This is a genomic window from Hymenobacter glacialis, assembly GCF_001816165.1.
Lineage (GTDB): Bacteria > Bacteroidota > Bacteroidia > Cytophagales > Hymenobacteraceae > Hymenobacter > Hymenobacter glacialis.
Genome location: NZ_MDZC01000052.1, coordinates 1 through 50,306 on the forward strand (window position 1 = coordinate 1; position 50,306 = coordinate 50,306).

A 50,306-nucleotide genomic window follows, 5' to 3' on the forward strand; every position below is an offset into this window, starting at 1 on the left:
TTCACGGTGAACGTGGCCGTAGCGGAGGTGCCGCCGCCGGGCGCCGCGTTGGTCACGGTCACGTTGTAGGTGCCGGCCGTGGCAATGTCCGAAGCCGGAATGCTGGCCGTAACCTGCGTGGCCGAAACAAACGTGGTGGCGCGGGCTGTGCCGTTAAAGGCCACGGCAGAGCCTGCGATGAACCCCGTGCCGTTCACCGTGAGGGTGAAGGCCGGGTCGCCGGCCGTGGCCGAGCTGGGGCTGAGGCTGCTGATGACCGGGGCCGGGTTAGGGGCCGCCGTGGTGGTGAAAGTTGTAGTGGCGGGCGAAGAAGTAGTCCCTTCGGCGCAGTTGCTCACGATGCTAATCGTATAAGCGGTACCGGGCATCAGGCTCGTAAAGTCAACTGAGGTAGCTGAGGCGGCTAAGGTTTGCGTGGTGGTGGCGGGTGTGGTCGTTACGGTGTAGCCCGTGGCGGTTCCGCTGCCGGTGAAGTTCACCGTGGCCGAATTGCTGGTAACAGCGCTGGCCGATAAGTTGGTGGGCGCATTGCAAGCCGGAGGAGCCGTGGTAGTGAATGTCACGGTGGCCGGGGAAGACATAAGCAACCCGCCAAAGCAGTTGCTCACGATGCTCACCGTGTAGGTCGTGCCGGGCGTCAGGCCCGTAAAGTTGGCCGAAGTAGCCGAGGCGGGCAGCGTTTGGGTAGTGGTGGCGGGCGAGGTGGTCACGGTGTAGCTAGTGGCCGAACCACTCCCAGTGAAGCTCACCGAGGCAGAGTTGCTGGTGATGGCGCTGGCCACCGGACCCGTGGGCGCGTCGCACACCGGGGGCGTTATGGGCACAGCGATGTCGACAACGTTGAAAGGCGCCGTCGAGGTGGCTGGAATTATGTTGATTTTGTTTGATGTGAGGCCCGTCGCTAAGTCAAGTTGGTAGATGTTACTGCTGGAAAGGCCCGACGAGTTGGGAGCCGTCACCTCCGACAGGTACGCCACGTTGGCTGTCCCAGTGTAGTAGATGTCTATGTCAAATGCGATGGCATCGCCGATGCCAAAGCCCAACAGCTTGATGGTGGCAATCGCATTCAGGGTACCCGCATCCGGTGGATTCTGAATCGACAGGATGCCGTTGTTCAACTCGTCCATGTCGTAGAGCGTGGTGCTGGTGCTCCCGATAAAGGAATTGTTGTAGGCTATGGCCCCCACTCCAGGGTTAGCAGGGCTGCCCGTGGCGTAGCTCAGGGTGGCATCAACGGCCGCTACGGTGCCATCTACCGGGTTGAGACGGTAATTGGCGTCGTTGGTACTCACCACGCGGATGCGGTCCGAAGTGGGATTGAAGTCAAAACCAATTCGCTCAGCCGGACCTCCCAGATCCAGCGTAAAGTCAGCGCTTCCAACTGGGGTGGCTACTCCAGTGGTGGGTACTAATGTGTAGAGGCGGGCATTGGCTGTAGTGGCCGACGCATTGTAGCCCAGCGCGAAGAGTTGGCCGGTGTTGGGGCGATAATCCATTCCCACGATCCTTTGGCCGGCGCTGAGGCCTTGAATTGGTGAGGCCGGCCCTTGGATGCCATTATCCCTGCTGGGCGAGAACGGGAAGATGCCCTGCGCTCCAAGAGCGGCCCCCGACGGGAAAAATGGGTTGCCCACCGGCACCGCCTGGCTTGTGGTGCCAAGGGCCCAAATGGTCGTTTGCGCCTGCGACACGGTCCCAATCAAGACCAATGCCATGGCTAAGAAAGTAGCCAAAAACCGCCGAAGCGGCCGTACAGGCGGCAGCGAAAGTAAGTTTGTGTACATAGAAAGATGGAAAATGAAAATTAAAAAATATAACAATACAAAGAGGTTAACTGCTTGGTCGTCTGTGGTGCTAGGTACGTATTTTTACAAAGTAAGGCCACTCTTTTTTCGAAAATACAACTCTTAGCCGAGATGCTCATGCTTGGAGGCTTTTATTTCGCCGCATAAGCTCCGGCGTATCGAGAAGTTAGCCAACCACAACCACTCGCACCACGTCGCCCACCCGGATAATGCCGCCCTGGGCAATGTGCGCCGTGAGGCCGCCGTGGCCGCGCATGGCGTTGTAGCCGCCGGGGCCCAACTCTTCCTCCATACGGGAGCACGGGTGGCACTCGCCGGTGATGTCAAGAACAACCTCATCGCCGATGCGAATCTGACGATTTTTCAGGGCCAGCAGGTTCAGGCCACTCACGGTGAGGTTGCGGCGCAGGCGGCCGGGCGCAATCGGCTCGGGCAGGCCCAGGAAGCTGGCCACCGACGCCAGGGCCTCGTGCTGGAGCAGCGTGATTTGCCGCTTGCCGCCGGCCTTGGGCCGGGCGTGGTCGCCGAGCAGGTGCGAGTCGGTTTTTAGCTCCGCCTCCAGCACCGCCACCAGCGGTTCGCGGCGCACCGGGCGTTGCCCTATCCACTCAATGCGGCCGGTTTGGGGCAGGGTAGCCAGTAGTTTAGCTACCAGGGATTTGTCGTCGCCGAAGAAGGGAAATGCCATAGGAGCGGGGGGGGGGGAGAATTTAAAGTTCGTCGGGCGTACCAAAACCCTCGCGGATTTCGGTGTGGCGAATTTGCCCGCCCAGGTTGCCCGCGCGGCCAGCAACCCAAAGCTGAGGCCCGTGGCCACCAGCGCCAGCACGGCCACCAGGCGGGCACGCGGCGAAGCGTTTTTCAGCAGCAGCAAGGCAAACAGGGCCAGGGCCGCTGCGCCTTCCAGGGCCCAAAAGCCCAGTTCGGCCGCGTCCTCGTGGTTGGCAATGAGGGCGCGGCTCACGCGGGGGAATTCCTGCACAATTTCGGCGGCGCCCTCGCCCGTGAGCTGCGCGGGCAGGCATAGCACACCCGCCGCCAGCACGGCCACCAGGCCGGCCCGCACCAGGGTGGTGTTTTTGCCCAGCAGGCCCACGGCCAGCAGCACCAAGGCAAACAAGCTGCCCATAATGGGGGCGTGGTTAACGATAAGGTGCCAATGTGCCTGGTTCATGCCTAAAGACTCGATGGAATGCGGCCGCTGCGGCCGGTGCTGCAAAGCTAGCCCAGGCCGGACCGGCCGCACCCAAACGCAACCGTTTCGGTCCCGTACCGACTCTTAGCAAATGAACTGCCAGCCGCCGCAAATCGTTATTCAACCAGTTACCGACGGCCTTCGCCGCGTGCATGCAACTTGCCTTTGGCAATGAAAAACAGGCGGGGGCGTTTCAAGAGCATAGGGCTGCAGGAACGGTTGTTAAATTCTTTGACCGGTGCCCTGAATAAGCAGGACCTTGTCGTTGTGTCAGGGGCATAATCTGGCACTACGCTTGCCTTAGTAGGTTAGTAGTCATTCACCTTCGATTTTCCGCTATGACTTTCCTCCCTCGTTTACTTACCCGTCTGGCTGCGCCGCTGCTGCTGGCCTTGCCCATGGCGTTTGCAACGCCCGTCCAGGCCCAGACCGCCCCGGCTGCCACCGACGTTATCCGCGAAATCACGGATGCTGTGGGCCTCAAAGCCCGCTTCGAGCTGCGCGCCACCCGCGAGATAGATAACGCCGCCGCTGTGGTTTACGGTGGCAAGCGGTTTCTGCTCTACAACCCCGATTTCCTGAACGCCGTGAACCAGGCCGGCCACACCGACTGGGCGGGCATCAGCATTCTGGCCCACGAAATGGGCCACCACCTCAACGGCCACACCCTGCGCGCCGGTGGCTCGCAGCCCGCCGATGAGCTGGAAGCCGACGAATTTTCGGGCTTCGTGCTGCGCAAGCTGGGTGCCAACCTGGCCCAGGCTCAGGCGGCCATGGCCACCGTGCCCGACGGCGGCGGCTCGGCCACGCACCCCGGCCGCACGCCGCGCTTGGCCGCTATTGGCCAGGGCTGGCAGCGCGCCAGCGGCCAAATCGCAGCCAGCAACCGTGGCGCTGTGCCTTCGGCCGCACCGGCTGTGATAGCGGCCCGCCGCCAGCCCGCGGCCGATAGCCAGCTAATGCGCCGCCTGCCCACCACCCAAGCCGATGACGACGTGGTGGCCCGCAACGAATCGGCGGCCGGTGCCGTGCGCCTGGTGGGCCAGCTCACCTTCCGCAGCGACCCTAGCCAGCGCTATTACCTCACCAACGCCCTGAAAGTGGTGCGCGTGGACGACGAAGACAACGCTGAAGTAGTGGGCCGCATCACGCGCACCACCAACGGCACCTTCCCCTATGTGCTCACCGACAGCCAGCAGCGCCGCCTCTTCATCACGCCCGGCGGCGATGTTTACGACCACGAAGGCCAGCGCGTAGCCAAGCTGCACGACCCGTCCTGACCAGGAATTAAGAATTAAAAATGAAGAATTAAAAAGGTCCGCTTGGTACTCCCAGCGGACCTTTTTAATTCTTCATTTTTAATTCTTAATTCTTAATTCCCTACGGTTTCTTCGCAGCCTCGCCAAACCCTTTGTACCATGCCCCAACTGCCGTTTCTGCTCCTTGATGCCTTCACTACCCAGCCATTGAGTGGCAATCCCTGCGCGGTGGTGCTCGATGCTGATGCGCTGACGCCCGCCCGGCGCCAGCAGCTGGCCCGCGAGTTCAACCAGTCGGAAACGGCGTTTGTGGACCAGGCCGATGCCGGCACCATGGAGTTTACGGTGCGGTTTTTCACGCCGGCTGAGGAAATTCCGCTGGCCGGGCACCCCACCATTGCTACCGTGGCGGCCCTGCTACACGCGGGCCGCGTGGTGCTGCCCGCCGATGGTGCGCCCCTGATGCTTACCCTGCACCTGCTGCACGGCCCCATTCGGGTAGATGTGCTGCCCGCGGCAGCTGGCCAGCCACCCCTGATTTGGATGACCCAGCGCCGGCCGGTTTTTGGCGCCGTGCACGCCCCCGACGTGGTGCTGCCGCTCTTCGGCCTCACGCCCGACGACCTGCTGCCCGGCGCGCCCATTCAAACCGTAAGCACCGGTACCCCGCAGCTCATGGTATTGCTCCGCGACCACGGCGCCCTGCGCCGCGCCCACGTAGCTGACGCCGCCGGCCTGGGCCGCTACCGTGCCGAAAGCGACTTTTTTAGCCCGCACCTCTTTTGTCTGGGGGGCGCTACGCCGGCCGGCCACACCTTCGCCCGTCACTTCGGCACCCCGCCCGACATCTCGGAAGACCCCGTTACGGGTTCGGCCACGGGCGGCATGGCGGCGTACCTGTGGCACCACGGTTACCTCAATTCGCCCGATTTTATTGCCGAGCAGGGCCACGACATGGGCCGCGCTGGCACCGTGCAAGTGCGCGTCAGCGGCCCCCGCGAGGCCATTGCGGCCGTGCAGGTTGGCGGCACGGGCGTGGTGGTGCTGGAAGGGCTGCTGCGCGGCGATTTGTAGGGGCGGGGTTGCAACCGCGAGCGGATTTGGGTTGTTACGGAACAGTCAAAAGGACCGTCGTGCTCATCTGGCGTCCGCGCAGCCGAAGCATCTCAACCGCGCCGCTTGTCATGCTGACGAAGGAAGCATCTTATCACCGGAGAACAATTCGTTTCTCGGTGCCAAGGTCCTTCGCTGCGCTCAGGATGACAAATGGCGCGGTAGAGATGCTTCGGCTGCGCGGACGCCAGATGAGCACGACGGTCTGCTAAAAACGCTCAAATTTCCACTTTTCGTCCGTGCCTGAATTACCCGAAGTAGAAACCTACCGCCGCTTTATAGACGAGCTGGCCGTGGGCCAGACCATTGCCGCCTTGCAGGTGAACGATGCCCACGTGCTGGCCACCCCCGAAGACCAGCTCCGCGCCGGCCTGGTGGGCCGCGCCATCTCGGGTACCAGCCGCTTGGGCAAAAACTGCTTTTTGGAGCTGGACAACGGCCAAGTGTTGGTGCTGCACTTCGGCATGACCGGCGACGTGGGCGCCTACCGCGACGAGCCCGACGCCCCGCGCTTCACCCGCGTGGCCCTGCACCTCGAAGAATCGGGCCTGCGCCTGGCGTTTATCGACCCGCGCAAATTCGGCCGCATCCGCCTGGCCGAAAGCGCCGCCGCGCACCAGAAGGCCAAGAAAATAGGCCCCGATGCCTTGGCCATTACCGCCGCCGAGCTGCACCAGAAGCTGGCCCGCCGCAAAACCCTGCTCAAGCCGCTTCTACTTGACCAAAGCATTACCGCCGGTCTGGGCAACTGGATAGTGGACGAGGTGCTGTTTCAGGCCAAAATTCACCCCGAGCGCCTTGGCACCACAATAACTGAAAAGGAAGGCAATGCCCTGCACGCGGCAGTGCAACTGGTGCTCACCACCGCCATCAAACAGGAAGCCAACTACCGGCATTTACCCGCCTCTTTCCTGATTCATGCCCGCGAGTGGGATACTTCGGCCACGCCCACCAGCGACGATGCGCACACTTTTTGCCCCCGTCATCCCAAGGTGAAAATCGACAAAGCCTATGTTGGTGGGCGGGCTACCTATACCTGCCCCAAGTGCCAGCCCGCGCCAGCTTCAGCTAAATGAGCTGAAAAATGACCGGTGCAATTTCGAAATGCAAGTGATGCTGGCTGCGGCATAGCAGGGCAAAGGAGGCATCTGCGGTGCATTTTGGCAGGTGTTTGTGGGGGCAGCCAACGGTTCCGTTTAAGGTTGTGGGCGTGAAAGAGCGTGTTCGACGTGTTTCAGAGGGAATTTGTCGAAAGGCCCGAGAAACTCGTCTTAAGGGGAATGTTATTTGTTCGTGCCAACCCGCGATACAAAAGCACTGCTGGTCATTAATCTTACCATTTCAGCTTCAATCTATATGTTCCGCTCACTTTTTCTGTTTGCCTGCCTCCTCGGAATGTTTACCACCCTTGATGCAGTAGCTTCCAACCCCTACCGCAGAATACTGCCCGGCAACCACCGACCTAACTACAAGCAGTACGGCCACCACGGCCTGTTCGACGGCCACTTCTTCAACAGCTTCCGCCGCAGCGGAGTCCGCAGCACCAAAACCCAGGTTGTCAAAAAGCACCGCGGCACTCTGTAAGAAGCTATTTGAGCTAGCGCCCGTACCGGAGTGGAAACGCTGCGGGCGCTCTACCAAGGGCCCATTAGAGCCCGAATTGCAAAACGCCGGAACACCAGCTTGGTGTTCCGGCGTTTTGCAATTCGGGCCGCGGGTTTAACTCAAACAGCTTCTAAGAAACGCCACCCCGCAAAGCCGCCCCACGGCAGCTTGTTGGCGCGGCTTTGCTTTGCATGCGGTTGTTACTCGTTGTTTTTTAGCGCGGCTTTGCGGGTGAGGGCCGTGAGGGGCGACCTGGTGATGGCGCTTTGGCTTTCGTAGCCGGTGCGGCGCACGTTGGCCGCGGGGCTCTCGCCGGTGGCGGGCAGGGCCCGGTTCAGCCAGCTCAGGATGTCGGTGGTGGTGCCGGGCAGCAGGCCGTGGAAGGCCGCCAGCAGCTTGGCGGGCAATGAGAGGATGACCTCGCCGTCGCCGCGGCGGCAGGCGTTCCAGATTTGGCGGGCGGCCTGCTCGGCGCTCATCGTGAGGCCGGGCAGGGAGTCGGCGATGCTAAACCAGGCAAACTCTTTTTCCTGCTGGCCTTTGACGATGGCGTGGCCGGGGCTGCCGGTGCGCAGCAGGCCGGGGCACACCGTGGTCACGCTGATGCCGTGCTGGTGCAGCTCGGCCCGAAAGCCTTCGGACAAGCCCACCAGGGCAAATTTGCTGGCGCTGTAGGGCGTCATGTGGGGCAGAGCCACTTTGCCGCCCAGCGAGGAAATGTTCACGATGCGGCCCTCGCCCCGGCGGCGCATGCTGGGCAGCACGGCCTGCATGGCGTGCAGCGGCGCCCAGAAGTGAATGGCCATGGAGTCCTCGTAGTCCCGCAAGTCCATGTTGTCGAGCGGCCCGCCCACAATAATGCCGGCGTTGTTGATGAGCACGTCAATGGTGCCGAACCGCTTTTCGACTTCGCTCACCATGGCCTGTACTTCGGCTTGGTTGGTGATGTCGTGGGCCAGGGTCAGCACGTCGGCTTCGGCGGCGCCGGCCTGCAGCAGGTCTTGGCGGGCGCGGGCCAGCTCGGCTTCGTCGCGGGCGCAAATGGCCACCCGGGCACCTTCGGCCACGGCCTGCCGGGCCAGCACCAGGCCCAGCCCGCGCGAGCCGCCGGTGATGAGCACGACGCGCCGGCTTAGTTCGTAGGAGCCGCGGCGGTTGCTCCAAAGGTTGGCGGCGAGGGCTACCGCGCCGAGGCCGGCAGCCAGCAGCCAGCTCTTATTGGCCTTTTTGGTCTTTTTGGTGCGTTTGTCGTGTTTCATAGTTGGTTGTATGCCAAATGCAGCTTAAAGGTTGCGCGGCGTGTCCAAGACCGGCGTTTTTTCGGCAGGCTCTGGCACGAAACGTGGTTGGGGAAGCGTTGGAAAGGGGAGCAAGTTGGGTTTTGCCCGATATTTGCCCATGCCTACGCTTGTTTACCCTTGTTATTGATTTTACCCCACATGCATATGAAACTGTTGCTGCTCTCGTCATTGCTGGCCCTGGCAACTGCCCCAGCCGTGCTGGCGCAGTCCCCAGCTGCTGCCAACACCCTTAAAACCAAAGTGAAGCCGGTGGGCCAGCCCAGCGTTAAAACCAAAGCCACGGCCGCCGAAGCCGCCCCCGTGACCGGACCTTCCGATGCCGTAATTGACGCGAAGGCCAACGCCCTCACGGCCAACATGCAGCAGGCCCTGGGCCTTTCGCCCCAGCAAACCGAGAAAGTCCGCGCCATCAACCGCCTTGGGATTGATAACGTGGAGACGGCCCGCGTGCGCTACCGCACCGACCCGCGCAAGCTGGCCGGCGTGGTGGAAAGCATTGGCAACTCGCGCCTGCTGGCCATCAAGGAAGTGCTGACGCCGGCGCAATTCCAGAAGTACCAGCGCAAACGCGAAGAGAAAATGGGCATACCCAATGTGCAGGGCGTGCAGGGCAACCCCGCGCCCGGCCTGGGCGGCGGCGGCGACCAGTAAGCGCTACCCTGGCTACTTTGCCTAAACGGCGCCCGGCTCTCAGAGTCGGGCGCCGTTGCTATTAGCGGGCGGTTAGCTCATCCTTATGGTAGTACTGGCGTATTTTGAGGCATGAATCAACCCGTTGCCCCTGCGCCTGCCCCCAACCGTTTTGCTGCCTTGCTTTCCCGTGCCGGGTTCGATTGGTTTCTGCTGGCCCTGATAGGCGTGGTGGCGTTGGCCTACTTCCAGCCCGGCCTGGGTAGCAAAGCCAGCCCCGTGCCGTGGAAAACCATCACCACCGCGGGTGTGGCGCTGGTTTTTTTCTTTTATGGACTGAAGCTAAGCTTTGACAAGCTACGGGCCGGCATGCGCAACTGGAAGCTGCACCTGCTGGTGCAGGCGGCCACGTTTGTGCTGTTTCCGGCGTTGGCGCTGCTGGTGCGGCCGCTGTTTGGGCCCGAGAAGGGAGAACTGCTCTGGCAAAGCATTTTCTTTCTTTGCGCCCTGCCCAGCACCGTTTCTACCTCCGTGGTGATGGTGAGCATTGCGGGCGGCAACCTGCCGGCGGCCATTTTCAACGCCAGTATTTCCAGCTTGCTGGGTATCCTAATCACGCCGCTGCTGGCCAGTATCTTCCTGAGCACCAGCGCCGACAGCAGCCAGCTCTGGGGCCTGGCCGTGCAGCTGCTCTGGCAAGTGGTGCTGCCGGTAGGGGCGGGGGTGCTGCTCAACGCCCGCTTCCATGCCTTTGCCGAGCGCCACAAGGCCGGCCTGCGCGTCTTCGACCAAATTACCATCCTGCTCATCGTGTTCACCGCCTTCTGCGACTCTTTTGCCGAAGGCATTTTCAGCCGCTACCGGCCGGCCGACGTCTTCAAGCTGGGCGCCGGCATGGTGGGACTGTACCTGCTGGTTTTCGGCCTCATCTGGAGTCTGAGCCGCCTGCTCCATTTCTCGCGGGCCGACCAGGTGGTAGCGGTGTTCTGCGGCTCCAAAAAGTCGTTGGTGCACGGCAGCGTGATGGCCAGCCTGCTGTTTCCGGCCAGCGCTGCCACGGGCCTCATCCTGCTGCCGCTCATGCTCTACCACGCCCTGCAGATTGTGCTGGCCAGCAGCATGGCGCAGTATTTAGGCCGGCAGACAGCGGCGGAACCGGCTGGCGTCAACCTCACCCCCTGACCCCCTCTCCAACAAAGAGGGGGGACCGGATATGCATCCGGCAGTTGTTTCTAACACAGAAAGGCCACCGCGAAAGCAGTGGCCTTTCTGTGTTATTTCTTGTCCGGTGCCCCCTCTTTTTTGGAGAGGGGGTCAGGGGGTGAGGTTGACGCCAGCACTACGCGCCCAACTTCTCCCCAAAAAATGCCAGCGTCATGGCCCAGGCCTCTGCGGCGGCCTGCGGGTGGTAGCTGCCCCGCGCGTCGCAATGGAAGCCGTGGTCGGCGTAGGAAATCACGGTGTTGATGAAGGGCTTGCCGGCGGCTTCTACGGCGTCTGTCACCTCGGCAACGTGCGCTTTGCTGATGTGCTCATCGAGCCCACCCCAGAAGAAAAGGTGCGGGGCGTGCAGTTCGGTGGCGCGGTCTTTCAGGGTGTGGGTGCCGCCGCCGTAGTACGACACGGCCGCCGTTAGGGGCAGCACGATGTTGGCCAGAAACGACACCTGGCCGCCCAGGCAAAAGCCGATGCTGCCAATCTTGTCGGTCTGTACCTGCGCCTGAGTTTGCAGCCAGGCATAGGAGGCCTGCAGGTCGGCGGTGAGGTCCGGGTGGTTGATGGCGGCGTAGTGCGGCATGGCAATCGTGGCGAAATCGGCGTAGTCAATTTCGAGGCCCGGCGTGGCGGTGCGGTGAAATAGCTCGGGGGCAATTACGGCGTAGCCGGCAGCCGCCAGGCGGTCGGCCACGCTGCGGATGTGGGCGTTCACGCCAAAGGCTTCCTGCAGCAGAATGATGCCGGGCACGGGGCCTGTGCCGGAGGGGAAAGCCGAGTAGGCGCGCATTTCGGTGCCATCGGCTACCTGGAGAATGACGGTGTTTTGGTCGCTCATTAAGTAGATGGATTTGTGATTGTTTGGGTGCGTAACAGTTGAATTCCCAAATGTTCATCCTTTTTTCCGTAATGCTCCGCACCGGCTGGCTCGAACCGGAAGCCCCGGCCTGCGGTTCTGGAGTCTTCGTTCCCTTCCCCCAGACCATGACCGTTACCCCCAAACTTCGCCTTAACGTACTCGACCAGTCGCCCATTCGCCCCGGGAGCACGGCACGCGAGGCCGTGCAGGAAACTGTAGCGCTGGCCCGGCTGGCCGACCGGCTGGGCTACGGCCGGTTCTGGGTTTCCGAACACCACAACACAGACACGCTGGCCGGCTCCACGCCGGAGGTGCTCATTGCCTACCTCGGCAGCCAGACCAGCCGCATTCGCCTGGGTTCGGGCGGCATCATGCTGCCGCACTACAGCGCCCTGAAGGTGGCCGAGAACTTCCGCATGCTCGAAACCCTGTTTCCGGGTCGTATTGACCTGGGCATGGGCCGCGCGCCCGGCGGCGACCGCCTCACCGCCCACGCCCTCAACCCCCACAACACCTTCAGCGAGCAGGACTTCGTGGAGCAGCTCATGGACCTGCAGGCTTACCTGCGCGACGACCGGGTGCCCGAAACCATTCACGAGCGGGTGATGGCCGTTCCCAAAGCGGCCACCAGCCCGGAGCTGTGGCTGCTGAGCTCCAGCGGCCAGAGCGGCTTGTTTGCGGCGCATCTGGGCATGGCGTTTTCGTTTGCGCAGTTTATTAATGGCCACGGCGGCCCGCAGGCCGTGCGCACCTACCGCGAGCGGTTCCGGCCCTCGAAGGAGCTGCCCGCGCCGCTGGCCAACATGGCCGTGTTCACGCTCTGCGCCGATACCGAGGAAAAGGCGCAGGCAATGCGAGCCGCCATGGACCTGCTGCTGCTACGCTTCGGCAAGGGCGAGCGGGGCGCCCTGCCCACGCCCGAGGAAGTGCACAACTACCGCTTCACGGCCGAAGACCAGCTGCACCTGCGCCAAAACCACAACCGCGTGGTGAGCGGCACCCCCGAGCAGGTGCATGCCCAATTCACGGCGCTGGCCGCCGAGTACGAAGTTGATGAGATAACGGCCGTGACCATCACCGCAGACTTCCAAGACCGGGTGCGCTCCTATGAGTTGCTGGCTGATGCGTTTGAGCTGGAAGCGCCGCAGGAAGCAACCGTTATGGAGGAAGCCGCAGGGTAGGCGCCCAGGGTACGCGGAGTGGCGGGAAAACAAAGGCGATAAGTGTTGGGTTTTATTTGGAACGATTCTAAATAGGCCCTACTTTTGTCAAAGTTTAGAATGGTTCTAAACAAGGCCGGCAGTTGCTGGCCCGTTACCCTAGCCATTTCGTCACCCCATATGAGCTTCCTCAGCCGTTCTTCTGCCTTCGTATTGGTTACTGCCGCGTTCAGCCTGGCCTCGTGCAGCAAGGAAGATTCCGTGGTTCCCGCCAGTCAGTCGTTGCGGGCCAAAATGGAATATGCTACCCTCACCGGTACCACCCCCTATACCACCTCGTTTAAGGACGCCAGCGGCGCTTCTACGGTGGACTTGGGCCTGGCGGCCGTGCGGCTCGATATGTTCAGCGAATTGAATAACTACATGGCCCTCGTGGCCGTGCAGGCGCCGGCCACGCCTGCAGTGCTGGACATTGCCAAGCTCCGCAACCTCTACACCGGGGCAAATGCCCCGTTTGCAGCGGCTCCGCTGAATGCCGCCGCTGCTACCGGCGTATCGCTCCGCGAGAAAACGGCTGCTTCCTTTCCCGAAGCCAGCGCCGCTACCGTGCGGGCTTACTTCGATGCCAAGCTGACCGAGCTGGCCACCGCCAGCCAGTCGGTGAACCAGGTAGCCGCGCCCGGCAAGGCTGGCCGCCTGGGCCGCTACCTGGTGGATGCCAATGGCTACGAGGTGAATCAAATTATTCAGAAAGGCCTGATTGGGGCCGTGTTGCTCGACCAGATTGGCAACGTGCTGCTAACCAACGCGGCCCTCACCGCCGAGAATGGCAAAGTAGCCGCGGGCAAAGCCTACACCGAGCGTGAGCACAACTGGGACCTGGCCTACGGCTACCTCACCGCCAACGCCACCATGGTCACGGACATTGCCATCACGCCCCGCGAGCGGTTCCTGGCCGGCTACCTCAACGAGAAAAACGGCCCGGCCTCGCCGGCCGTGTACATTGCCCTGCTGAAAGGACGCGCGGCCATTGTGAACAACGACGCCGCCACCCTCAAAGCCCAGGCCGACATTGTTCGGACTGAGCTGGAAAAAACCATTGCCAAATCGGCCGTGTCTTACCTCACCAACTGGAAATCGCATCCCACGCTTGATGCCAAGGCGCATGCGCTGGGCGAAGGCCTGGGCTTTGTGTACTCGCTGCGCTTCTGCACCAAGTCCGGGGCCGATGTGGCCTGGGCCGACTCGGTGCTGAACGGCCTGACTTCGAGCAGCCAGGGCGCCTGGACGCTCACGGCGGCGCAGGCCGATGCGGCCATTGCGGCCATCAACGCCAAGTTTTCGCTGTAAAGCCGGCCGATTCAGAATCATTTGCGTCGCCTTTTTGGTTACCCGCCCAGCGGAGCTGCCCGGTTTCCGACTCAAGAATACCAGTTTCCTAATAGTGCCATGAGAAAGTCAATTCTGCTTTTTTCCTTATCGGTCGTGCTCGCAGCGGGTGGTGTGTCCAGCTGCAAGGACGTTATCGAAGGCCCCGAATCGTCGGCGGGTGGCACGTCGGACCTGGACCGCAAGGCCCTGCTCACGCAGTGGGCCGACACGCTGGTGATTCCGGCTTACAAGGGTTTTGGCAGCAAGCTCACGGCCCTGAAGGGCCAGACCACCGCTTTCACGGCTGCGCCCACGGCGTCGGGCCTGCAGGCATTGCGGCAGTCCTGGCGCGAGGCCTACGTGGAGTGGCAGCGCGCAGAGGCGTTTGAATTTGGTCCGGCTGCCAGCGTTTCGCTCGCCAACCGCTTTAACATTTACCCCACCGATGCCGCCGGCATCCGCCAGAACATTGCATCGGGCTCCTACAATTTTGAGCTGGCCACGGCGGTTCCGCAGCAGGGCTTTCCGGCCCTCGACTTCCTGCTAAACGGCATCGCGGCCGACGACAACGCCATTGTGCAATCGTATGTGGCATCTGCCAACCAGCGCCGCTACCTCTCCGACGTAGTGAACACCATGGACCAGCTCCTGGCCGGCGTGCAGGCTCAGTGGAACGGGCCGTACCGCGCCACGTTCATCGGCAGCACCGGCACCAGTGCCGGCAGCTCGCTGTCGCTGCTCGTGAATGCCTACGCCCGCTACTACGAGCAGGCCCTACGTTCGGGCAAAATCGGGATTCCGGCTGGCGTGATGACGGGCGCGGCCGCTCCCAACAAAATGGAGGCTTATTACCACCGCGGCGCCCTGCCGCTGCAGTTGGCTCAGGTGGCCCACGCCACGGTGCAGCGCTTGTTTAGCGGCCGCGCCGGCCAGCCTTCCCTGAAGTCCTACGTTGACGCCCTGGGCGCCAAAGACACCCGCACGGGCGAGCCGCTGAGCCAGCTCATCAGCGCGCAGTTCGACGTGTCGGCCCGCCAGCTGGCTTCGCTTGGGCCCGACCTCCACACCACGTTCCAGACTCGCCCCGCTGACGCAGTGCTCTCCTACAACGAGATGCAGAAAGCCGTGCGCCTGCTGAAAGTAGACATGACTTCGGCCATGAGCGTGAGCATTACCTACATAGACAACGACGGCGACTAGCGCCCGGGCACGGCCGGACGTAGAAGCGCATTGCTAATCACCGATTAACGGCGCCATCAATCCTTGAGTAAAGCTGGTTGTCGACAGAAACTTAGTGCTTTCAAGCTACCGTAACAGCTACATTCCGGCCGCGCCGCTGGCAGTATTCCGCATCGCCTTTGGCTTGCTGGTACTGGCCAGTGTCGTTCGCTTTTGGGCCAAGGGCTGGATTGCGGAGCTGTACCTGCAGCCCAAGTTCTTTTTTTCGTACTACGGGCTCGAATTTATCCGGCCGCTGGGCCCGTACACGTACGGGCTTTTTGCGCTTTGCGGGACGTGTGCGCTGCTGGTGGCCCTGGGCTGGCACTACCGCGCGGCAGCGGTGGGCCTGTTCCTGAGCTTCACCTACATCGAGCTGATGGACAAAAGCACCTACCTGAACCACTACTATTTTGTGAGTCTGGCGGCGCTGCTGCTCGTGCTGCTGCCGGCCGGCGGCTACTTCTCCCTCGATGCCCGGCGCCAGCCCGGGCGGGCGCACACCCACGTGCCCCGCTGGACCCTGGACGCCCTGCGGCTGCTGGTGGGCATTGTGTACGTCTACGCCGGCCTGGCCAAGCTCAACTCCGATTGGCTGCTGGCGGCCCAGCCGCTGCGCATCTGGCTGCCGGCCAAAAACGACCTGCCCCTGGTGGGCTTTCTGTTCAGCTACCCCGTCACGGCTTTCATCTTCAGCTGGTTTGGCGCGTTCTACGACCTCACGGTGCCGTTTTTTCTGTTGAACCGAATTACCCGGCCTTACGCCTACGCGGCCGTGGTGGTGTTTCACCTGCTCACGGCCATTCTGTTTCCCATCGGCATGTTTCCGTATGTGATGATAGTGGCCGCGCTGGTGTTTTTCCCGCCTGAATGGCACGAGCGGCTACTGGAGCGGGTGCGGCGGATGCTGCGCCGGCCACCGGCAGCTGGGCGGGCGGCGGTGCCACTGGTGTACCGGCCGCGGGTGCAGCAAGTGCTGCTTGCCGGGCTGGCGCTCTTTTTTGTGGTGCAGCTGCTGGTGCCGTTTCGCTACGCGCTGTACCCGCGCGAGCTGTTCTGGACCGAGGAAGGCTACCGGTTTTCCTGGCGGGTGATGCTCATGGAAAAAATGGGCCAGGTGCAGTTCAAGGTAGTGGACTCGGCTACCGGCCGCGCCCGCCTGGTAAACAACGCCGAACACCTCAGCGTACTGCAGGAGAAGATGATGGCCACCCAGGCCGACATGATTCTGCAGTTTGCCCACTATCTACGCGACCATTATGCCCGGCAGGGCGTGCACCAGCCCCAGGTATACGCCGATACCTACGTTAGCCTGAACGGCCGCCTGGGCAAAGCCTACATAGACCCCACCGTGGACCTGGCCCGCCAACGCGAGAGCTTTGCGCCCAAATCCTGGATTTTACCCTTTGATGATGAGATTACAGGTTTATAGTGCGCTGCTGCTGCTGGCAGCCCTGCTGCTGAGCATAGATGCCCGCGCCCAGGAAACGCTGCGGGGCCGGGTGCTGGCCGCTGGTAGCAGCCAGCCCGTGGCCGGTGGCGAAGTGTACGTGCAAAGCGTGGCCCGCATGGTGCTCACCGACAGCACGGGCCGGTTTGAGATGGCTGGCCTGGCGGCGGGCATGCAGCAGGTGCGCGTATCGGCGCTGGGCTACCAGCCCTTCAGCATGGAAGTACGCCTGCCTGCCGATGGCTTTTTGTTTGAGCTGACCAGCCGCGACCGCACCCTGAGCGAGGTGGTGGTAGCAGCCCCCCAAACCACCTTCGGCCAGACGCGGCTGCGCGAGGTGGAGGGCATGGCCATTTTCGCCGCCAAAAAATCGGAGGTCATCGTGCCCGAAAACCTGGTGGCCAACCTGGCTACCAACAACGCCCGCCAGGTGTACGCCCGCGTGCCCGGCCTCAACATCTGGGAAAACGACGGCGGCGGCCTGCAGCTTAGCATCGGCGGCCGCGGCCTCGACCCCAACCGGACGTCCAACTTCAACGTGCGGCAGAACAATTACGACATCTCGGCCGATGCCCTGGGCTACCCCGAGAGCTACTACACGCCGCCCACCGAGGCCGTGAAGCGCATTCAGCTGGTGCGCGGGGCGGCTTCGCTGCAGTACGGCACTCAGTTTGGCGGCCTGCTCAACTTTGAGATGCGCGCGCCCGACCCTGACAACAAAGCTGCCATCACCTCCCGGCAAACGGTGGGCTCCTTCGGCTTTTTCAACTCATTCAACAGCGTGGGCGGCACCGTGGGCAAGCTGAGCTACTACACCTTTGTGCAGTACAAGCGCGGCAATGGTTGGCGCCCCAACTCCGAGTTCGACAGCAAAACGGCCTACGCCGACGTGCGCTACCAGGCCACCGAAAACGTGAAGGTGGGCCTGCAATACACCCACATGGACTACCTGGCCCAGCAGCCCGGCGGCCTCACCGACGCCCAGTTCCAGGCCGACGCGCGCCAGTCGAACCGGGAGCGCAACTGGTTCGCGGTCGACTGGAACCTGTTCAACGCCAACGCCGACTGGAAGCTGAACGCCCGCTCCAAAATCAACCTGCTGGCGTTTGGGCTGGTGGCGTCGCGGCAGTCGTTGGGTTTCCGGCCCGCCGACGTGACCCGGGGCGACGAGGACAAGGTGGGCCGCGACCTGATTAGCGGCGACTTCCGCAACTACGGCCTCGAAGCCCGCTTCCTGACCCGCTACCAAGTATTGAATAAAGACGCCGTGCTGCTGCTGGGCACGCGCTACTACCGTGGCAGCACCCACAGCCGACAGGGCTTTGGCCCGGCCGGCCGGGGCGCCGACTTCCGCTTTGTGGAGCCCGACCGGTTTGCCAGCACCCGCAACAGCTCCGACTACCGGTTTCCCAACCACAACGTGGCCCTTTTTGCCGAAAACATCTTTTACCTCACCGACAAGCTTTCCGTGACGCCGGGCGTGCGCTACGAGTACATCCGCACGCAGGCCGACGGGGTGTTGCGGGAAGTAATTCGCGACCGGGCCGACAACATCATTGCCACCCGCACCCAGGACGAGTCCCGCGTGAGCAACCGGGGCTTTGTGCTGGGCGGCATCGGGGTGAGCTTTAAGCCGCGGGAGCAGCTGGAGTTCTACGGCAACGTGTCGCAGAACTACCGCTCCATCACGTTCAGCGACATGCAGATTGTCAATCCCTCGTCCGTCATCGACCCCAACCTGCAGGACGAGCGCGGCTACTCCGCCGACCTGGGCGTGCGCGGCGAAAAAACCGGCGTCCTGACCTACGACGTGAGCGTGTTTGCGCTCAATTACGCCAACCGCATCGGCGAAGTCCAGGACTTTGACAACCTAAACAACGTGTTCCGCCGCCGGACCAATATCGGCCGCGCCCTCATCCTTGGCGTGGAGTCCTACGGCGAGATTGAGCTGCTCAACCAGGAGTCGACTGAGGCTGGCCGGGCGCAGCTGTCCGTATTCGGCAACGTGGCCCTCATTCGGGGGCGCTACCTGGAAAGCCAGCTGCGGGACGTGAAGGGCAAGCAGGTGGAGTTTGTGCCCGCCGCCAACCTGAAGCTGGGAACCCGCGCCGGGTACGGTCCTTTCAAGGCGTCGCTGCAATACCTGTATTTGTCCGACCAGTTTTCGGACGCCACCAATGCGCCGGCCAGCGGGGCATCGGCGGTTATCGGCACCATTCCGGCCTACCAAATCCTGGACGCTTCGGTGTCGTGGGAGCGCCGCTGGCTCAAGCTCGAAGCCAGCGTAAACAACCTGGCCGATGCCCGCTATTTCACGCGCCGGGCCACGGCCTATCCCGGCCCCGGCATTCTGCCTTCCGATGGCCGCAGCTTCTTCCTCACCGTGGGCGTAAAGCTGTAGGGGAGGAGAGCAGTAAAAGAACGTCATGCCGAGCGCAGCCGAGGCATCTCGCGTGCAGCAGTAATTCAATTGTAAGAAAAGGATTGGTGACAGCACGCGAGATGCCTCGGCTACGCTCGGCATGACGTTGTTATTAATTGCTCAGCCTCCGAACGTATCCCAGCCCAGCTTCAGAATAAAAGCGCTGACCACCACCAGAAACAGCACCCGCACGAAGCCGGTACCGTGCCGCTGTGCCATGTGCGCGCCCAGTCGGGAGCCCAGCATATTACAGGCCGCCATGGGCAACGCCACCTTGTAGAGCACCTGCCCGGTGCTGGCAAAGTAGGCTAAGCTGACCACGTTGGTAGCCACGTTCACCAGCTTGGCCGAGGCCGAAGCGGCGATGAAATCGTAGCCGAACAAGCCCACAAAGGCAAACAAGAGCAAGCTGCCCGTGCCCGGCCCAAAAAAGCCGTCGTAGAATCCGATGGCCGCGCCCAGCACCACGCCGATTAAAATTTCGCGGCCACCCTTGAGGCGCGGCGCGTGCAGGCTGCCAAAGTCCTTGCGCCAAACGGTGTAAATGGCCATCAGCACCAGCAGGGCCAGCACCAGCGGCCGCACGGCTTCTTTGTGCAGCAGGCTCACCGCCCGCGAGCCCAGCAGCGCAAACCCGCCTGCTACCAGCGCCGTGAGCGCCACCGTGCGCCAGCGAATGTCCAGCTTTACTGGGCCGCTCAGGTAGCGCTGCAGCGCCACCGCCGTCCCCGACAAGCCCGCCACTTTGCTGGTGCCCAGCACCGTGGGCACCAGCACGCCCGGCAGCAGCAGCAGCATGGCCGGCAGCTGAATCAGCCCGCCGCCCCCCACTATGGAGTCAACAAACCCCGCCAGAAAGGCGAAAAAGCACAGCAGCAGGAGCGCCGGCGTTATAAAATCTGCGGTCATGGGAAGCGCCAGCTAGGACTGGTCGACCGTGAGCGAATAGATGACCAGGGCAATCAATGGGACGGAAATCGCCAGGCAGATTAACAAGGCCTTGCCAATGCCCTTCTTCGGAAATTCGCTCCAGTTGCTGGTGAACTTCTTGAAATAGGCCTCCAGCCCCATTGCCCCCGCGTAGCCTATTATGATAGGAAGCCAGGAGCCCGAGAGCTTCTCCGGTAGGAATGACACCAAAACCAGAACCACAACGGTGTAGCCGATGCTGCCCCACAGCGCCTTGCGCGCCGCGGCAGGCTGGCCCACACCTTTCAGGTTTTGGGCCGTCATGGCCCCGCCCGCAATGGCACTAAAGAGCATGGAGAAAATTCGAATGGCCCTCGCGGAGTACAGCGGTAGCCCCGGGCTCTGCGCTGCTCCGCTTTGATTGTCGGTCTGCATCAATTAAAACGGCGGGTCTTCGTGCTTGTTCATGTTGCCCTTCGGGAAGGGCACCGGCGACTCGTTAATCTTCGAGCCCAGGCGAATTGTGTTTGGTGCGAAGCTGCTGGGCTCGCTGTCGAAGTTGCTGGCCGGCAGGCCCATGGGCTGGTAGCCGCTGGTGTCAAAGGCGCCTTCGCCGTCGAGGTCGGCAAACTTGGTGAAGCGGCCGATGAACTTGAGCTGCACGGTTTCGAGCGAGCCGTTCCGGTGCTTGGCAATGATGACTTCGCCCACGCCCTGGGTTGAGTTGCCCTCGGCGTCCTGGTCGAGGCCGTAGTACTCGGGGCGGTAGAGGAAGATTACCATGTCGGCGTCCTGCTCAATGGAACCCGATTCGCGCAGGTCACTCAGCTGCGGGCGCTTCTCGCCGCCGCGGGTTTCCACCGAGCGCGAAAGCTGCGATAGCGCCAGCACGGGCACGTTCAGCTCCTTGGCAATGCCCTTGAGGGCCCGCGAGATGCTGGCGATTTCCTGTTCGCGGTTGCCGCCGCGGCCGTCGGTGTTGCCGCTCATCAGCTGCAGGTAGTCCACGATGATGAGCTGCACGTCCTTCTGCGAGCGCAGGCGGCGGCACTTGGTGCGCAGTTCCCTGATACTCAAAGCCGGCGTGTCGTCAATGTAAATCGGCGCGGCCGAGAGGTCGGTAATCTTGTGGTTGAGCTGCTGCCACTCGTGGTCGGCCAGCGTGCCCTTCTTGATTTTGTCGGAATCCAGCTCCGCCTCGGCCGAAATCAAACGATTGACCAGCTGCAGCGAGGACATTTCCAGCGAGAAAATGGCCACCGGCCGCTTAAACTCCACCGCCGCGTTGCGCATGGCCGATACCACGAAGGCCGTGTTGTGCGTCACGGTCATGTCCTGGAGCAGGAACAGGCGGTTGCCGTCAATCTCGAAGCCGTAGTAGTCGTCCACGTTGTCGAATTCTACGGTGATGCCGGTCTGGCGCCAGTCCACGGGCGAGGCCCAGGGCTGGGCCTGCTTGCGGGCCACGCGCACCGGCACGCGGTTGATGTCGCCGTAGAGGCGCACGCGCCACACTTCGCACTCGTAGCCGATGCTGGAAATGGTGGCGCGCTTCTTCGTGAGCGAGGTGCGGAAACCCAGCGAGTCGCCCAGGAATTTGACTTGCCGGGCCAGGCGGTGGTTTTTCTGGGTGATTTCGTAGCCGTTGGAAACGGGGTCGAGGTGGCCGTCGCTGTCAATCAGGCCGGCCAGCAGACGCAGGCGGTTCTCGGTGGAGTTGATGGCGTAGGCGCGGGGAATGTGCTTATCGCCCAGCACGCCCAGCTGACGCAGCTCGTCCTGCAGCGAGTATTCGGCAATGTTGCCGCCCTGCCGGCCGCGGGTGATGCCGTAGCTGTTGCAGCGGTTTTCTGCCACGCCCACCGTCACCTGCATATTCAGCGTGGCGGCGTACTCGTGCAGGTAAGCTATGATTTCCGGGTCCTGGCCCGTGATGCGGCAATCATTAGACGAGCCGTCGCCCAGCCACACACCCAGGAAATACGGGTCTACGGGCAGCTCCTGCGCCTCAAACTCCACCGGCACCTTGTAGCCTTTGTAGTTGGAGCGGAACTTCGGGCCTTTGGCCAGGTAGTCCTTCACGGTGATGTTCAGCACGTCGCCGTGGCGGTGCGGGCCTTCGTTAGCTTCGCTGACCTCCGGTTGTCGGCTGCGCTTGAGGGAGAGAATGTGGCTCTCGTTCACGCGGTAGTCGTCGCCCTTGTTCTGGCGCACCCAGTACATGTTTTCGCGGCCCCGCGCAATGCTCAGCACCCGGCGCGGGGTGGAGTCGTCGCCCATCAGCAGCTCGCCTTCGCGCACGTCTTCCACGTTGCGCAGGTCGCCGTCGAACATCAGCACCTTCGTGCCTTTGCCCAAACACTTGCCCATGCCTGGCCGGGCCGCAATAATCACCAGGTCAGAGGGTTGCCAGCCGCTAGTGACGCGGTCTAGAGCCGTGAAGCCGGTGGGCACGCCGGTGAGGCCGTCCTTCTGGTTTTTCTTCTCTTCGAGCTCCTTGATGGCCTTGCCCATCAGGCTGCGCATGTCGTCGAAGTTCTTGCGGATGTTCGACTCCGACACCTCAAACAGGGCCGACTCGGTGTTGTCGAGCAGGTTGAAGACGTCGGTGGTGTCCTCGTAGGCGTCGCGCAGGATGTCGCTCGAAATGCGAATCAGCTCGCGCTTGATGGCCGATTCGGTGATGATGCGGGCGTGGTATTCCACGTTGGCCGCCGAGTTGACTTTGGAGGTGAGGCTGGCCACGGCGAAGGGCCCGCCAGCGGCTTCCAGAGCGCCCATTTCGCGCAGCTCGTGCACCACGGTGAGCTGGTCGATGGGCTCCGACTTGTCAAACAGCCGGATGATGGCCTCGTAGATGAGCTTGTGCGAGGCCTTGTAGAAGCTCTCGGGCTTGAGCAGGTCGATGACCGAGGTGAGGGCATCTTTTTCCAGCATGAGCGCGCCAAGCACGGCCATTTCGAGCTCGGGGGCCTGCGGCGGCAGCTTGCCGGCCGCGCCCGCGTTGAAGGGGACCATCCCGGCAGCGCCGCGGGGCCCCAAAGCCGCTTTGGCTCGGGCTGCGGATTGCTTCAGGCGGTCGTCCATCCGGTCTTGCATAGCATCTCAGGGGTATAGGGCAGCGATAAAGTAGGGTTGGGCTTTTCCCGGAAGTCCGGCCGCACACCATGTATACAAAGCTAACCCCGGGAGCGGGGAAAAGATAGGCGGCGGAAGTCGATTCTTTTGGTTATGGCAGAGCTCCGGCGGCGCAGATTGTGTACTTTCGCGGCCCGCTAATTGGGTTGTCAGTTGTCGGTTGTCAGTTGTTAGGATTGTTCTAAAACCGACAACCAACAACTAACAACAAGCAACTACCAACCGACAACAAACCACCTTGGAAGCAACGAGCCGCAGCCCGAAACCAGAAGCCATTCACCTCATCGCTGTGGGCGGCAGCATCATGCACAACCTGGCGCTGGCCCTGCACCGGCGCGGCGCCCACGTGACGGGTTCCGACGACGAGATTTTTGAGCCCGCCAAAGGCCGCCTGGCCGCTGCCGGCCTGCTGCCCGCGCAGGAGGGCTGGGACGTAGGCAACATCACCCCCGGCCTCGACGCTGTGATTGTGGGCATGCACGCCCGCCCCGACAACCCCGAGCTGCTCCGGGCCCAGGAGCTGGGCCTCAAAATCTATTCCTTTCCCGAGTACATCTACGAGGCCAGCCGCGACAAGCAGCGCATCGTCATCGGCGGCTCGCACGGCAAAACCAGCATCACGGCCTGCATTCTGCACGTGCTGCGCTACCACGGCCGCATTTTCGACTACGCGGTGGGGGCCCAGCTGGCAGGGTTCGACCTCATGGTGCAGCTCACCGACGAGGCGCCCATCATCATCATCGAGGGCGACGAATACCTGGCCTCGCCGGTAGACCGCCGGCCGAAGTTCCACCTCTACCAGCACCACATCGGCGTGATTTCGGGCATCAGCTGGGACCACATCAACGTGTTTCCCACCGAGGAAAACTACCGCGAGCAGTTCCGCATCTTTGCCGACATGACGCCCAAGGCCGGCGTGCTCATCTATGACCGCGACGACGAGCAAACCCAGCTCATTGCCGTGCCCAGCAACCCCGACGTGACCTACGTGGGCTACGGCCCGCACGAGCATGTCATCCGCGACGGGCGCACGTACCTGCTCAATAAGAAGGACGAGGAAGTAGCCATTCAGGTGTTTGGCGAGCACAACCTGCGCAATATTTCGGCCGCCAAAGAGGTCTGCAAGCAGCTGGGCATCAAGGGCAAAGACTTCTTCAAGGCCATTGCCTCTTTCCCCGGCGCGGCCCGGCGCCTGGAACTGGTGAAGGAAGGCGCCACCTCGGTGGTGTACAAGGACTTTGCCCACGCGCCCAGCAAGCTCAAGGCCACGTCCACGTCCTTTAAGAAGCAGTTCCCCCAGCGGCGCCTGGTGGCCTGCCTGGAGCTGCACACCTTCAGCAGCCTCAACCCGGCGTTTTTGCCGCAGTACGCCCACTGCTTCGACGCGCCCGACGTGGCCGTGGTGTACTTCAACCCCCAGGTGCTGGCCCACAAGCGCCTGCCGCCGCTGGCTGCTGCCACCGTGGCCGAAGCCTTCCAGCGCCCCGACCTGCGCGTGATTACCGACAGCGCTGAGCTGGCCGCCTTCCTGCGCGAGCAGGAGTGGGCCAACGCCAACCTGCTGCTCATGTCGTCCGGCACGTTCGACGGGCTGGACCTGCCGGCGCTGGCCGCTGCGGTGACGGGGTAACTGCTGTCGTTGTTTTTTTCTCGCCGCGCCGCGTGGCTGCCCACACCCAGGGGCGGCCGCGCGGCGCGGCGCTATTTATGGGGGCTGGAAACAATGAATAATCCAGCCGCAGCTGCCTACGGACGGTCTTTTCAATTCTGTAATCCGGCCGATGTCACAATTGAAATATAGTTGGGCAATGCTGTTTAAGTTAACCCCCGCGTTGAGCTGCTAAAAGGGCATTTGCGTTTTTTAATCAAGGTTAAATTTTTTTTTTTTGTGAATTAAATGCTAGTCACAAAAACGGCTGTTTTGTCCTTTTTTGGCGGCACAATTGCCGCTCACCTTTGCCACCGGGTTCTGCCAGGGGCACATCGTTGCATCCTCCCACTTTTCTCTTCCTTTTCTCATGTTGATTACCCGCCTATTGCCAGTAGCTTGCTTGCTGGCCCTCACCGGTGCGGCTCAGGCCCAAACCGCCTCGCCTGACACGGCCCGCTTCTATAAGCACCACCTGGGCCTGACGGCCAGCCCACAGCTCGACGGCTTCTTTCGCAACAACCGCAGCCTGTCGGTGGGGCTGTTTTATCAGCGGCAGTTAACCCAGACCAAGTCTTTGCGCCTGCGCTTGGTGGGCCAGTTAAGCTACGCCGACTCAACCAACTTTGACGACAATCCTGGAGGTGTTATTGATGCCTACGTGAGCGGCCCGAGCTACCGCAGCGGGCAGGTGCAAGCTTTCGCCGGCTACGGCTGGCAGCGCCCGCTGGGCCGGCGCGTGGCCCTGGACTATGGCCTGGAAGCGGGCCTGGGCTACCAGCGGTTGAGCTTTTCTGCCGCCCGCCGCTATCCTTATTCGCCCGGCGGCTTTGTTGTTGATTATTTCGAGCGCACAACCCAGGCCTTTCAGGTGCAGGCACGCCCCTTTGCCGGATTGAGCTACCGCCCCACGGCCCGGCTGCGCTTGTTTGCCGAAACGGCTCTGCCACTGACCTACACCCATCAGCGCGTGAGGTACCAGGTGCGCGGGGAGTTTACGAAGCCCGACGAGGCCGACCGCTTCCTCTACCAGCGGGTCCGCGCCAACCGCGTGGGCCTGGCTTGGCGGCCGGTGCAGCTGGTGGGGGCCACCTATGCGTTTTAATCACCCATTCACTTCTTTTCCATAGTCCCATGAAAGCATTCATTACCCGCCTGTGCGCCGCCGTGCTGCTGCTGGGGCTGCCGGGCCTGTCCAACGTGGCCAGTGCCCAACCAAGTACGCTCACCAATTCCAACGCTACGGCCCAGGCTCAAACGCCCGCCCCAGCCCCCGACACCGCCCGCTTCTACCGGCACCACCTGGGCCTGACGGCCAGCCCGCAGCTCGACCAGTTCTTTAAAGTGAACCGCAGTCTGCCGCTGGGGCTCATCTACAAGCGACAGACCAAGCCCGGCCAGGCGTTGCGCCTGCGCTTGGTGGGGTTTTACGGCCGGCGTGATACGGTGGTGACAATCCCGCCAACCACCAGTACCGGGCCGGACACCCGCAGTTGGGCAGTCAATGCCTTCTTTGGGTACGAGTGGCAACACGCGCTCAGCCGCTGCTTCAAGTGGGGCTACGGCATGGAAGCCGGGGCTGGGTACGACCGACAAGACCTACGCTATGCGTTGCAAGTTATCAATCAATCGCCACAGGGGCCGTTCGTGACGACCCGAACCGGCTCGGAATACGTCCGGCGCTGGCTGGTACAGGGCCGGCCTTTTGCTTCCATTTCCTACGCGCTGGGCGCGCGCCTCACGGTGTTCGCCGAAAGCTCCTTGCCGATTGTCTACGCCAGCCAGGAGCGAAGCGGGGAATGGGTTGAGCGGTTCAGTAACGGCGTTTCCTGGCGAAGTTCAGGACCGGGGTCTACAAAAAATAGCTATTTCACCTTTCATTTTAAGCCTGTTCAATTAGTGGGCATCACAGCTTCTCTTTAGTTTTCACCTATTTCCTCATTAACATGAAAAACAATTACTTACGAGTGATAACGCTTGTATTTGGATTTCTGCTGATTGGACAAGCGCGAATAGCCTATGGGCAACTCAGGTCTATTCCGGACCCGCACCAAGCAGGAGCGGTATGTGCTGGCCGCACCTATGCTTATTCGCTCAGCAACGATTCAAACACTGACGGATGCAGCACCATCACTTGGACGGCTGTGGGTGGTCGAATCACAAGCGGTCAGAATTCGCGACTAGTCTCTGTCATTTGGGATGACGTGCCCACTGATGCAAGCACCACGCCTTTCTCAAGTTATTTGCAAGCTGTGTTAAGTGGTTGTACTGATGCTAGTAAAAACAGCATTCAACCCACAAGGCTGAATGTTTTCGTCAGTTCTATTATTGACAAAACGCCCGGTCCTTTGCAAGTCGACGGTACCACCGTATCCAATCCTTACAGCTTGCCTTTTGGCGATAACACGGGTCTTGTGTTGAAGGTACCGGCGCTGTCCCTGCCGCAAAGCCCGGCACCGAACCAAGTGGCCCGGTTCGCTGTGACGTATCGCTGGATTATTCCCAGCGGCTGGCGCTATACCGATGCGACCGGCAACAACGTTATCCGGACTTCTGACGGCACCACTGCGGTAGACGTCACCGATGGCTACCAGGCTGCGCTGGGCACGGGCGTTCAGGGCGGCAATCAGATTAGGGTACTTCCGGCACCCAGCACCGGCGGCACCATCAGTGTGCAAGCCATTGATAACACCTGTAGTGGCCGCACCAATCCCGGCGCAACGGTGAACTCCATTAGCAGGGTTTTCAGCACAACGGTCAACCGGCCCACGCCCGCGCTCACTATTGTCAGCAATCGCACCCCGCAGGGTGGGCCGCTGACCCTGTTCTGCGGCGAATCGCTGTCTGACCAGCAGGTGCGTTACCTCACCGGCCCGGTTCCGGCCGGTGGTGGGTTCAGCAGTCCGCTGTTTGCCGTGAGCGGGGTGGTTCGCTCGTTTTGCTGCCTCAACTCCAACAACCCGGGGCTGACCCTCAACGGCGTGGGCACGGGCAGCATCGGCCTGACGGCCACCTATACCCGCAACGGGGCCAGCACCACCGTGACGGCCGCGCCGGTCGCCGTAACGGTGCGCTCCGACCTGGCCCCGCCCGTGTTCACCGCCCTGCCCAACCTATGCCAGGGCGAAACGAAGACCCTGCGGGTGGCCCCCGTGCCCGGTGCGCAAAGCTACCAGTGGACGCTGCCCAGCTCGTTTCTCACGCCCACTACGGTGGCCCCTACCGCGCCCGGCAGCTATCGGTATATTACACAAGGGCCCGAGATTACGGTAACTGCCTCCTCGGCTCCCTATTCCTCCGGTTCCGTGCTGGTGGACGTGGTAGCCGGCGGCAGTGGTTGCGGGAGTAGCTCCGCCACTGGTTCCGTCATTGTGGGACTGGGCGACCGGGTGCTGGCCGTGACGCCCAGTCCGGGGTCGGTTTTCTACTACGACCAGGTGTGCGCGAATCAACCCATTCAGTTCACCGCCACCATCGACCAGCAGCAGGCAACTGATGTCAGCTACAGCTGGGAGGTGGACGGCGTTGCCGTGGCCACTAGTGGCTCGACCATCAATGCGTATACCCCAGGGCCGGGCCAGAGCATAAGCGTGAGTGTAACGGCTTCTTCTGCCTGCGGCAGCCTCATCGCAACCCGCACCTTGTATGCGGCCAGCAGCATCGACGGGCAGCCGTGCGAGGCCGGGGCGTACCGTACCACGCCAGCGCCCGAAGCCGTGTACCCCAACCCAGCCGATGATAAGCTGTATGTGCAGCAGGGCGGGGGCGAGGTAACCCTCTACAACCTGCAAGGCCAGCCGGTGAGCCACCGCAGTGCCAAGCCCGGTCTGATACACCTCAACACAAAGCACTTGCCAACGGGGCTTTACATCCTGCACTACCCCAACGCGACCGGCCAGACCGTGCGCCAGCAGGTGCGCATCGAGCATTAGTCAAAGTCGGAAAAAACTGGTCAGCAATCAAAAAAGCCCGCTATGCAGCGGGCTTTTTTGGCGTCGAAGCCGGCTTGCGCTGGCCGCCACGGTGACGGGGTAGCTGCTGTCGTCGCCTTTTTCTCGCCGCGCCGCGTGGCTGCCCACACCCAGGGGCGGCCGCGCGGCGCGGCGCTATTTATGGGTGTTGGCAATACGGGGTAATCCAACCAGCGACGAACATTGGCAGGCTGCCCGATTCTTTCATCAGGCCAATGTCGCAATTGAAATATAGTTGGGCAATACGGTTTAGGTTAAAGTCTGCGTTACGCTACTGAAAGGGCATCTGCGTTTTGTAATCAAGGTTAAATTTTTTTTTTGTGAATTAAATACAAGTCACAAAAACGGCTGTTTTGTCCTTTTTTGGCGGCATAATTGCCGCTCACCTTTGCCACCGGGTTCTGTCAGGGGCACATCGTTGCATCCTCCCACTTTTCTCTTTCTCTTCTCATGTTGATTACCCGCCTATTGTCAGTAGCTTGCCTGCTGGCCCTGACCGGTGCGGCTCAGGCCCAAACCGCCCCAGCCCCCGACACCGCCCGCTTCTACCGGCACCATCTGGGCCTGACGGCCAGCCCCGTGCTCGACGGCTTTTTTCGCAACAACCGCAGCTTGCCCGTGGGGCTGCTGTATAAACGGCAAACCAGGCCGCCGTCTGTTGCGGCTGGGGGTGCAACTCAATCAAAGCTTAAACAACCGACTGGACAGCCGGCCCGACCCGTTATACAATTACGACTACACCAACGACAATTTTGCAATGGGCGTGACGGCAAAAGTGGGCCGCGAGTATTCCCGAGCATTGTCGCGTCGTTGGACAGCCACGGCGGGTGCTGATTTAGCAACTGGCTTTAAGTACATGCGTTCGCATGTGGAAGGAACGACGAACGCGGGCAACGGGGAAATTGCCCGCAAAACAAGTACTAGCGTCGACCGATATTACCAAGTTGCACTTTTACCTTTTGTGGGTGTTCGCTATGCCCTGCACCACAAGCTGTACGCAACTGCCGAAGCAACCGTGAGCATGGCTTATGCGAGGGTTAAGGCCACAGTTGAGGGGTCGACAGTCGGAATAATTAGCCAGCAGGAAACCGATGTCATAACCGGCAACACTCGATACAACTTCGTGAACGTGACATTTATGCCCATCAATCAGATTTTACTGCATTATCTGCTTTAGCATTCTTTATTCACTTTTTTTCAACTCAATTGTTGAAAACTAACAACTCCTTAACTTGAAGGAGGTAATGCTACACAGTATCGCGCCAAAACCAAAAAAGCCCGCTATTCAGCGGGCTTTTTTGGTTTTGGCGCGGGCTTGCGCGGCCGGTTGGTGTCGGTGGTGATGAGCAGCGCCAGGGCGGTGAGGGCGGCGCGGAGCAGCCATTTGCCGGTGGTGTTCATCGGGCGGTGAAGAGGGAGTTGTTGACTTCTACTTTGAGGTCGCAATGGCTGCCGGGGGCGTTTTCGGAGCAGATGGCGCCTACAATGCGGCCGTTGTCGAAGTTGAAGTAGCAGGCGGGGCAGCCCACGCTGCTGAGAATGTAGCGCTCGGCGCCGGGGCGCAGGTAGTAGGTGTCGTCGCCGCCACTGGTAAGGGGCAGGGCCATGGCCCGGAAGCTGCCGCTGCGCAGGCCCATGCCAATGAGGTAGTAGGTCACGGGCCCGCCGGCGTCCACGGGGGCTTTGCGCACCTGTATTTTGTCGATAACGGTGCCGTCGCCAAATTCCCGGATAAAGGCCGTGGCCAGCTCACTGCGCGAGGTGGTGTACTCGGCGGTGCTGTCGGTGAAGTGCACAATCTGGCGGCTTTCGGGTTTGGCCAGCACGGCACCTCTAACGCGGTTGGGGCTGCCGAACTCACTAGTTGTCGGTTTCGTCGATTCGCAGGACATCACCAGCAGAACCAGGATGCTCAGCAAGCCAAAGCCCAGCAGGCGGGAAATAATACGCATGTGCAGAGGGTGATAAGTAACGGTTCGGGAGAAAACGAATGGTCAAATAGCAGGCCAAGGTACTCCAACCTCGAACCGGTACTTATAAACTTAGCCGGATACGGCCCGTGATGCGAAGTAGATGTCCATAATGAATCGAACATAAAAGAACGTCATGCTGAGCGAAGTCGAAGCATCTCGCGTGTGGCAGTAATTCAATGGACTGAATTTGCTATGGCACGCGAGATGCTTCGACTTCGCTCAGCATGACGTTCTTTTTTAATTCAATTACGATTACTTATGCGCTACTGCTTAAGCGTGGTGGGCCGTATCTGGCCAGGCAATTATTGAAAACTAGCGGGGCTTGTAGTACTTGCGGGCCTGGGGCAGCTCGCGCTGAATGTCGGCGATGCGGGTGCCGCTGGAGGGGTGCGTGGACAGGAATTCGGGGGGCGAGGCGCCGCCGTTGGCCTCCATGCGCTGCCAGAACGCAATGGCTCCTTCGGGATTGTAGCCGGCCAGGGCCATGAATATCAGGCCCAGGTGGTCGGCTTCGCTTTCCTGGTTGCGGCCGTAGCGGAGCATGCCCAGCTGCGAGCCCACGCCAAACGCCTGCAGCGCCAGCTGCTGCGTAGCGGGGGCGTTGGTAGAGAGGGCCGCCGACAAGGCCTGGCCGCCCAGCTGCTGTATCAGGCCCTGGCTCATGCGCTCGGAGCCGTGCTTGGCCACGGCGTGCGCTACCTCGTGCGCCATCACCACGGCCAGGCCGTTTTCGTCCTGCGTAATGGGCAGGATGCCGGTGTACACGGCCACTTTGCCGCCGGGCATGGCCCAGGCGTTCTGCTGCTTGTCGTCCTGAATGACGTTGAACTCCCACTGGTAGCCGGCCAGCTGGTCGGAGGCGTTCTGCTGGCGGAAATAGGTGTCCACGGCTGCCTGAATGCGCCGGCCCACGTTGCGCACCAGGTTTACCTGCTGCGAATTGTTGGACAGCGGGCCTTTGGCAATGACTTCGCGGTACTGCTGGGCGGCCAGCGTGTTGATTTCGGCATCGCTGACCAGGCTGAGCTGGCGACGGCCCGTGATGGGCACCGTGGAGCAAGCGGCCAGCACCGTGAGGCTGGCGAGGAGGGCGAATTTTTTTAGCATGGCAATAATAAGTATGTATGGAAACAAGCGGCGGCTAAAGGGCGAAGTGTTTTTTCTGGCTGCCCGCCGCCGTGGGTGGGGCCCAAACCGGGACCGCCGTTGCCAGCTATACGGCAGCAGGGCGGGTAAAAGTTTAGCGGCGGCGGGCCAGCGGGGAGGGAAATGCCGCCGCCGGGTTGCCGCAAGCCCGCGCCGGGCCGTAGTTTTGAGCCTTGCCCGTTACGCCCCGCGCTTCCTTATGAAAATCATCTGCATCGGCCGCAACTACGCCGACCACATTGCCGAGCTGCACAACGAAGTGCCCTCGGCCCCCGTCATTTTCCTCAAGCCCGAAACCGCGCTGCTGCAGCGGGGGCAGCCGTTTTTCGTGCCGGAGTTTTCGCAGGACATTCACCACGAGCTGGAGCTGGTGCTGCGCGTGTGCAAAAACGGCCGCCACATCGACGAGCAATTTGCCCCCACCTATTTCGACGCCATTGGGCTGGGCATCGATTTCACGGCCCGCGACCTGCAGAGCGAGCTCAAGAAAAAGGGCCTGCCCTGGGAGCTGGCCAAGGCCTTCGACGGCTCGGCCCCCATTTCACAGACCTTCAAGCCGGTGGCGGAATTCGCCGATTTGGCCAACATCAACTTCCACCTGACCGTGAACGGCGAAACCCGCCAAACCGGCAACTCGGGCCTGATGCTGCACCCGTTTGCCCGCATCATCAGCTTCGTGTCGAAGTACATTTCCCTGAAAATGGGCGACCTGATATTTACCGGCACGCCCGCCGGCGTGGGCCCCGTGAAGCTGGGCGACCAGCTGGAAGGATTTCTGGAAGACGAGAAAATACTGGAGCTGGGCATTCGTTAGCCGGGCGTTGGAGCAGTGAAGCGGTTTATATAATCAGCAGAACGTCATCATGCCGAACAACCAGCAAGCACGTTGCCACTCACGAGAACGTCATGCTGAGCTTGTCAAGCATCTCTACCGCAGTAGTAAAATTGATTACTTGCCCGGTAGAGATGCTTCGACAAGCTCAGCATGACGTGCTTATAAATTCCAAACACGATAACAAAGAGGCCGCGCCGGTGGCCGGCAGGACTGTTGTTAGGGAGAGTGCCACGCTAAAGCCTGGCAAACTAATTGCGCCGCCTACGTATGAACCAGGGTAGGAGTGAGAGCATAAAAACCGTTGTTGTGATAAGAAAGAAGTTGAAAGTGAGCGTTTTCAGGAATATTGCCAAGCTGGTTTTGGGGCTTGGAGTGGTGGCGGGGGTGGTAGTGCCGGGCCTGGCCGACGGCCAGGAGGCCGACACCGCGGAGCGAGCTAGCTCCATCAGTGAGATGCTGGCCCAGGGCCGGCCCACGGTGCCGCCCGGGTATTTTCTGTTTCCCATTGCGCCGGGCAAGCCCGGTTTTCTGGCCGGGAGCATGGGCGAGCTGCGGCCCAACCACTTCCACGGCGGCCTCGACATCAAAACCGGCGGCGGGGTAAATCAGCCCGTGTACGCTGCGGCCGAGGGCTACATTTCGCGCCTCAAGCAGTCGTCGTTCGGCTACGGCAACGTGCTCTACATCACGCATCCCAACGGCCTGACCACCGTGTACGGCCACCTCAACGAATTCCGTGGCCCTGTGGCCGCCGAGCTGCAGCGCCGCCAGTACCAAAAGGAGAGCTACGAGCTGGAAGCCTTCTTCGAAAAAGACCAGTTTCCGGTGAAGCGGGGCGAGGTGGTGGCCCTGTCCGGCAACACCGGCGGCTCGGCGGGCCCGCACCTGCACTGGGAAGTGCGCGACGCGCAGGACCGGCAGTACAACCCGCTGCAGTGGGGCGGCTTTCCGGAGATACAAGACCACGTAGCGCCTACGCTGCAGGCCTTCGGCCTGGAGCCGCTGGGCATCGACTCGCGGGTGCAGCGTGTGTTTGCCAAGGCCGTGTTTGCGCCCAAGGTGCTGCCGGGGCCGGGTGCGGCCACGGTATGGCCCGACACCATCAGCTGCTTTGGCGCGGTGGGCCTGCTCATTCAGGGCTTCGATAGGTTTGACAATGCCTGGAACAAAAACGGCATTCAGCGCGTGACGATGCAGGTGAACGGCCAGCCGTTCTACGAGCACAACATCGACGCCGTGCCCTTCCCGGTAGGCACGCGGCAGGTGGCCAATTTTGTGGATTTCGCCTACCAGTACGGCCAGGGCCGCACCATGCAGAAGCTGTGGGTGGACGAGGGCAACGACCTAAGTATATACAACACCGGCCCCACCAAGGGCCGCCTGCTGGTAGAACCGGGCAAGGTGTACAACATCGATATCACGCTGGCCGATTCCTACAACAACCAGACGCCGGTGCGCTTGGTGCTGCGCGGCGAGCAGCCCGCCTACTTCAAAACCCGCTCGGCGGCGGCCAAAAAGCCGGCCCTGCGCTTTGAGGTCACGCGCAACCTGCTCAAGGCCGTGGCCACGGACCCCAGCGCCGACTCGGGAGCTGCTAATCTGGTGCTGCTGCGTGGCAGCCGCCGCCTCGAAATTAAGCCCAGCTACACCCAAAACAGCGAAAACGTGTACCTCTACGACCTGCGCGCCGGCTTGCCCGATTCGCTGCGCTTCGGGGGCATCACCAAGAAATTTGACCGGCAGCTGCTGGTGGCCGCGGGCAAAGAAACCAGCTACGCCACCGCCTACCTCAACCTGGCTTTCGGCCCCGAGTCGGTGTTCGACAACGTGTACGTGGGCACCACTTTCCTGCCCGAAGCCACCGGCCGCGGTTTCTGGACGGTGGGCAGCCCCGCGCTACCCCTTTACCGCCCCGTCACCCTCACCCTAAAGCCCGCCACCCCGCCCACCGACCCCGCCCGCACCGCCATTTACTCGGCTACCAAAAACGGCGGCAAGGCCTATGTGGGCGGCAAGTGGGACGACAAAGGCCAGATTACGGCGTCTATTCGGCAGTTCGCCTCCTACCGCATTCTCACCGATTCGGTGGCGCCGAAGGGCAGCCTGGCAGGGCGGCCGGCCGGCCAGTTGCTTTTCCGGGTGAGCGACGACCTCTCGGGCCTGGCCAGCTACCGCCTATTTGTGGGTGGCAAATTCCGGCTGTTGCGATTCGAGCACAAGAACTCCACGCTCTTCACCGTACCCACCGACACGCTGGGCCCGCGCCTGCGCGGCCCCGCCGAGCTGCGCCTCACCGACCAGGCCGGCAACGAGCGGGTGATTCCGCTGAGCTTGTAACCTGTGGTGAATAGCACAGGAAAAACAGAACGTCATGCTGAGCTTGCCGAAGCATCTCTCCTGCGCCTCTTGTCATCCTGAGCCCAGCGAAGGACCTTGTCCCCGAGAAACGAGTTGTTCGCCGGTGAAAGGATGCTTCCTTCGGTACGCCAGATTAATCATGACAAGAGGCGCAGGAGAGATGCTTCGGCTGCGCGGACGCCAGATGAGCATGACGTTCTAATATTCAGCCCTCGTACCCTCATAACCTTTAAAAATATGCTCCTCGAACCCGGCCAACCCGCCCCTGATTTCACCGCCCTCGACCAGGACGGCAACACCATTAGCCTGGCCGACCTGCGCGGGCAGCGCGTGGCGCTGTACTTCTACCCCAAGGACGATACGCCCGGCTGCACCGCCCAGGCCTGCAACCTGCGCGACCACCAGGAGGAGCTCACCGCCCGCAACATCAAGGTCATCGGCGTGAGCATAGACGGCGAGGCCGCCCACAAGAAATTCGCCCTCAAGTACGACCTGCCCTTCCCGCTGCTGGTGGATACCGATAAAAAAATAGTGCAGGACTACGGCGTGTGGCAGGAAAAGAAAAACTACGGCAAAACCTACATGGGCACCGTGCGCACCACGTTTCTCATTGACGAAAACGGGGTGATTGACAAGGTGATTAAGAAAGTAGACACCAAGGAGCACGCCGCGCAATTGCTCTAGCCACTGGGCTTTTGGCTGCAGCTGAAAAGCAGCTTGAATTAACATGAGCGTCATGCTGAGCTTGTCGAAGCATCTCTACCGCAGTAGTATCAATGCTGATTCAACGAAGCGGTAGAGATGCTTCGACAAGCTCAGCATGACGTTCAGGCGCTTGCTGGTGTATAGCTACATAAGGTACTGGTTTGCAGCTAAAAAGGCCTGTTATTTGGATGGATTGAGCGAGTTCGCGCACCAGGTTGCCTGAGCTTCCGTTGCCCAACTTGCGCCCGTGGTCTTACCTTTACCAGACCAACAAATTTCTTACTTGATATGCCCCAGACCGCTGAAATTGCTACTGCTGACTTAAAAGAAATTGCTGCGCAGGTGCGGCGCGACATCGTGCGCATGGTACACGCCGTGAATTCCGGCCACCCCGGCGGCTCGCTGGGCTGCACCGATTTGCTGGTGGCGCTCTACTTCAAGGTGATGAAACACACCCCCCAGCCGTTCAACATGGACGGCACGGGCGAGGACTTGTTTTTCCTCTCCAACGGGCACATTTCGGCCACCATTTACTCGGTGCTGGCGCGCTCGGGCTACTTCCCGGTGAGCGAGCTGGCCACGTTCCGCAAGCTCAACTCGCGCCTGCAGGGCCACCCCACCACGCATGAGGGCCTGCCCGGCATTCGCGTGGCTTCGGGCTCGCTGGGCCAGGGCCTGAGCGTGGCCTGCGGCGCCGCCCAGGCCAAAAAGCTCAACGGCGACGACCGCCGCGTGTTCGTGCTCATGGGCGACGGCGAGCTGGAGGAGGGCCAGAACTGGGAGGCCATTATGTACGCCGCCCACCACAAAATCGACAACCTCATCGGCATCATCGACCGCAACGGCCAGCAAATTGACGGCTCCACCGCCGAAATCGCCGGCCTCGGCGACCTGCGCTCCAAGTTTGAAGCCTTTGGCTGGCACGTGCTCGAAGCCGATGGCAACGACTACGCCACCCTGCTGCCGGCCCTCGAAGCCGCGCAGGCCGCCACCGGCCAGGGCAAGCCCGTCATGTTCGTGATGGACACCAAAATGGGCTACGGCGTCGATTTTATGATGGATGGCCACAAGTGGCACGGCGTAGCACCCAACGATGCCCAACTGGCCACCGCCCTGGAGCAGCTGACGGTGGGCACCGTGGGCGACTACTAAGGGCTGATGCGCAACGGGCTCACATGCCAACCTCACGGGACCCCTCCGGGGCAGACCCCCTCTCCAAAAAAGAGGGGGAACCTGACGATTCTGCGGCAAGCAAATCCGGTTCTATCAGTGGCCATTTTGAGGCCATCATGCGGCAGCTGGGCCTGACCTGACCGACGACAGCCTGGCCGGCACGCCGCGCCGTGTGGCCAAGATGTACGTGCAGGAATGGTTCAAGGGCCTCGACCCGAAAAACCGGCCGGAAGTGCGCATGTTTGAGAACCGCTACAACTACCACCAGCTGCTGGTGGAGCGCGACATCACCCTGTTTTCGTGTTGTGAGCACCACTTTGTGCCCATTATTGGCAAGGCCCACGTGGCTTACCTGCCGGGCGCCAACGTGGTGGGCCTGAGCAAGCTCAACCGGGTGGTACAGTACTACGCCCGGCGGCCGCAGGTGCAGGAGCGCCTCACCCGCCAGATTGCCGAAGAGCTGAAGCAGAGCCTGGGCACCGACGACGTGGCCGTGCTCATCGAAGCCGACCACTTGTGCGTGATGAGCCGCGGGGTGAACGATACCAGCAGCTCCACGCTGACCAGCGAATACAGCGGGCGCTTTGCGATGGACGAGGCGTTGCGCGGGGAGTTTCTGCGGCAGATTGGAAAGTAAGCAGGCTCGTTGTACGTTCACGCTCCGGAACGGAAGCCCGGCAGTTTCGACGCGTGTGCCGAAACCACCGGCGCGCCGTTCTACCTTTGCCTGTTATTAGCGCCATGACCGAAAATTCTCCCCGCAAAGTCCTCATCACCGGCGGTACCGGTCTCATCGGCTCCCGCCTGTCTGAAATACTGATTGACAGCGGCTACGAAGTGGCACTGCTAAGCCGCGAACCCGCCAAAAGCAGCCATTACCGCACCTTCCGCTGGGACCCGCGCGCGGGCACCATCGACGAGGCGGCCGTGCCTTACGCGGACTACATCGTGAATCTGGCCGGTGCCAGCGTGTCGGACGGCAAGTGGACCGATGAGCGCAAGCGCGACATCATGACCAGCCGCCTCGGCGGCCTGGCCCTGCTACACCGCGAGCTGGCCAAGTCCAACCACCACGTAAGGGCCTTTATCTCGGCCTCGGCCATTGGCGTGTACGGCGACACCGCCAGCATTGTGCTCACCGAGGAAACCCCGCCCGGCCTGCCTACTCACGACTTTCTGGCCGATGTGGCCCACCAGTGGGAGCTGGCTGCCGAGCCGGTGGCGGCGCTGGGCATCCGCACGGTGGTGCCGCGCATCGGCATTGTGCTGAGCACCGAAGGCGGTGCCCTGCCCCAGATGGCGCGGCCCATGAAGCTGGGTGCCGGCGCGGCGCTGGGCAGCGGCAAGCAGTACATGTCCTGGATTCACCTCGACGACCTCTGCCGCCTGTTCATGGCCATGATAGACGACTCCACCTGGCGCGGCACCTACAACGCCGTGGCCCCGGCGCCGGTCACCAACCTGCAATTCACTGAAACGCTGGCCCAGGTGCTGCACCGTCGCCTGGTGCTGCCCAAGGTACCGGCCTTCGGTCTCAAGCTCGCCCTGGGCGAGATGAGCGACATTGTGCTGGCCTCGCAGCGGGTGAGCGCCAAGAAAGTCCTAGACCACGGCTTCTCATTTGAGTACCCGGAGTTGCGAGAGGCGCTGGAGTCGCTGTACGCCGACGAGTAACGCAGTTCGGGTTGTTATTTAATACGCCCTATCAGAAGTGAGTCAGTAGCCCAAGAACGTCATGCTGTTAGGATACTTAGACACATTTTTAACAAGGCAGTAACACGCCAAAATGCCTTTGGGCGGTGCCTCCCTGCGGTTTTAGCGGCGCGGTAGGCTGTCGGGCACCCCGCCGGTGCCGGCGTTCATCCGCTCCAGCAGGTTGTCGGCGGCGATGGTGTCCACGGGTTCGGCGCGGCGGCGCGGCTCAGCGGGCGACACGCAATTGTATTTCTTGCTGATTTTGACGGAGGGCTGTGGGAAAGGGCCCTGGGTGTAGTCCAGCTCTTTGTCGCGGTATATCTTCTCCATGAACTTGCCGAAGATGGGCAGGGCCGTACGGCCTCCCTCGCCCTGCTGCGAGCCCGTGAAGTGCGTGCTGCGGTCTTCGCCACCCACCCACACGCCGGTCACCAGGTCTTTGGTCATGCCCATGTACCAGCCGTCGGAGTAGTTGGAAGTGGTGCCGGTTTTGCCACCTATCTGGTTGTTGTTGCGAAAGAGTTCGTAGTCCCACAGGGCCTGGGAGGTGCCGCCGGGCTCCTCCATGCCGCCGCGCAGCATGTAGGTCATCAGCCAGGCCGTTTCGGCGGAGATGGCGCGTTTCTGCACCGGGTCAAACTGCTTGATGACGTTGCCGTTGCGGTCTTCGATGCGCGTAACCAGCCGCGGTTCGCTGCGGAAGCCGTTGTTCATGAACGTGCTGTAGGCATTCACCATTTCAAACACGCTCACGTCGCCGCCCGAACCCAGGCCGATGCTGGGCACCGCCAGCAGGGGGCTGGTGATGCCCATTTTGTGTGCGTATTTGGCCACGTTCTCCCACCCTACTTTCTCGGTGAGCTGCGCGGTCACCGAGTTCACGGAGCGGGCCATGGCATAGCGCAGCGTCATGTTGATGCCCGTGTATTCGCGGGTCACGTTGTCGGGCTTCCACTCCATGGGCTGGCCGTTTTCCACGTAGTTGATGGTCACCCGCTCGTCGCGAATGCGGTCGCAGGGCGAATAGCCGTTGTCGAGGGCCGTGAGGTACACAAAGGGCTTGAAAGTGGAGCCGGCCTGGCGCCGGCCCTGCTTCACGTGGTCGTACTGAAAAAAACGGTAGTCGAGGCCGCCCACCCAGGCTTTGATGTGCCCCGTGTAGGGGTCCATGGTCATCATGCCGGCACGCAGGAAGTGCTTATAGTACGCCAGCGAATCGAGCGGCGACATGACCAGGGTGGTATCGCCGTCGTCCTTTTTCCAGGTAAACACCTTCATCGGGCGCTTGGCATTCAGGGCCGAATCCAGGCGAGCGGGCTGGTTTTTGTAGCGGTTGGCGAGGGTTTTGTAGCTCTGCGTGCGCTTCATTTGGGTGGCAATGAAGTTGGGTATTTCATTGCCTTCGTCGTCCACCCACGGGTCCCGGCCCTTGTTGCGCCAGAAGTTGTCGAACTGGCGCTGCAGGGCCTTCATTCGCTCGTGCAAAGCATCTTCGGCATGGGCCTGCATGCGGGAGTCGATGGTGGTGTAGATTTTTAAGCCGTCGCGGTACATGTCGTGGCCGGTGCTGTCGCACCAGGCATCCACAAACTGACTGATGGCGCTGCGGAAGTAGGTATCGGGCCCGTCGATGTGCTTTTCCACGTGGTAATCGAGCACGATAGGCGTGGTTTTGAGCGCGGCGATTTCGGCGGCTGGCAATACCTGGGACTGCCCCATGCGGTCGAGCACCACGTTGCGCCGCCGCAGGGCCGCCACCGGATGGAAGCGCGGATTGTAGGCGGTGGGGTTGTTGAGCACGCCCACCAGCATGGCGGCTTCTTCGGGCTTGAGGCTGTCGGGCGAGGTGTTGAAGAAGGTTTTGGCGGCTACTTTGATGCCGAAGGCGCTGGAGCCGTACTCCACGGTGTTGAGGTACATCCGCAGAATTTCCTCTTTGGTGTAGCGCTGCTCCAGGTCCACGGCCGTGAGCCATTCCTTGGTTTTGGCCACAATGGTGCTCACCACCGGGATGTAGCCCAGGGCCCCGCGGCTTTGCTGCCGCCGAATTTTATAAAGGTTTTTGGCCAGCTGCTGGTGATGGTGGAGCCCCCGCGCTTCTCCCCCCGCAGAGAAGCATAGAAGCCGCCCAGCACGGCCGTGAGGTCGATGCCGGAGTGCTCGTAGTAGCGCACGTCTTCCGTGGCAACGAGGGCTTTGATGAGCAGAGGAGACATTTTACTCAGCGGCACCGGCGAGCGATTTTCGCGGAAGTACTTGCCAATCAGCACGCCATCGGACGTGTACAACTCTGAGGCGCGCTCCACTTTAGGGTTTTCCAGGTCGGCCAGGCTGGGCGACTTGCCAAAGAGAAACATAAAATTGGTACTCACCAAAACGGGGTACACCAGGAACAGTATCACCACCAACCCAAACAGGACCCAGGCCCAGCTAGTGACCCGCAACAGCCAACGACGGCGCGTAGCAGTGGGTTTGGGGCCGGTAGAAGCGGAGGCAGCAGTTGGTTTGAGGTTGGCCATGCGGGGCAACTGGTGGAAGACGGGACAGCCACCCAACCGGGTGCGGCCCCGCCGCGAGGAACGGCAAATATACCAGCCGCCTGCCCCGCAAGGTCAGTAGTTTTCCGGCGCTGGCAAAATTGCCGGGGCCCGGAGACAACTTTATCTGCGCTGCCGGGCGGCCAGCAGGGCCTGGTGGTGCACGTTGCGCTGGGCCTTGGCCCGGCGGCGCTGCCAGCGCCACACCAATTCGCCCAGGGCCAGCAGGATAATGGCCAGGCCCAGGAAATAGCTCCAGTGCAGCAACCGAACCTGATTGCGCGTGGGCGAGTCCAGCTCCTGAAACAACAGCAGCCCCCACAGTTCATCGAGCAGGGTAAACACCCATACGGCCGTAGCAAATACCCGCCCGGCCCGGCCCAGGGCCAAATGCCAGTGCAGCAGGTAGAGCACCACCCCTGGCAGCGCCGACAGCAGCACCAGCGGCGCTGCTTTCACCAGCGGAAGGCCCAGAAATATGATGCTCAGCGTCTCTTTTAGCACCTGCGCGCCGGCCAATGCCCGGCCAATGCGCGAGAGCTTGGGAACAGCTGGCAGCGGGTGCACGTGAGAAGTGGGCATAAGGCAGATGCTGTTAGGAGTAAGCCAATTAGCCGCCAAGATACTGATTTGCGGCTAGTAGCGCCGTATCATCATGCGGGTGCGCTGGCAGTACCAGGTCAGCACCACAATGAGCAGTCCTTTTACGGAATCCAGCAACAAGTTGTCGGGTTTACCGAAGGTGTAGTAAATGCCGATGCCAATACCTATCCACCACAGGCCCAGCACGTAGCACCACGTGGCGTAGCTGGGTCGCCGTTGCCATACCTGCCCAAACGCCACCAGGGCCGCCAGCGACACAAACAACAGCAGCCACCCGATGATGTAGGTAAGGAACTTGGTTTCCGGCCCGTATTTCGCCCCAAACTGCGTGAGGGTGAAAGCCGGCGCGAAAAAGGCCCCTCCCGTCAGCGCCAATTCTACGACCAGGGCGATGAACAGGACCAGTAAGAGCAGGGTTCGGGGCATGGCAAGCAGGCAAAAAGTAAACCGCAACGGCCCTCTTTGAACAGGACAGGCAGAAAGGGCCGCCAAGCTAAACAATAATCCTGAATAAGCAATTATTTCTACCTGCGATGCGTCACATTTTTTACACGATTACAGCCTGTAATACAATTACTTGTATTACCGCAGACATTATTTAACCCTACTCACTCAGTGCCTTGATTGCGGCATTTTGACGTGGTGACTTACAGCCTTACGTCAGCGACGCCCACAGCCATCATTGTGGTAACGAGTATAAGACGGACACGAAAACCCAGCTGGCAATGATGACTCACTCGGCGTATTGCGCCATATTCCTGCCGGGAGCAACGTATTTGCCGCAGGCAATGCCCCAAGGCCCGCCGTAAGCCACAACCGCAGCGGCACCTGCGGCCACCCAAGTGGCTGGCTTATTGGCGTATTACGCATGAGTTGATAAGTCATCAATCTCTCGTTGTTTGCATGCTCACAACCCTTTGGCTGGCAACAAACAACAAGCACCAGTTAACCCGTTTACTTTCAAAGCAAGTGAAAGAAAATGCCCCGAATGGGCTATTGCTCTGACCACAGCAGCATGATTTGCACGAAGGCCAGAAGCAACAGCGCCACCAGCACCACCGCCAGAGGCAACACCGTGCGCAGCAGCCGGTGACGGCGGGCATCGGGGGAGGGCGGGCATCGGGGGAGGGCGCACGTTCCTGCCACGTAAGCAGCACACCCAGGATGGCCACGTCGCCGGCACAGAAAAGCAGCCCCAGAAATGTGAGCAGAAGTTGGGAAAGTCCGGTCATGGCGGCTGAAGTTTTGCGGTTGAAATAAGGTGTCAGCACTATTGCGCCCGCAAGGCCTGAGCAGTGCGCCAGTCGGTGTAAGTGCGTCCCTGCCAGTTAGAGCGGGCCTGGTAGCGGCTTCGCCAGGCGGCCATGGCAACGTCGAGCCGGCGCTGGGCTTCGGGTGCCGAGATGCTTTCGGTGCCACCGTGTTCGGCTTCGGCCGTGAGGTGGGGGGCCGTGCTGATGAGCGCGCGCCGGGCTACCAGCGTGGGCAGCACCCGGCCGGGCATGTCGAGCAGAAAGCCAATGTCGATGCTGCGGAACCGGGCCTGCAGGTTGTAGCGGGCAATCCAGACCTCCCAGTTGCCGGCGGCCAGCAGGAGCACCGCCGCGTATACCGCCAGAAAATTTAGCCGAACGAGGCTGTAGGCCGAGCGGCGCTGCCAGATTTTGAGTAGCACCGTGCCCAGCCCGAAAAATACCAGCAGCAGAAAAAAGCACACTCCTATGCGCTTGTAAGCCAAGCCACTGTGCTGGATGTAGTAATAATTACGCAGCCCCACCGACACGGCCAGCACCGCATTTTGCACCACCCACACCGTAGCGCCCCAGCGCAGCCACGGCAGGCCGGGCACGTAGAAATTGAGGTTGCGCCGGAAAAACCACAGCACAATGCCCATGGCCAGCAGAATACTGAAAATGAGCACGTAAGTACCCTCGTGCACAAACTGGGTAAGGTCGAACCCCGGCTTGGGCACAAACCCAAACCACAGCCAGTTGACGTCGATGGCATTTACCACCAACAGCAGGGCATTCACGAGGGCAAAGAGGACCACTGCCGCCACCCATTCCTTGCGCAGGTCGAGGGCGCGGCGGGTGTTGGGCTGGAAATTGGGCCGGCGCACGGCAAACGACGCCACCCGGTCGCGCTGCCGTCGGATAAATTCCCCGAAACGGGATTCGTGGTCGGCATATAAATACACCGGCACCAGCACCACCGCCCCCGCCGTGACCAGAAAACCCAGCGTGAGGAACACCACGTGCACCAGCGTCATTTCCGGCAGCAGCCACAGCAGGAACTCGCCCAGCGCGTCCATCACCCGGGCAAAGTAGGCCAAGTACCGGGGGTTGGCGACCATAAACAGCAGATGAAAGCCTCCCAGCCCCAGCAGCGGCACCAGCAGCAGCCGGCCGTAGAACCAGCCGCGACGCACGCCCTCACCAGCATAGCGCGGCGCACTCAGCCCCAGCAGCACCCGCGGCCCTCCCTGCACCCCGCTGCCCACAGCCGTGAGCAAGGCATATACCCCCAGCCGCAGGTGCGGCTGGTTGACGTAGCCCAGCAGCATGAGCACCGAGGCTCCACACGCCAGCGCCGCCACGCCCGAGCCGTACACGGCCATCATGCCACCGCTGAACAAGCTGCCGCCCACCATCAGCCAGAAATAGCCAGAGCGCCGCACCGCTGCTACTTTGGGCAATAGCACCAGCTGCGCCGCCACCACAAAAACAGCGAACACAAACACGTTCGGCCCAGCTCCCTGCAGGCAAAACAGCCAGTCGAAGAGCAGCGCACCCAGCGGCAGGAGCAGCTTCTGGGCCCGGGAAAGCGGCGCGGCAGCGGGACGCCAAGCGGCTTGTGCGGCCGATGACACCGGCCGAGGAACCGGCCCAGCCGGCCACGACGCGGAAGGTTGTGTGTAATCAGTCATAAAATTCGTTTTTTTAAAAGAACTTTGTAATTCAAAGTTAAATACAAAAAAAAGATTCTTGCATTTGTCACTCAGTTTTTACGGGCGCAAAAGTTTCTCTAGGGTGGCCAGATGCTGCTGAAAAGCGGTTTTGCCCGCCTTGGTGGCCGAGTAGGTTGTGTTCGGCTTCTTGCCAATGAACTGCTTGCTCACCAGCACGTATTCGGCCTTTTCGAGGGCGGCCACGTGGCTGGCGAGGTTGCCATCGGTGAGGTCAAGCACTTCTTTCAAGTCGTTGAAGCTGACGGCATCGTTGGCCATGAGCACGGCCATGACGCCCAGGCGCACACGGTGGTCGAAGGCCTTGTTAAGGGTGTGAATGAGGTGCTTCACCGGGCTACTGCAGAGTTAGGTGCCGCGCCGGTTGTGCCCGGCCGCTCGTAGCGGTTGTACATCACCAGCCCGTAGCCGATGTGGCCCAGGCCAAAGCCCAAAGCGAAAAACAGCAGGCCCCAGCCCGGCAGCAGCATGCACAGCAAGCCCAGCCCAATCTGGGTGAGGCCCAGCCAGCGGATTTCCTCCAGCGTGTACTTGCTGGCATTGAGCAGCGCCAGCCCGTAGAACACCAGCAGGCCGGGCACCACCATGGCCGCATCGCCGCCCAAAAACAGGCGCAGGCAAAACAGCCCGCCCGTAACCAGCGGCACGGCCAGGGCCAGCGCCAAACGCCGCGCCGGGCCGCCCCACAGCTGCTGGCCGTCGTGCCGGGTACGGCGCTGGGTAAAGTAAAAAGCTGCCACCAGTGCCACGCCTATCATCACGCCGGTGAGCAGCAATAGAAACGGCAGTGCCGCCTGCCGCTCCCGCGCCGAGCCCTGCATCAGCTGCAGGTAGCCGTCGGAATAATGGCTTTTCAAATAGAAATGCCCCACCGCGGCCCCAGCCAAGGCCACCACGCCCGCCCCTACCCCGCTCAGGCCGGACAACGACAGAAAGCGCGAGCTCCGCTCCATAATGGCGCGAATCTCGGTGAGTTGGGCGAGCGGGTCGGCGTGGGCGGGCTTCATAATCATAGAAGTACTTTGTGATGCAAAGTTAATTAAGTTTAAGATTTACGCAACCTTTATTTCAACTGCTTTGCTCACGCCAGCCAACCGCCCCAATTCGCAGCAACTCTCGCAATTGCTTTGGCAGCACTACCGCTGGTATTTGCGGGCAGGAACAGGTATTTGGGCCTGCACGATGCTCCCCCTATTTTCCTTTTCGCCCCTCTTTCCTGCCTATTCTATTAACAAAAATTTGTTCGCATCCTTCTATGAAAGATTGGAGATAACGCTCTTATTTCTGGTGTTTTGCTTGCTTTATCCATCAGTCAGTGGATTAGTTCTACATCCCTTACTGACCTATATGGCCCGAGTGGCTCGTACCCGTACCGCACTGGTTTGGCAATCTATGCTGCTTTTTGAGTTATCGATTGCGCTGCTGGCATTAACTCCATGGCTAGTGGCCTACAACCAATTCAGCGCTGAAATGGTCAAAACCCAATTTTCAGTTTCTGTGGTCCTCACCTTGCCTTGGCTGTTGGCCACTGGCCTGGCCTCGCGCCGGTTGGCAGCGGCATTGGCTTTGCACGAAGGCCCGAAGTAGTCTCGTGCGCTACTTTGCAGCGTGAAGCTTCGCCTGCGCTTGTTTGAATTCGAGGATTTGCCGTGGTTTCCGGCGGTAATTCGGGCGGGTATGATGGACTACCTGCGGTTCATGATTTCGGCTCTGGGCACCTACCGGCCCATTGCGCCGCTGCTGGCCGAGGGCCTGCGCCGCACCAGCCAAACCACCGTGCTGGAGCTGGGCGCCGGCGCCGGGGGCGGCACCGAAACCGTGTGGCGCGCCCTGGAAGCGCAGGGCGTGCGCGACGTGCGCATCACCCTCACCGACTTGTACCCCCAGCCCGCCGCCTGGGCCGATATTGCCGAGCGCACGCAAGGCCGCATCGAGCACGAAGCCGAAGCCGTGAACGCGCTGGCCGTACCAGCCCATCTACTGGGGTTCCGGACCATTTTTTCGGCCTTTCACCACTTCCCCCCCGAGGCGGCCACCGCCATGCTGCGCGACGCCGTGCGCGCCGGCACAGGCATTGGCGTGTTTGAAGGCGCTGGCAAGCACTGGCTGGAGCTATTGCTGGCCGTCACGGTGCTGCCCGTGGCCCAACTGCTGCTCACGCCGTTTTTTCGGCCCTTCCGGCTTAGCCGGCTGGTCTTTACCTACCTGGTTCCCATCATCCCGCTCTGCACCATCTGGGATGGTTCGGTGTCGCTGCTGCGCATGTATTCCACGGGTGAGCTGCTGCACCTCGCCCATTCGGCCGACCCGGCGGGGCTGTTTGCATGGCAGGCGGGCAAAAAGCGCCACTGGTGGGGCCCACAAGTCACCTACCTCATCGGCTGGCCGAAGCCGTAGCAGTAAACAGCGAACCATTATCGGGGCGCGTTGCTGGTCAAAATTCTGCGTTTTTTGGCACCTTTGCCCATCTTCAATTGCTAACTGCCCACTGCTAATTGCTAACCGCTTATAAAAAAGCGCTGCCGCTGCTGCGCATTCCCTTTTCCATTTACCTCATGCCCGTGTTCTGGTTTGGGCTGAGTGCCCTGCGCGGGCCCTGGAGCGGGTGGCGGGCCGCTGGAGTATTTGTGGTGCTGCACCTGCTGGCCTACCCCGCTTCCAACGGCTACAATTCCTATTACGACAAGGATGAGGGCAGCATTGGCGGCCTCAAGGCCCCGCCCAAAGTGACGCCGGAACTGCTGCACCTGGTATGGGCTTTCGATGCGCTGGCCGTGGCCGGGGCGGCGCTCATTTCGCTGCCTTTTGCGGGGCTGGTGGTGGTGTATCTGCTGGTTTCGAAAGCCTACAGCTACGAGGGAATCCGGCTGAAAAAGTACCCGCTGCTGAGCACGCTGGTGGTGGTGGTGTTCCAGGGGGCCTTCACTTTTTTGATGACACAAATAGGCGCGGGAGCCACAGAAAACCAGCTTTTGGAAAAAACCAATTTGCTGCTGGCACTGGTGAGCACGCTGTTTTTGTGCGGCTCCTACCCGCTCACGCAGGTGTACCAGCACGAGGAAGACGCCCGGCGCGGCGACCGTACCCTGAGCTTGCGGCTGGGCATTCGGGGCACGTTTGTGTTTGCGGCGGCGGGGCTGCTGGCGGGCGCAGCCACGCTCGGGCTGGCGTATAGCATACGTGAGGAAATCAGGCCACTCCTTATTTTTCTGGTGGCTACCGGGCCGGTGGTGGTACTGTTTGGCCGCTGGGCTTGGCTAGTATGGCACGATGAGAAAGCTGCCAATTTCGAGCACACCATGCGCATGAACCAGGTGTCGTCGCTGTGCCTTAGCGCGGCTTTTATTGCCATGCTGCTCTGGCGCTAGCGGCACCTTAACTCCGAAAAAACACCTCCAACACATCCCGTTCGCGTATAATCAGGCATTTTCTCGCTTCTTAATAAGCTGAACTCATGCGTTACTCCTGGCTTGCCCTGTTGCCGCTGCTGGCGGCTTGTAATTCCACCCCTTCGGCCGTGCAGGAAGGTGATACATTAGCAGCGGCCGGCCAACCAGCGGGGGATTCCGGGGCCCGTCGATGCTCGAAGGCACCGGCGAATTCACCATTGCCAACGCTGAGGGCCAAGTCATATTTCGGGAAATGCTCACCGAGCCCGACCTCGAAGCCGCGCTGGTGTACGAGATGACAACGCCCACCGCCACCCAGGCCCAGCGCGAGGCATACGTGCGGCGGCGCATCGACCAGTTCTTTCGGCCTTCGCAATTTCACTCCCCCGCCATCGCTGCTGAATCCGCTTTGCCAACGGGCCTTGAGAACCTGGACCCCACGGCCTGGAACGACTTGAAGCAGCGGCCCGACGCCATTCGGTTCGACTACTTAAAAGGCAAGGAGGACCAGCAGCAGATTGCGTGGTCGCCACTGATAAAAGAAGTTATTCGGGTGCGATAAAGCGCCGATTTATCACGCGTCTTGCTCCCGCAGCAGTTGCTCCAGGCCTTGCCGCACCAGCTCGTAGGGCTGGTAGCCGCGGGCCAGCACGTAGCCCTGCTCCCCCAGCCGCACCACGCTGGTCGGGAAGCCCTGCACCCCGATGCGGGCCACGGCGGCAAATTCCTGCTTCATTGCCCGGGCCGTTTCGGGGGCCGCAAACCGACGGTGAAATTCCGTTGCATCAACCCCGAATGGTGCGAGCAGTGCGTTGTAGACAGTGGGATTGTTCAAATCCATGCCGTCGTGGAACAGGGCCAGCTGCACGGCGTGCGCAAAAGCCACGGCGCGGGCCGGGTCCTGCGTAATCTGGCGGAAAGCGACAATGGCCCGGCTCGGGGGCTCCGAGTCGTAGGTGTAAGTACCTTCCTCAGCCAGAGCAATAAATTCGGGTCCTACGGCTACGCCCGTAGCCTTTTCCACATCAGCCAGCTCTTTTTTGAGGTCGCGCCATGTTTCCGTGATGGGCGCGGCCTGCGCGCCGGTCACCATCCCGCCACACAGCACCGATACGTCGAGCCGACCGGCAAAATCGGCTTGCACGCGGCTGATAACGGGGCTCATGCCGTAGCACCAGCCGCACAGCGGGTCGTGAATGTAGAGTAGTTCGGGCAGGGAAACGGGTACAGCAGGAGCCATGGAGTATTATGATGAAGGCTCAAATTTAGTGAGTTTCCAAGCTGGCAAACGGGGTAGAGACGCAAATATGCGTCTCTACCCTAAGCACAAAAAAGCCTGCTGCATTACTGCAACAGGCTTTTCGGTTATAAAACAGACCGAAATTAGCCGTTCATGGAGATGAGGAATTCCTCGTTGTCCTTGGTGCCTTTGATGCGGTCCTTTAGGAATTCCATGGCCTCGGTGGCGGTCATGTCCGACATGAACTTGCGGAGTACCCACACGCGGCTCAGCTCATCTTTGCTCATGAGCAGGTCTTCGCGGCGAGTGCCGGAAGCCGGAATGTCGATGGCCGGGAACACGCGCTTGTTGGCCAGTTTGCGGTCCAGTTGCAGTTCCATGTTGCCGGTGCCTTTGAATTCCTCGAAGATAACCTCGTCCATTTTGGAGCCGGTTTCGATGAGGGCGGTGGCGATGATGGTGAGCGAACCGCCGCCTTCCACGTTGCGGGCCGCGCCGAAGAAGCGCTTGGGCTTTTGCAGCGCGCCCGCGTCGATACCACCCGAGAGGATGCGCGAGGAGCTGGGCTGCACCGTGTTATAGGCCCGCGCCAGGCGGGTGATGGAGTCGAGCAGAATCACCACGTCGTGGCCGCACTCCACGAGGCGGCGCGCCTTGTCGAGGGCCATTTCGGCAATTTTCACGTGGCGGTCGGCCGTTTCGTCGAAGGTCGAGCTCAGCACTTCGGCCTTCACGGTGCGAGCCATGTCGGTTACTTCCTCGGGGCGTTCGTCGATGAGCAGAATCATCAGGTACACTTCGGGGTGGTTTTCGGAAATGGCGTTGGCCACTTCCTGCAGCAGTACGGTCTTGCCGGTTTTGGGCTGGGCCACAATCAGGCCGCGCTGGCCCTTGCCGATGGGCGCAAACAAGTCGAGCACGCGGGTGCTGATTTGGCTGGACTTGGTGCTCAGCTTCATGCGCTGGTCGGCAAACAGCGGGGTGAGGTGGCTGAACGGCACCCGGTCGCGGACTTCCTCCACCGTGCGGCCGTTCATGCTGTCCACGCCCACCAGGGCAAAGTACTTCTCGCCTTCGCGCGGCGGGCGAATGGTGCAAATCACCGTGTCGCCGGGCTTCATGGCGTACTGCTTCACCTGCTGCGGAGACACATAAATGTCGTCGGGCGAGGCGAGGTAGTTGTAGTAGGGCGAGCGCAGGAAGCCGTAGCCGCCGTCGGGCATCAGCTCAAACGTGCCGCCGCCGGGCACCACCAGGTCCAGGTCCTGGCGGGCGGGGCGCTGGGGCTCGCGCTGTTGCTGGGGTTCGCGCGGCTCGCGCTGGGGCTGGTCGGGGCGGGGCGTGCCGTCGGGGTTGAGGGCACGCTGCTGGCGCTGCAGGTCGCGCTGGGCGTAGCGCTCCTCGCGGGTCAGGTTGCG

Annotated in this window: 43 protein-coding genes and 2 pseudogenes; 26 read left to right on the forward strand and 19 right to left on the reverse strand. The window is 61.4% G+C overall.

Annotated features, from left to right (window positions below):
- Positions 1–1,496: DUF4394 domain-containing protein (locus tag BEN48_RS06980; RefSeq protein ID WP_241502204.1), on the reverse strand; the 1,496-nt coding region annotated here is incomplete at its 3' end.
- Between the two features lie 475 nt (positions 1,497–1,971).
- Entirely contained in the window at positions 1,972–2,979 is a 1,008-nt protein-coding gene (locus tag BEN48_RS20060; protein ID WP_317043685.1) for an MOSC domain-containing protein, read from the reverse strand.
- A 359-nt stretch (positions 2,980–3,338) separates the two neighbouring features.
- Between BEN48_RS20060 and BEN48_RS06990 the strand changes: the two genes are divergently transcribed.
- The 4 genes from BEN48_RS06990 (at position 3,339) to BEN48_RS07005 (ending at position 6,956) form a co-directional block, all read left to right on the forward strand.
- On the forward strand, positions 3,339–4,280 hold the full coding sequence (locus BEN48_RS06990) for a M48 family metalloprotease (RefSeq protein ID WP_070733885.1): 942 nt from the start codon (positions 3,339–3,341) through the stop codon (positions 4,278–4,280).
- Positions 4,281–4,418: 138 nt separating this feature from the next.
- The gene (locus BEN48_RS06995) at positions 4,419–5,333 is read left to right on the forward strand and encodes a PhzF family phenazine biosynthesis protein (protein ID WP_070733886.1); all 915 of its coding nucleotides are present in this window, start codon (positions 4,419–4,421) and stop codon (positions 5,331–5,333) included.
- A gap of 278 nt (positions 5,334–5,611) precedes the next feature.
- Positions 5,612–6,448, forward strand: coding sequence for an Fpg/Nei family DNA glycosylase (locus BEN48_RS07000; RefSeq protein WP_070733887.1), 837 nt, complete (start codon positions 5,612–5,614; stop codon positions 6,446–6,448).
- Between the two features lie 319 nt (positions 6,449–6,767).
- Complete coding sequence (locus BEN48_RS07005; protein ID WP_070733888.1) at positions 6,768–6,956, forward strand: hypothetical protein; 189 nt, start codon at positions 6,768–6,770, stop codon at positions 6,954–6,956.
- Between the two features lie 221 nt (positions 6,957–7,177).
- On the opposite strand, the gene BEN48_RS07010 is transcribed toward BEN48_RS07005, so the two are convergent.
- On the reverse strand, positions 7,178–8,236 hold the full coding sequence (locus tag BEN48_RS07010) for an SDR family NAD(P)-dependent oxidoreductase (RefSeq protein ID WP_070733889.1): 1,059 nt from the start codon (positions 8,234–8,236) through the stop codon (positions 7,178–7,180).
- 186 nt (positions 8,237–8,422) lie between these two features.
- Here BEN48_RS07010 and BEN48_RS07015 point away from each other — a divergent pair, with 186 nt between their 5' ends.
- Together BEN48_RS07015 and BEN48_RS07020 are read left to right on the forward strand one after the other, a co-directional pair.
- On the forward strand, positions 8,423–8,929 hold the full coding sequence (locus BEN48_RS07015; RefSeq protein WP_070733890.1) for a hypothetical protein: 507 nt from the start codon (positions 8,423–8,425) through the stop codon (positions 8,927–8,929).
- A gap of 111 nt (positions 8,930–9,040) precedes the next feature.
- Positions 9,041–10,090, forward strand: coding sequence for a bile acid:sodium symporter family protein (locus BEN48_RS07020; protein WP_070733891.1), 1,050 nt, complete (start codon positions 9,041–9,043; stop codon positions 10,088–10,090).
- Between the two features lie 157 nt (positions 10,091–10,247).
- On the opposite strand, the gene BEN48_RS07025 is transcribed toward BEN48_RS07020, so the two are convergent.
- Positions 10,248–10,961 carry a dienelactone hydrolase family protein gene (locus tag BEN48_RS07025; protein WP_070733892.1) on the reverse strand — a complete coding sequence of 238 codons (714 nt, stop codon included), beginning with the start codon at positions 10,959–10,961 and terminating at the stop codon, positions 10,248–10,250.
- Positions 10,962–11,107: 146 nt separating this feature from the next.
- Between BEN48_RS07025 and BEN48_RS07030 the strand changes: the two genes are divergently transcribed.
- The 5 genes from BEN48_RS07030 (at position 11,108) to BEN48_RS07050 (ending at position 18,582) form a co-directional block, all read left to right on the forward strand.
- Complete coding sequence (locus BEN48_RS07030; protein WP_070733918.1) at positions 11,108–12,163, forward strand: LLM class flavin-dependent oxidoreductase; 1,056 nt, start codon at positions 11,108–11,110, stop codon at positions 12,161–12,163.
- Positions 12,164–12,322: 159 nt separating this feature from the next.
- The gene (locus BEN48_RS07035) at positions 12,323–13,492 is read left to right on the forward strand and encodes a DUF4856 domain-containing protein (protein ID WP_070733893.1); all 1,170 of its coding nucleotides are present in this window, start codon (positions 12,323–12,325) and stop codon (positions 13,490–13,492) included.
- Positions 13,493–13,591: 99 nt separating this feature from the next.
- On the forward strand, positions 13,592–14,713 hold the full coding sequence (locus tag BEN48_RS07040) for an imelysin family protein (protein ID WP_070733894.1): 1,122 nt from the start codon (positions 13,592–13,594) through the stop codon (positions 14,711–14,713).
- 94 nt (positions 14,714–14,807) lie between these two features.
- Positions 14,808–16,163: an HTTM domain-containing protein gene (locus tag BEN48_RS07045; protein ID WP_083320841.1), complete on the forward strand. Its 1,356-nt coding sequence runs from the start codon at positions 14,808–14,810 to the stop codon at positions 16,161–16,163.
- Entirely contained in the window at positions 16,141–18,582 is a 2,442-nt protein-coding gene (locus BEN48_RS07050; protein ID WP_070733895.1) for a TonB-dependent receptor domain-containing protein, read from the forward strand. Before BEN48_RS07045 ends, BEN48_RS07050 begins: the two co-directional genes overlap by 23 nt.
- A 141-nt stretch (positions 18,583–18,723) precedes the next feature.
- Here BEN48_RS07050 and BEN48_RS07055 read toward each other — a convergent pair whose 3' ends face one another.
- From BEN48_RS07055 to dnaB, 3 genes are all read right to left on the reverse strand, one after another.
- A complete protein-coding gene (locus BEN48_RS07055) occupies positions 18,724–19,512 on the reverse strand; it encodes a sulfite exporter TauE/SafE family protein (protein WP_070733896.1) in 789 nt (262 codons plus the stop codon).
- A 12-nt stretch (positions 19,513–19,524) separates the two neighbouring features.
- Positions 19,525–19,866, reverse strand: a complete 342-nt coding sequence (locus BEN48_RS07060; protein WP_125932516.1) for a hypothetical protein — start codon at positions 19,864–19,866, stop codon at positions 19,525–19,527.
- Positions 19,867–19,950: 84 nt separating this feature from the next.
- Positions 19,951–22,530: a replicative DNA helicase gene (gene dnaB / locus BEN48_RS07065; RefSeq protein ID WP_241502206.1), complete on the reverse strand. Its 2,580-nt coding sequence runs from the start codon at positions 22,528–22,530 to the stop codon at positions 19,951–19,953.
- A 358-nt stretch (positions 22,531–22,888) separates the two neighbouring features.
- On the opposite strand from dnaB, the gene BEN48_RS07070 reads away from it, so the two are divergent.
- From BEN48_RS07070 to BEN48_RS07090, 5 genes are all read left to right on the forward strand, one after another.
- The gene (locus BEN48_RS07070; RefSeq protein WP_262490084.1) at positions 22,889–24,280 is read left to right on the forward strand and encodes a UDP-N-acetylmuramate--L-alanine ligase; all 1,392 of its coding nucleotides are present in this window, start codon (positions 22,889–22,891) and stop codon (positions 24,278–24,280) included.
- Positions 24,281–24,668: 388 nt separating this feature from the next.
- Positions 24,669–25,403, forward strand: a complete 735-nt coding sequence (locus tag BEN48_RS07075) for a hypothetical protein (protein WP_070733899.1) — start codon at positions 24,669–24,671, stop codon at positions 25,401–25,403.
- A gap of 29 nt (positions 25,404–25,432) precedes the next feature.
- Complete coding sequence (locus tag BEN48_RS07080; RefSeq protein ID WP_070733900.1) at positions 25,433–26,221, forward strand: hypothetical protein; 789 nt, start codon at positions 25,433–25,435, stop codon at positions 26,219–26,221.
- A 491-nt stretch (positions 26,222–26,712) separates the two neighbouring features.
- Positions 26,713–28,230, forward strand: a complete 1,518-nt coding sequence (locus BEN48_RS07085; protein ID WP_206599831.1) for a T9SS type A sorting domain-containing protein — start codon at positions 26,713–26,715, stop codon at positions 28,228–28,230.
- Between the two features lie 709 nt (positions 28,231–28,939).
- The gene (locus BEN48_RS07090; protein WP_125932517.1) at positions 28,940–29,446 is read left to right on the forward strand and encodes a hypothetical protein; all 507 of its coding nucleotides are present in this window, start codon (positions 28,940–28,942) and stop codon (positions 29,444–29,446) included.
- Between the two features lie 220 nt (positions 29,447–29,666).
- Here the strand turns inward: BEN48_RS07090 and BEN48_RS07095 are convergent, their stop codons facing one another.
- Positions 29,667–30,221, reverse strand: coding sequence for a hypothetical protein (locus BEN48_RS07095; RefSeq protein WP_070733903.1), 555 nt, complete (start codon positions 30,219–30,221; stop codon positions 29,667–29,669).
- Between the two features lie 333 nt (positions 30,222–30,554).
- Positions 30,555–31,349, reverse strand: coding sequence for a M48 family metallopeptidase (locus BEN48_RS07100; RefSeq protein ID WP_070733921.1), 795 nt, complete (start codon positions 31,347–31,349; stop codon positions 30,555–30,557).
- Between the two features lie 238 nt (positions 31,350–31,587).
- On the opposite strand from BEN48_RS07100, the gene BEN48_RS07105 reads away from it, so the two are divergent.
- The 6 genes and pseudogenes from BEN48_RS07105 to BEN48_RS07130 all read left to right on the forward strand — a co-directional run bounded on the left by BEN48_RS07105 (position 31,588) and on the right by BEN48_RS07130 (position 38,133).
- Positions 31,588–32,202: a fumarylacetoacetate hydrolase family protein gene (locus BEN48_RS07105; RefSeq protein ID WP_070733904.1), complete on the forward strand. Its 615-nt coding sequence runs from the start codon at positions 31,588–31,590 to the stop codon at positions 32,200–32,202.
- Positions 32,203–32,529: 327 nt separating this feature from the next.
- Complete coding sequence (locus tag BEN48_RS07110; RefSeq protein ID WP_158010119.1) at positions 32,530–34,560, forward strand: M23 family metallopeptidase; 2,031 nt, start codon at positions 32,530–32,532, stop codon at positions 34,558–34,560.
- A 258-nt stretch (positions 34,561–34,818) separates the two neighbouring features.
- Positions 34,819–35,265: a thioredoxin-dependent thiol peroxidase gene (gene bcp / locus BEN48_RS07115; RefSeq protein ID WP_070733905.1), complete on the forward strand. Its 447-nt coding sequence runs from the start codon at positions 34,819–34,821 to the stop codon at positions 35,263–35,265.
- A 309-nt stretch (positions 35,266–35,574) separates the two neighbouring features.
- Positions 35,575–36,438: a transketolase gene (locus tag BEN48_RS07120; protein ID WP_070733906.1), complete on the forward strand. Its 864-nt coding sequence runs from the start codon at positions 35,575–35,577 to the stop codon at positions 36,436–36,438.
- A 23-nt stretch (positions 36,439–36,461) separates the two neighbouring features.
- Positions 36,462–37,096 (forward strand): annotated as a pseudogene (folE, locus tag BEN48_RS07125) (GTP cyclohydrolase I FolE).
- A gap of 104 nt (positions 37,097–37,200) precedes the next feature.
- A complete protein-coding gene (locus BEN48_RS07130; protein ID WP_070733907.1) occupies positions 37,201–38,133 on the forward strand; it encodes a TIGR01777 family oxidoreductase in 933 nt (310 codons plus the stop codon).
- Positions 38,134–38,274: 141 nt separating this feature from the next.
- On the opposite strand, the gene BEN48_RS07135 is transcribed toward BEN48_RS07130, so the two are convergent.
- The 8 genes and pseudogenes from BEN48_RS07135 to BEN48_RS07160 all read right to left on the reverse strand — a co-directional run bounded on the left by BEN48_RS07135 (position 38,275) and on the right by BEN48_RS07160 (position 45,266).
- Positions 38,275–39,873, reverse strand: a complete 1,599-nt coding sequence (locus BEN48_RS07135) for a penicillin-binding transpeptidase domain-containing protein (protein ID WP_394330927.1) — start codon at positions 39,871–39,873, stop codon at positions 38,275–38,277.
- A gap of 57 nt (positions 39,874–39,930) precedes the next feature.
- A pseudogene (locus BEN48_RS19680) lies at positions 39,931–40,673 on the reverse strand (transglycosylase domain-containing protein); the annotation flags it as partial.
- A gap of 141 nt (positions 40,674–40,814) precedes the next feature.
- Entirely contained in the window at positions 40,815–41,273 is a 459-nt protein-coding gene (locus BEN48_RS07140; protein WP_070733908.1) for a hypothetical protein, read from the reverse strand.
- 54 nt (positions 41,274–41,327) lie between these two features.
- On the reverse strand, positions 41,328–41,720 hold the full coding sequence (locus BEN48_RS07145) for a hypothetical protein (protein WP_070733909.1): 393 nt from the start codon (positions 41,718–41,720) through the stop codon (positions 41,328–41,330).
- A 567-nt stretch (positions 41,721–42,287) separates the two neighbouring features.
- A complete protein-coding gene (locus tag BEN48_RS19065) occupies positions 42,288–42,440 on the reverse strand; it encodes a hypothetical protein (RefSeq protein WP_158010120.1) in 153 nt (50 codons plus the stop codon).
- Positions 42,441–42,564: 124 nt separating this feature from the next.
- Complete coding sequence (locus tag BEN48_RS07150) at positions 42,565–44,220, reverse strand: DUF4153 domain-containing protein (protein WP_125932518.1); 1,656 nt, start codon at positions 44,218–44,220, stop codon at positions 42,565–42,567.
- A gap of 78 nt (positions 44,221–44,298) precedes the next feature.
- On the reverse strand, positions 44,299–44,592 hold the full coding sequence (locus BEN48_RS07155) for a winged helix-turn-helix domain-containing protein (RefSeq protein WP_070733911.1): 294 nt from the start codon (positions 44,590–44,592) through the stop codon (positions 44,299–44,301).
- Positions 44,589–45,266, reverse strand: coding sequence for a hypothetical protein (locus tag BEN48_RS07160; RefSeq protein ID WP_070733923.1), 678 nt, complete (start codon positions 45,264–45,266; stop codon positions 44,589–44,591). The genes BEN48_RS07155 and BEN48_RS07160 overlap by 4 nt, the downstream gene beginning before the upstream one ends.
- Positions 45,267–45,336: 70 nt before the next feature.
- Here BEN48_RS07160 and BEN48_RS07165 point away from each other — a divergent pair, with 70 nt between their 5' ends.
- The 4 genes from BEN48_RS07165 (at position 45,337) to BEN48_RS07180 (ending at position 48,210) form a co-directional block, all read left to right on the forward strand.
- Positions 45,337–45,846 carry a hypothetical protein gene (locus tag BEN48_RS07165; RefSeq protein ID WP_070733912.1) on the forward strand — a complete coding sequence of 170 codons (510 nt, stop codon included), beginning with the start codon at positions 45,337–45,339 and terminating at the stop codon, positions 45,844–45,846.
- Between the two features lie 21 nt (positions 45,847–45,867).
- Positions 45,868–46,656, forward strand: a complete 789-nt coding sequence (locus BEN48_RS07170) for a hypothetical protein (protein ID WP_070733913.1) — start codon at positions 45,868–45,870, stop codon at positions 46,654–46,656.
- Positions 46,657–46,754: 98 nt separating this feature from the next.
- Entirely contained in the window at positions 46,755–47,627 is an 873-nt protein-coding gene (locus BEN48_RS07175) for a UbiA family prenyltransferase (protein WP_070733914.1), read from the forward strand.
- A gap of 211 nt (positions 47,628–47,838) precedes the next feature.
- Positions 47,839–48,210, forward strand: a complete 372-nt coding sequence (locus BEN48_RS07180; RefSeq protein WP_070733915.1) for a hypothetical protein — start codon at positions 47,839–47,841, stop codon at positions 48,208–48,210.
- Between the two features lie 12 nt (positions 48,211–48,222).
- Here the strand turns inward: BEN48_RS07180 and BEN48_RS07185 are convergent, their stop codons facing one another.
- Positions 48,223–48,888: a DsbA family protein gene (locus BEN48_RS07185; RefSeq protein ID WP_070733916.1), complete on the reverse strand. Its 666-nt coding sequence runs from the start codon at positions 48,886–48,888 to the stop codon at positions 48,223–48,225.
- 143 nt (positions 48,889–49,031) lie between these two features.
- Positions 49,032–50,306 (reverse strand): transcription termination factor Rho (gene rho, locus BEN48_RS07190; RefSeq protein ID WP_094122940.1); only part of this gene is annotated, 1,275 nt, incomplete at its 5' end.

Excerpts from the sequence above, each read along its gene's own strand:
- BEN48_RS07095 (WP_070733903.1), bottom strand. The coding sequence starts at position 30,221 with ATGCGTATTATTTCCCGCCTGCTGGGCTTTGGCTTGCTGAGCATCCTG.
- BEN48_RS07020 (WP_070733891.1), top strand. The coding sequence starts at position 9,041 with ATGAATCAACCCGTTGCCCCTGCGCCTGCCCCCAACCGTTTTGCTGCC.
- BEN48_RS07120 (WP_070733906.1), top strand. The coding sequence starts at position 35,575 with ATGCCCCAGACCGCTGAAATTGCTACTGCTGACTTAAAAGAAATTGCT.
- BEN48_RS07040 (WP_070733894.1), top strand. The coding sequence starts at position 13,592 with ATGAGAAAGTCAATTCTGCTTTTTTCCTTATCGGTCGTGCTCGCAGCG.
- BEN48_RS07010 (WP_070733889.1), bottom strand. The coding sequence starts at position 8,236 with ATGAAACACGACAAACGCACCAAAAAGACCAAAAAGGCCAATAAGAGC.
- BEN48_RS07145 (WP_070733909.1), bottom strand. The coding sequence starts at position 41,720 with ATGCCCCGAACCCTGCTCTTACTGGTCCTGTTCATCGCCCTGGTCGTA.
- BEN48_RS07135 (WP_394330927.1), bottom strand. The coding sequence starts at position 39,873 with ATGGGGCAGTCCCAGGTATTGCCAGCCGCCGAAATCGCCGCGCTCAAA.
- bcp (WP_070733905.1), top strand. The coding sequence starts at position 34,819 with ATGCTCCTCGAACCCGGCCAACCCGCCCCTGATTTCACCGCCCTCGAC.
- BEN48_RS07055 (WP_070733896.1), bottom strand. The coding sequence starts at position 19,512 with ATGACCGCAGATTTTATAACGCCGGCGCTCCTGCTGCTGTGCTTTTTC.
- BEN48_RS07100 (WP_070733921.1), bottom strand. The coding sequence starts at position 31,349 with ATGCTAAAAAAATTCGCCCTCCTCGCCAGCCTCACGGTGCTGGCCGCT.
- BEN48_RS07075 (WP_070733899.1), top strand. The coding sequence starts at position 24,669 with ATGTTGATTACCCGCCTATTGCCAGTAGCTTGCTTGCTGGCCCTCACC.
- BEN48_RS07140 (WP_070733908.1), bottom strand. The coding sequence starts at position 41,273 with ATGCCCACTTCTCACGTGCACCCGCTGCCAGCTGTTCCCAAGCTCTCG.
- BEN48_RS06995 (WP_070733886.1), top strand. The coding sequence starts at position 4,419 with ATGCCCCAACTGCCGTTTCTGCTCCTTGATGCCTTCACTACCCAGCCA.
- BEN48_RS07035 (WP_070733893.1), top strand. The coding sequence starts at position 12,323 with ATGAGCTTCCTCAGCCGTTCTTCTGCCTTCGTATTGGTTACTGCCGCG.
- BEN48_RS07160 (WP_070733923.1), bottom strand. The coding sequence starts at position 45,266 with ATGAAGCCCGCCCACGCCGACCCGCTCGCCCAACTCACCGAGATTCGC.
- BEN48_RS06990 (WP_070733885.1), top strand. The coding sequence starts at position 3,339 with ATGACTTTCCTCCCTCGTTTACTTACCCGTCTGGCTGCGCCGCTGCTG.
- BEN48_RS07030 (WP_070733918.1), top strand. The coding sequence starts at position 11,108 with ATGACCGTTACCCCCAAACTTCGCCTTAACGTACTCGACCAGTCGCCC.
- BEN48_RS20060 (WP_317043685.1), bottom strand. The coding sequence starts at position 2,979 with ATGAACCAGGCACATTGGCACCTTATCGTTAACCACGCCCCCATTATG.
- BEN48_RS07005 (WP_070733888.1), top strand. The coding sequence starts at position 6,768 with ATGTTTACCACCCTTGATGCAGTAGCTTCCAACCCCTACCGCAGAATA.
- BEN48_RS07105 (WP_070733904.1), top strand. The coding sequence starts at position 31,588 with ATGAAAATCATCTGCATCGGCCGCAACTACGCCGACCACATTGCCGAG.
- dnaB (WP_241502206.1), bottom strand. The coding sequence starts at position 22,530 with ATGGTCCCCTTCAACGCGGGCGCGGCCGGCAAGCTGCCGCCGCAGGCC.
- BEN48_RS07185 (WP_070733916.1), bottom strand. The coding sequence starts at position 48,888 with ATGGCTCCTGCTGTACCCGTTTCCCTGCCCGAACTACTCTACATTCAC.
- BEN48_RS07130 (WP_070733907.1), top strand. The coding sequence starts at position 37,201 with ATGACCGAAAATTCTCCCCGCAAAGTCCTCATCACCGGCGGTACCGGT.
- BEN48_RS07080 (WP_070733900.1), top strand. The coding sequence starts at position 25,433 with ATGAAAGCATTCATTACCCGCCTGTGCGCCGCCGTGCTGCTGCTGGGG.
- BEN48_RS07180 (WP_070733915.1), top strand. The coding sequence starts at position 47,839 with ATGCTCGAAGGCACCGGCGAATTCACCATTGCCAACGCTGAGGGCCAA.
- BEN48_RS07050 (WP_070733895.1), top strand. The coding sequence starts at position 16,141 with ATGATGAGATTACAGGTTTATAGTGCGCTGCTGCTGCTGGCAGCCCTG.
- BEN48_RS07015 (WP_070733890.1), top strand. The coding sequence starts at position 8,423 with ATGAAACTGTTGCTGCTCTCGTCATTGCTGGCCCTGGCAACTGCCCCA.
- BEN48_RS07150 (WP_125932518.1), bottom strand. The coding sequence starts at position 44,220 with ATGACTGATTACACACAACCTTCCGCGTCGTGGCCGGCTGGGCCGGTT.
- BEN48_RS07060 (WP_125932516.1), bottom strand. The coding sequence starts at position 19,866 with ATGCTCTTTAGTGCCATTGCGGGCGGGGCCATGACGGCCCAAAACCTG.
- BEN48_RS07025 (WP_070733892.1), bottom strand. The coding sequence starts at position 10,961 with ATGAGCGACCAAAACACCGTCATTCTCCAGGTAGCCGATGGCACCGAA.